Origin of the sequence: Pseudomonas citronellolis (assembly GCF_001586155.1) — a bacterium.
In the GTDB taxonomy this organism is placed as follows: Bacteria; Pseudomonadota; Gammaproteobacteria; order Pseudomonadales; family Pseudomonadaceae; genus Pseudomonas; species Pseudomonas citronellolis.
Window position 1 is genome coordinate 3,546,180 of the sequence record NZ_CP014158.1, and the last position, 56,673, is coordinate 3,602,852.

49 protein-coding genes and 1 pseudogene (2 of these 50 running past the window's edge) are annotated in these 56,673 nt (G+C 66.7%); 27 read left to right on the forward strand and 23 right to left on the reverse strand.

The features are described from left to right. The 5 genes from PcP3B5_RS15455 to PcP3B5_RS15475 all read right to left on the reverse strand — a co-directional run. Positions 1-721, reverse strand: partial view of an aldehyde dehydrogenase family protein gene (locus PcP3B5_RS15455; RefSeq protein ID WP_043272827.1) — the 5' end (the start) only. It extends 755 nt beyond the left edge of the window; only the first 721 of its 1,476 coding nucleotides appear in the window; its start codon is at positions 719-721; the stop codon falls past the left edge of the window. A gap of 44 nt (positions 722-765) precedes the next feature. Then, positions 766-2,397 (reverse strand): GMC family oxidoreductase, encoded by a 1,632-nt coding sequence (locus PcP3B5_RS15460; RefSeq protein WP_061561781.1) that lies wholly within the window; start codon positions 2,395-2,397, stop codon positions 766-768. After that, entirely contained in the window at positions 2,394-4,421 is a 2,028-nt protein-coding gene (locus PcP3B5_RS15465) for an ABC transporter permease (protein WP_051879238.1), read from the reverse strand. The genes PcP3B5_RS15460 and PcP3B5_RS15465 overlap by 4 nt, the downstream gene beginning before the upstream one ends. Positions 4,422-4,432: 11 nt before the next feature. Beyond that, positions 4,433-5,467, reverse strand: a complete 1,035-nt coding sequence (locus PcP3B5_RS15470) for a quaternary amine ABC transporter ATP-binding protein (protein ID WP_081884733.1) — start codon at positions 5,465-5,467, stop codon at positions 4,433-4,435. A 77-nt stretch (positions 5,468-5,544) separates the two neighbouring features. Continuing rightward, the gene (locus PcP3B5_RS15475; protein WP_009621909.1) at positions 5,545-6,444 is read right to left on the reverse strand and encodes a glycine betaine ABC transporter substrate-binding protein; all 900 of its coding nucleotides are present in this window, start codon (positions 6,442-6,444) and stop codon (positions 5,545-5,547) included. A gap of 390 nt (positions 6,445-6,834) precedes the next feature. On the opposite strand from PcP3B5_RS15475, the gene PcP3B5_RS15480 reads away from it, so the two are divergent. Then, on the forward strand, positions 6,835-7,773 hold the full coding sequence (locus PcP3B5_RS15480; RefSeq protein ID WP_043272829.1) for a dihydrodipicolinate synthase family protein: 939 nt from the start codon (positions 6,835-6,837) through the stop codon (positions 7,771-7,773). 3 nt (positions 7,774-7,776) lie between these two features. Here the strand turns inward: PcP3B5_RS15480 and PcP3B5_RS15485 are convergent, their stop codons facing one another. Then, positions 7,777-8,661: a LysR substrate-binding domain-containing protein gene (locus PcP3B5_RS15485; RefSeq protein ID WP_061561782.1), complete on the reverse strand. Its 885-nt coding sequence runs from the start codon at positions 8,659-8,661 to the stop codon at positions 7,777-7,779. Between the two features lie 280 nt (positions 8,662-8,941). On the opposite strand from PcP3B5_RS15485, the gene PcP3B5_RS15490 reads away from it, so the two are divergent. Both PcP3B5_RS15490 and PcP3B5_RS15495 read left to right on the forward strand, forming a co-directional pair. Beyond that, positions 8,942-10,006, forward strand: a complete 1,065-nt coding sequence (locus tag PcP3B5_RS15490; RefSeq protein WP_203228497.1) for a Dyp-type peroxidase — start codon at positions 8,942-8,944, stop codon at positions 10,004-10,006. Continuing rightward, positions 9,999-10,808, forward strand: a complete 810-nt coding sequence (locus PcP3B5_RS15495) for a family 1 encapsulin nanocompartment shell protein (protein ID WP_061561783.1) — start codon at positions 9,999-10,001, stop codon at positions 10,806-10,808. The genes PcP3B5_RS15490 and PcP3B5_RS15495 overlap by 8 nt, the downstream gene beginning before the upstream one ends. Positions 10,809-11,025: 217 nt before the next feature. Here PcP3B5_RS15495 and PcP3B5_RS15500 read toward each other — a convergent pair whose 3' ends face one another. From PcP3B5_RS15500 to PcP3B5_RS15515, 4 genes are all read right to left on the reverse strand, one after another. Beyond that, on the reverse strand, positions 11,026-11,361 hold the full coding sequence (locus PcP3B5_RS15500) for a histone-like nucleoid-structuring protein, MvaT/MvaU family (protein WP_043272832.1): 336 nt from the start codon (positions 11,359-11,361) through the stop codon (positions 11,026-11,028). A gap of 134 nt (positions 11,362-11,495) precedes the next feature. Beyond that, the gene (cydB, locus tag PcP3B5_RS15505; RefSeq protein ID WP_043272833.1) at positions 11,496-12,512 is read right to left on the reverse strand and encodes a cytochrome d ubiquinol oxidase subunit II; all 1,017 of its coding nucleotides are present in this window, start codon (positions 12,510-12,512) and stop codon (positions 11,496-11,498) included. A gap of 12 nt (positions 12,513-12,524) precedes the next feature. After that, positions 12,525-13,919: a cytochrome ubiquinol oxidase subunit I gene (locus tag PcP3B5_RS15510; RefSeq protein WP_061561784.1), complete on the reverse strand. Its 1,395-nt coding sequence runs from the start codon at positions 13,917-13,919 to the stop codon at positions 12,525-12,527. 73 nt (positions 13,920-13,992) lie between these two features. Beyond that, the gene (locus tag PcP3B5_RS15515; protein ID WP_061561785.1) at positions 13,993-16,317 is read right to left on the reverse strand and encodes an FdhF/YdeP family oxidoreductase; all 2,325 of its coding nucleotides are present in this window, start codon (positions 16,315-16,317) and stop codon (positions 13,993-13,995) included. A 549-nt stretch (positions 16,318-16,866) separates the two neighbouring features. Between PcP3B5_RS15515 and moaA the strand changes: the two genes are divergently transcribed. Then, the gene (gene moaA / locus PcP3B5_RS15520) at positions 16,867-17,811 is read left to right on the forward strand and encodes a GTP 3',8-cyclase MoaA (RefSeq protein WP_061563276.1); all 945 of its coding nucleotides are present in this window, start codon (positions 16,867-16,869) and stop codon (positions 17,809-17,811) included. 20 nt (positions 17,812-17,831) lie between these two features. Further along, entirely contained in the window at positions 17,832-18,731 is a 900-nt protein-coding gene (locus tag PcP3B5_RS15525; RefSeq protein ID WP_061561786.1) for a bestrophin family protein, read from the forward strand. Here PcP3B5_RS15525 and PcP3B5_RS15530 read toward each other — a convergent pair. Then, positions 18,716-19,732, reverse strand: coding sequence for an AraC family transcriptional regulator (locus PcP3B5_RS15530; protein ID WP_203228498.1), 1,017 nt, complete (start codon positions 19,730-19,732; stop codon positions 18,716-18,718). The two genes, PcP3B5_RS15525 and PcP3B5_RS15530, sit on opposite strands and share 16 nt — an antisense overlap. Positions 19,733-19,873: 141 nt before the next feature. On the opposite strand from PcP3B5_RS15530, the gene PcP3B5_RS15535 reads away from it, so the two are divergent. From PcP3B5_RS15535 to PcP3B5_RS15545, 3 genes and pseudogenes are all read left to right on the forward strand, one after another. After that, a complete protein-coding gene (locus tag PcP3B5_RS15535; protein WP_061561788.1) occupies positions 19,874-20,926 on the forward strand; it encodes a 2Fe-2S iron-sulfur cluster-binding protein in 1,053 nt (350 codons plus the stop codon). A 27-nt stretch (positions 20,927-20,953) separates the two neighbouring features. Further along, the gene (locus tag PcP3B5_RS15540; protein WP_237143037.1) at positions 20,954-22,141 is read left to right on the forward strand and encodes an alkane 1-monooxygenase; all 1,188 of its coding nucleotides are present in this window, start codon (positions 20,954-20,956) and stop codon (positions 22,139-22,141) included. A gap of 414 nt (positions 22,142-22,555) precedes the next feature. Next, a pseudogene (locus PcP3B5_RS15545) lies at positions 22,556-23,419 on the forward strand (OprD family outer membrane porin); the annotation flags it as partial. Between the two features lie 289 nt (positions 23,420-23,708). Here PcP3B5_RS15545 and PcP3B5_RS15550 read toward each other — a convergent pair. The 3 genes from PcP3B5_RS15550 to moaB are packed head-to-tail and all read right to left on the reverse strand — an operon-like array spanning position 23,709 to position 25,925. Then, positions 23,709-24,179, reverse strand: coding sequence for an NAD-binding protein (locus tag PcP3B5_RS15550; RefSeq protein WP_051879241.1), 471 nt, complete (start codon positions 24,177-24,179; stop codon positions 23,709-23,711). After that, a complete protein-coding gene (locus tag PcP3B5_RS15555) occupies positions 24,166-25,371 on the reverse strand; it encodes a molybdopterin molybdotransferase MoeA (RefSeq protein ID WP_099049110.1) in 1,206 nt (401 codons plus the stop codon). The genes PcP3B5_RS15550 and PcP3B5_RS15555 overlap by 14 nt, the downstream gene beginning before the upstream one ends. Before the next feature lie 14 nt (positions 25,372-25,385). Continuing rightward, positions 25,386-25,925 (reverse strand): molybdenum cofactor biosynthesis protein B, encoded by a 540-nt coding sequence (gene moaB / locus PcP3B5_RS15560; protein ID WP_043272843.1) that lies wholly within the window; start codon positions 25,923-25,925, stop codon positions 25,386-25,388. Positions 25,926-26,143: 218 nt separating this feature from the next. Here moaB and mobA point away from each other — a divergent pair, with 218 nt between their 5' ends. The 5 genes from mobA (at position 26,144) to PcP3B5_RS15585 (ending at position 28,938) form a co-directional block, all read left to right on the forward strand. Beyond that, complete coding sequence (gene mobA / locus PcP3B5_RS15565; protein WP_043272845.1) at positions 26,144-26,752, forward strand: molybdenum cofactor guanylyltransferase MobA; 609 nt, start codon at positions 26,144-26,146, stop codon at positions 26,750-26,752. Between the two features lie 135 nt (positions 26,753-26,887). Continuing rightward, positions 26,888-27,718: a formate dehydrogenase accessory sulfurtransferase FdhD gene (fdhD, locus tag PcP3B5_RS15570; protein ID WP_061561789.1), complete on the forward strand. Its 831-nt coding sequence runs from the start codon at positions 26,888-26,890 to the stop codon at positions 27,716-27,718. Positions 27,719-27,739: 21 nt separating this feature from the next. Further along, on the forward strand, positions 27,740-28,243 hold the full coding sequence (moaC, locus tag PcP3B5_RS15575) for a cyclic pyranopterin monophosphate synthase MoaC (RefSeq protein WP_061561790.1): 504 nt from the start codon (positions 27,740-27,742) through the stop codon (positions 28,241-28,243). Next, positions 28,240-28,491, forward strand: coding sequence for a MoaD/ThiS family protein (locus PcP3B5_RS15580; RefSeq protein ID WP_061561791.1), 252 nt, complete (start codon positions 28,240-28,242; stop codon positions 28,489-28,491). Before moaC ends, PcP3B5_RS15580 begins: the two co-directional genes overlap by 4 nt. Further along, a complete protein-coding gene (locus tag PcP3B5_RS15585) occupies positions 28,492-28,938 on the forward strand; it encodes a molybdenum cofactor biosynthesis protein MoaE (RefSeq protein WP_043272851.1) in 447 nt (148 codons plus the stop codon). 45 nt (positions 28,939-28,983) lie between these two features. Here PcP3B5_RS15585 and PcP3B5_RS15590 read toward each other — a convergent pair whose 3' ends face one another. The 3 genes from PcP3B5_RS15590 to PcP3B5_RS15600 all read right to left on the reverse strand — a co-directional run bounded on the left by PcP3B5_RS15590 (position 28,984) and on the right by PcP3B5_RS15600 (position 35,497). Beyond that, positions 28,984-31,728, reverse strand: a complete 2,745-nt coding sequence (locus PcP3B5_RS15590; RefSeq protein WP_420820173.1) for an ATP-dependent Clp protease ATP-binding subunit — start codon at positions 31,726-31,728, stop codon at positions 28,984-28,986. Positions 31,729-32,120: 392 nt separating this feature from the next. Further along, positions 32,121-33,059, reverse strand: a complete 939-nt coding sequence (locus tag PcP3B5_RS15595) for a Dyp-type peroxidase (RefSeq protein ID WP_061561793.1) — start codon at positions 33,057-33,059, stop codon at positions 32,121-32,123. A 164-nt stretch (positions 33,060-33,223) separates the two neighbouring features. Beyond that, complete coding sequence (locus PcP3B5_RS15600) at positions 33,224-35,497, reverse strand: FdhF/YdeP family oxidoreductase (RefSeq protein WP_061561794.1); 2,274 nt, start codon at positions 35,495-35,497, stop codon at positions 33,224-33,226. Positions 35,498-35,899: 402 nt separating this feature from the next. Between PcP3B5_RS15600 and PcP3B5_RS15605 the strand changes: the two genes are divergently transcribed. After that, positions 35,900-37,306, forward strand: a complete 1,407-nt coding sequence (locus PcP3B5_RS15605) for a cytochrome ubiquinol oxidase subunit I (RefSeq protein ID WP_061561795.1) — start codon at positions 35,900-35,902, stop codon at positions 37,304-37,306. A 33-nt stretch (positions 37,307-37,339) separates the two neighbouring features. After that, on the forward strand, positions 37,340-38,350 hold the full coding sequence (cydB, locus tag PcP3B5_RS15610; RefSeq protein WP_043272857.1) for a cytochrome d ubiquinol oxidase subunit II: 1,011 nt from the start codon (positions 37,340-37,342) through the stop codon (positions 38,348-38,350). Between the two features lie 69 nt (positions 38,351-38,419). Here the strand turns inward: cydB (PcP3B5_RS15610) and PcP3B5_RS15615 are convergent, their stop codons facing one another. Beyond that, a complete protein-coding gene (locus tag PcP3B5_RS15615; RefSeq protein ID WP_074980835.1) occupies positions 38,420-39,037 on the reverse strand; it encodes a GGDEF domain-containing protein in 618 nt (205 codons plus the stop codon). 393 nt (positions 39,038-39,430) lie between these two features. Further along, entirely contained in the window at positions 39,431-39,805 is a 375-nt protein-coding gene (locus PcP3B5_RS15620) for a histone-like nucleoid-structuring protein, MvaT/MvaU family (RefSeq protein ID WP_043272859.1), read from the reverse strand. 926 nt (positions 39,806-40,731) lie between these two features. Between PcP3B5_RS15620 and PcP3B5_RS15625 the strand changes: the two genes are divergently transcribed. The 5 genes from PcP3B5_RS15625 to PcP3B5_RS15640 all read left to right on the forward strand — a co-directional run bounded on the left by PcP3B5_RS15625 (position 40,732) and on the right by PcP3B5_RS15640 (position 44,502). Beyond that, positions 40,732-41,004, forward strand: coding sequence for a DUF1652 domain-containing protein (locus PcP3B5_RS15625; protein ID WP_009621889.1), 273 nt, complete (start codon positions 40,732-40,734; stop codon positions 41,002-41,004). 223 nt (positions 41,005-41,227) lie between these two features. Then, positions 41,228-43,042 (forward strand): ATP-dependent zinc metalloprotease FtsH, encoded by a 1,815-nt coding sequence (gene ftsH / locus PcP3B5_RS15630; RefSeq protein WP_061563278.1) that lies wholly within the window; start codon positions 41,228-41,230, stop codon positions 43,040-43,042. Between the two features lie 178 nt (positions 43,043-43,220). Further along, on the forward strand, positions 43,221-43,643 hold the full coding sequence (locus PcP3B5_RS15635; RefSeq protein WP_009621885.1) for a hypothetical protein: 423 nt from the start codon (positions 43,221-43,223) through the stop codon (positions 43,641-43,643). A 156-nt stretch (positions 43,644-43,799) separates the two neighbouring features. Continuing rightward, entirely contained in the window at positions 43,800-43,955 is a 156-nt protein-coding gene (locus PcP3B5_RS32010) for a hypothetical protein (RefSeq protein WP_009621884.1), read from the forward strand. Between the two features lie 178 nt (positions 43,956-44,133). Further along, positions 44,134-44,502: a DUF3509 domain-containing protein gene (locus PcP3B5_RS15640; protein ID WP_061561797.1), complete on the forward strand. Its 369-nt coding sequence runs from the start codon at positions 44,134-44,136 to the stop codon at positions 44,500-44,502. Position 44,503: 1 nt separating this feature from the next. Here the strand turns inward: PcP3B5_RS15640 and PcP3B5_RS15645 are convergent, their stop codons facing one another. Beyond that, positions 44,504-45,469, reverse strand: coding sequence for an AraC family transcriptional regulator (locus PcP3B5_RS15645; protein WP_061561798.1), 966 nt, complete (start codon positions 45,467-45,469; stop codon positions 44,504-44,506). Positions 45,470-45,613: 144 nt separating this feature from the next. On the opposite strand from PcP3B5_RS15645, the gene PcP3B5_RS15650 reads away from it, so the two are divergent. Genes PcP3B5_RS15650 through PcP3B5_RS15660 form a run of 3 tightly spaced genes read left to right on the forward strand, consistent with a single transcriptional unit; the run spans position 45,614 to position 49,016 of the window. Further along, positions 45,614-46,528, forward strand: coding sequence for a bile acid:sodium symporter family protein (locus tag PcP3B5_RS15650; protein WP_061561799.1), 915 nt, complete (start codon positions 45,614-45,616; stop codon positions 46,526-46,528). Continuing rightward, entirely contained in the window at positions 46,525-47,265 is a 741-nt protein-coding gene (locus PcP3B5_RS15655; protein WP_061561800.1) for a sulfite exporter TauE/SafE family protein, read from the forward strand. The genes PcP3B5_RS15650 and PcP3B5_RS15655 overlap by 4 nt, the downstream gene beginning before the upstream one ends. After that, positions 47,262-49,016: an N-acyl-D-amino-acid deacylase family protein gene (locus tag PcP3B5_RS15660; protein ID WP_061561801.1), complete on the forward strand. Its 1,755-nt coding sequence runs from the start codon at positions 47,262-47,264 to the stop codon at positions 49,014-49,016. The genes PcP3B5_RS15655 and PcP3B5_RS15660 overlap by 4 nt, the downstream gene beginning before the upstream one ends. Positions 49,017-49,230: 214 nt before the next feature. Here the strand turns inward: PcP3B5_RS15660 and PcP3B5_RS15665 are convergent, their stop codons facing one another. After that, positions 49,231-50,625, reverse strand: a complete 1,395-nt coding sequence (locus PcP3B5_RS15665; RefSeq protein WP_061561802.1) for a spinster family MFS transporter — start codon at positions 50,623-50,625, stop codon at positions 49,231-49,233. A 265-nt stretch (positions 50,626-50,890) separates the two neighbouring features. Here PcP3B5_RS15665 and PcP3B5_RS15670 point away from each other — a divergent pair, with 265 nt between their 5' ends. Next, the gene (locus PcP3B5_RS15670; RefSeq protein WP_061561803.1) at positions 50,891-51,274 is read left to right on the forward strand and encodes a cupin domain-containing protein; all 384 of its coding nucleotides are present in this window, start codon (positions 50,891-50,893) and stop codon (positions 51,272-51,274) included. 7 nt (positions 51,275-51,281) lie between these two features. On the opposite strand, the gene PcP3B5_RS15675 is transcribed toward PcP3B5_RS15670, so the two are convergent. Then, complete coding sequence (locus PcP3B5_RS15675) at positions 51,282-52,328, reverse strand: MBL fold metallo-hydrolase (protein WP_082816452.1); 1,047 nt, start codon at positions 52,326-52,328, stop codon at positions 51,282-51,284. 497 nt (positions 52,329-52,825) lie between these two features. Between PcP3B5_RS15675 and PcP3B5_RS15680 the strand changes: the two genes are divergently transcribed. Continuing rightward, positions 52,826-53,695 (forward strand): 3-hydroxybutyryl-CoA dehydrogenase, encoded by an 870-nt coding sequence (locus PcP3B5_RS15680; RefSeq protein WP_061561805.1) that lies wholly within the window; start codon positions 52,826-52,828, stop codon positions 53,693-53,695. A 196-nt stretch (positions 53,696-53,891) separates the two neighbouring features. Continuing rightward, complete coding sequence (locus PcP3B5_RS15685; RefSeq protein WP_145923909.1) at positions 53,892-55,148, forward strand: OprD family porin; 1,257 nt, start codon at positions 53,892-53,894, stop codon at positions 55,146-55,148. 592 nt (positions 55,149-55,740) lie between these two features. Here PcP3B5_RS15685 and PcP3B5_RS15690 read toward each other — a convergent pair. Further along, positions 55,741-56,223: a sigma-70 family RNA polymerase sigma factor gene (locus tag PcP3B5_RS15690; protein WP_043272869.1), complete on the reverse strand. Its 483-nt coding sequence runs from the start codon at positions 56,221-56,223 to the stop codon at positions 55,741-55,743. Between the two features lie 161 nt (positions 56,224-56,384). Between PcP3B5_RS15690 and PcP3B5_RS15695 the strand changes: the two genes are divergently transcribed. Next, positions 56,385-56,673, forward strand: partial view of a FecR family protein gene (locus PcP3B5_RS15695; protein WP_061561806.1) — the beginning only. 716 nt of this gene lie beyond the right edge of the window; only the first 289 of its 1,005 coding nucleotides appear in the window; its start codon is at positions 56,385-56,387; the stop codon falls past the right edge of the window.

Below are 56,673 nucleotides of genomic sequence, written 5' to 3' on the forward strand. Positions count from 1 at the left end.
GCGCCTGCATGACCTTGCGGCCCGACTCCGTGCCGCCGGTGAAGGACACCTTGGCAATGCCCGGGTGCGCGGCCACGGCGGCACCGCATTCGCTGCCCAGCCCGCACACCACGTTCAGCACGCCGGCCGGCAGCCCCGCTTCTTCGGCGATGCGCGCCAGGCGCAGGGTGGTCAGGGAGGCTAGCTCGGAGGGCTTGAGCACCACCGTACAGCCCGCTGCCAGAGCCGGCGCCACCTTCCAGGCGGCGTTCACCAGGGGGAAGTTCCACGGCACGATCAGCCCGACGACGCCCGCCGGCTCATGGCGCAGCTTCACTTCGAAACGCGGGTCGGACACTTCTACCGGCGTGCCCTGCTGGCCGTCCAGCGCTTCGGCAAGTCCCGCGTAGTATTCGAAGCAGGCCACGGCGTCGCTCATGTCGTAGCGCGCCTCGGTGATGGGCTTGCCGCAGTCGCGCACTTCCAGCTCGGCCAGGGCGCCGGCCTGTTGCTGGATGCCGGCGGCGATCGCCCGCAGCAGACGGGCCCGCTGCGCGCCGGTGGTGCGGCGCCAGCCGGCGGCCAGGGCGGCTTCGGCGGCCTGCACCGCGGCGTCGACCTCCGCCGCGCCGCTGCGCGGGATTTCCGCGAAGTTTTCTTCGCTGGCCGGGTCGGTCACCGGCAGCGTTTCGCCGGACAGGCTCTGGCACCAGCGCCCATTGATAAAGTTGAGATTCTGCATCGTTGCCTTCTTCGGTGTTGTTGCTGGACAGCTGTCGTCGAGCCTCAGGCCGGGATCTTCAGGCCGTTGCGACGCTCTTCGACGATGAGTTCCGCGGCGCGCTCGCCGATCATGATCGAGGGCGCGTTGGTATTGCCGCCGACGATGGTCGGCATGATCGACGCATCCACCACCCGTAGCCCGCGGATGCCATGGACGCGCAACCGGGCATCGACCACGGCCATATCGTCGCTACCCATCTTGCAGGTCCCCACCGGGTGGTAATGGCTGCCGGAGAGGTAGCTCATGTACTGGTCGATCTGGGCGTCGGTGGTGCAGTTCCGGCTTTCCGCGAACTCTTCGCCCACCAGGGCCCGCAGCGGCTCCTGGCGGAACAGTTCGCGAGCCAGGCGGAACGCGCGGCGGTTGGTGGCCTTGTCGGCCTCGTCGCTGAGGAAGCGGTGGCTGATCCGCGGCGGGTCCAGCGGATCGGCGGAATTGAGCGTGACCTCGCCGCGGCTCCGGGGGCGGCAGACCGCCCACTGGATCGCCAGGGCATGGCGGCGCGGCCAGGGGTCGTTGGCGCTGTTGGGGTTGACCGCGCTGGGGAACATCAGGAACTGCACGTCGGGCCGGGCAAGCTCCGGCAGCGTCTTGACGAAGGCCAGGGCGTTCATCGGGAATACCGAGAACGGCCCCTCGCGGCGCACCACGTACTGCAGCAGCGCGGACACGGCGTTCACCGGGTTCATCAGGCGGTAGTAGGTGTCCGAGGTGCGGCTTTCGTACTGGATGGTGGAACCGAAGTGGTCCTGCAGGTTCCGCCCCACGCCGGGCAGCACGTGGCGGGTGGCGATGCCGTGCTCGGCGAGCAGCTCGGGATCGCCGACGCCGGAAAGCATCAGCAGTTGCGGGGACTGGTAGGCGCCGGCGGACAGCACCGTGTCCATTCGCGCGCGGAAGGTCGCCTCCCTGCCCTTGTGGCGCACCACCACGCCCTCGCAGACGTCGCCGTCGAGCAGCAGGCGACAGGCGACGGCGCCGGTCAGGATCGTGAGGTTGCCGCGGTCCTTCGCCGGCCGCAGGTAGGCGCGCGCCGACGAGCAGCGGGCCACCGATTCATGGGTGTGTGTGTACTGCGACCAGGCGAAGCCTTCCTGGCTGGGGCCGTTGTAGTCCGGGTTGGCGGCGAAGCCCATGCGCGTGCCGGCATCGATGAAGGCCTGGTAGACGCTGTGCTGGTAATGCCCGAACGAGGTTTCCAGCGGCCCGCTGTCGCCGCGCAGCGGGCTCGGCCCCGCCTCCCAGCGCTCGGAGCGCATGAAGCACGGCAGGACCGAGTCGAAGCCCCAGCCCGGGTTGCCCAGCGCTTCCCACTCGTCGTAGTCCAGGGCGTTGCCGCGCACATAGAGCTTGCCGTTGATCGACGAGCTGCCGCCCAGCACCCGCCCGCGCGGCAGGTCGAAGCGCTGGCCCTGCAGCTCGGGCTCCGGCTCGGACTTGAACGACCAGTCGTAGCGGGTGCCCACGGTGACGGCCTCCCCCAGGGGGAAGGAGAAGCGTGGGTCCCAGTCCTTCGGCCCGGCCTCCAGCAGCAGCACCGAGACCGCCGGGTCCTCCGAAAGTCGGCCCGCCAGGGCGCAGCCCGCCGATCCGGCGCCGACGATGATGTAGTCGTATTGCTTGGAGCCACTCATGCTTTCTTCCCCGAAACCCGCTTCTCGCCGGGTGTTAGCTTGTTGACGGCCGCCCGCACGATGCGGTCGACCGAGATGGCCAGCGCCGCGATGCCCAGGCCCGCGATCAGGCCCTGGCCCGGCTGCACGCGGCCGATGGCCGAGAGTGTTTCCGCCTCCAGCCCCTGCGCGCCCACCAGGGCGACCACGATCAGCATGCCGAAGGACAGCATGATGGTCTGGTTGACCCCCAGCAGCATCTGCGGGAACGCCAGCGGCAGTTGCACGTGGAAGAACTCCTGCAGCGGCGTGCAGCCGTTCATGCGGGCGACTTCCTTGTACTCGCCGCCCACCTGCTGGAGGCTCGCGGCGACGTAGCGGCTTACCGGCGCGAGGCCGAACAGGACGATGGCGACGAAGGCGGCGAAGTCGCCCACCTCGAAGAGCACCACCACCGGAATCAGGTAGACGAAGGCCGGCAAGGTCTGCAGGGTGTCGGCGAATACCTCCAGCACCGCGTAGGCCCGGCGGTTGAGGCCGGCCAGGATGCCCAGCGGCAGGCCCAGGGCGATGGCGGTGAGGGTCGAGACCATCACCAGGTACAGCGACAGCATCGCCTTGGGCCACAGGCCGAACAGCGCCACGGCGCCGAGCAGCAGCACCACCATCGCCGCCAGCCTGCGCCCGCCGACCGCCAGCGCCAGGGCGCCCATGCCCAGCAGGGTGGTGAGCCAGCCGAAGGCGCCGAACAGCTCGCGAGCCGGGCGCAGCAGCCAGGAAATCATGCCGTCACGCAAGGCCGACAGCTCGGCCTGGTAGGCGAGGTTGAAGACCCGCAGCTGCTGGTTGAGGAACTTGCCCGGCTGGAACTCCAGCGCGCTGGGGAAGTGCGCGGCCGCCGGGAAGAACCACACGGCAACCACGCCCAGCAGCACGATGGCCAGACACAGCGGCAGCAGCGGCAGCCTGCTGCGCGCCTGACCCTGCTCGGGGCGGCGCATGACCCAGGTACGGCAGGCGCGATCGAGCATGATGGCCATCAGGGTGATCGCCACGCCAGCCACCAGGGCGCCACCCAGGCGCATGGACTTCAGGCCCTTGAGTACCTCGGCGCCCAGGCCTTCACCGCCGATGATCGCGCAGATGATTACGGTGGAGAACGTCAGCATGATGACCTGGTTCAGGCCCGTGAGCAGCGTCGCCCTGGCCGCCGGGACCTGCACGCTCCAGCAGCGCTGGCGCGGGGTGCAGCCGGTGATCTCGGCCAACTCGATGATCGAGCGCGGGGTGCGACGCAGGGCGAAGGTGGTGATGCGCGCCATCGGCGGCATCGCGTACACCACCAGCGCCACCAGGCCGGCGACCGGACCGAAGCCGAAGAACACCACGATCAGCACCAGGTAGGAGAAGATCGGCAGCGTCTGCATGGTGTCGTAGAACGGCTCCAGGATCGCCTCGGCCAGCGGGTGCCGGTACGCCAGGATGCCCAGCAGCAGCCCCAGCCCGCAGCCGATGGGAATGGCGACCATCACCGTCACCAGTGTCTGCAGCGCGGAGTCCCACAGGCCGGTGAACAGGAAGTACGCCAGGCACGCGCCCACCAGCAGGGCCAGGCGCTTGCCACCGAAACGCAGGCTGGTCAGCAGGCACACCAGGGCCACGGAGAACCACGGGATGGCGGGAATCCACAGCGGGCCGCCGCCGAACAGGCTGAACCTGAAGCCTTGGGTCAGCACGCCGGTGAGTAGGCGCTCCGGCCACGATAGCAGCGACGCTATTGCCCGGGTGAGATCGACGAGGGTCCAGGGCCCGACGCTGAGCGCGGTGACCGCGCCGAGAAAGCGGGTGACGTAGCTGCCGGCATCGACCGCCCAGGCCTGCGGGAAAGTGCGCGCCCACTCCAGTTGGTTGAGCAAGGCCAGCAGGCCGAGGGCAAGCGCCGTCAGGGCGACACTCAGCAGCGGGCGCAGGGCCTTGCCCGTGCGCGGCTTGCCGGCGGAAGCGTTGTTGTCCGGGGTGGCCGGCTCTGCGAGCAGGTTCGTCATGGCAGGACTCGTCATTTCTTCAACCACTTCGAGTAGGAGACCCGGGAAACCTGGCCGACGACGGCGCCGTCGGCGTCCACCACGGCGATGGGGCGGTCCGCTTCGATCAGGCGCTGGGCCGCCTGGCCGACCTTCATCTCCAGGCTGAACGGCGCTTCGCCGTCCATGTCGGCGCTGGCGGGTTCCAGCAGCGCCCGCAGCGAAACCACCTTCTCCCGCGGGATGTCCTGCACGAACGCCTTCACGTAGTCGTTGGCCGGCCGCAGCACCAGGTCCTCCGCGGTGCCGATCTGGAGGATCTCGCCGTGCTGCATGATCGCGATCCGGTCGCCCAGGCGCACGGCCTCGTCGAAGTCGTGGGTGACGAAGACGATGGTCTTGCGCAGGCTCGACTGCAGGCGGATGAACTCGTTCTGCATCTCCTTGCGGATCAGCGGGTCGAGCGCGGAGAACGGTTCGTCGAGGAACCAGATCGCCGGGTCGGTGACCAGGCTCCGGGCGATGCCCACGCGCTGCTGCTGGCCGCCGGACAGCTCGTGAGGGTAGAAGGATTCGCGGCCGGCCAGGCCGACGAGCTCGAGAACCCGCCGGGCCTCCTGCAGGCGCTGTTCGCGCGGCATTCCGTTCATGCGCAGCGGGAAGGCGATGTTCTCCAGCACCGTGAGGTGCGGCAGCAGGCCGAAGTTCTGGAAGACCATGCTGATCTTGCGCCGGCGGATGTCCCTGAGCTGCTGGCTGGTGGCGCTGGCCAGCGACTGATTGGCGATCATCACCTCGCCACAGCTGAGCGGGTAGAGCCCGGTCAGGCAGCGCAGCAGCGTGGACTTGCCCGAGCCGGAGAGCCCCATGAGGATGAAGATCTCACCCTCGCGCACTTCGAAGCTGGCTTCGCGCACGCCGGTGATGTAGCCGAGCCTGCCGAGTGTTTGCGCGTCGCGCGGCTGGCTTGCATTGCTGAGATAGCGCTCGCAGTCGGTCCCGAATACCTTCCAGACGTCGACGGCCTTGAGGGCAAGAGACTCGTTGTTCTGTACAGAAGTCGACACAATCATTACTCCCACGAAACCCGATGTTCGGCTGTTCGACGATTGCCCCAGGGCAATGCCCGTTGAACGGCCGACCGCTATTTCGCCCAGCCTTGCACCAGGTCCGCGTGCGCGGATATCCAGGTGTCGGCCTCCTCCTCGGGGGAACTTCCTTCGTTGTCGATCTGGTCCATCGCCTTGGCGACGGCGCCCTTGTCCAGGGTGAACTTCTGCAGGATCTTCTCCGCCACCGGTATTCGCGCGAACGCGGCCTTGTTGCCCAGCTTCAGGACGTCCACCTCCGGGCGCGAGTCGGGGAATTGCACGAAGGCGCCGGGGTTCTTCTCGGTGAACCAGTTGGGCGTGTACATCCAGCCCAGGATGGGTTGCTTGCGATCGATCGCGCCCTGGAAGGTCGCCAGCAGCGCGGCCGGGGAACCCGAGTTCACCAGGGCGAAGGGCAGTTCGAAGTGGCTGATGCGCTCATCCGAGCGCGAACCCCAGTCCGCCGGCGCATCGACGAAGCGCCCCTTGGGCGCGGTACCGGCGGTGGCGAGGGCCGCCGCGCACTTCGGCTGCTTGAGCGCTTCCCACGAGGGCAAGCCCGGGCAGACCTCCACCAGGTACTGCGGATACCACCAGCCCTCGGTGACCTTCACGCCGGTAGGCCCGTAGTTGTTGACCTTGCCGGAGGCCAGGGCGGCCTTGGTCATCTCCACACCCGTGGTCTGCCATGCGCCCAGGGTCACGTCGATATCGCCCGTCTGCACCGCGGTGTACTGCGCGGCGGAGTCCACGGTGACGTATTTGACCTCGTAGCCCGCCTGCTTGAGCGCCTGGCCGTACACGGCGGCGATGAAGTCCGAATCCGATGAGTTGATGAACGAGATCTTCACCGGTTCGGCCACCTCGGGAACGGCCGCCTGGACCGTGGCGATGGAGGCTCCCAGCAACGCCAGCATGCTGATGATCAACTGGCCTGACTTACGATTCTTCATACTCGAACGCCCTCGATGAATTGTTCTTGGAGGATTGGGCAGTGGTCATGGGTACGGCAGGAATTCGTTCTTGTTCTTCACTTCGGTTCAGCAATGGCCGCTCCGGTAAAAACGGATTACAGGAGCGACCGCCGTGGACTCACAATGCCCCCGAGGACGGGGCCCAACAAGTCACTTTTTTTGGCCACCTGTAAACGCCATGAACGGTTCCGGCAAAGCCCGCGCAGGCCCATGGCCGTGCGGCTTCTGGGCTGCTCCGAAGAGGCCGTTCGCGCCCTCGCCCGCCTTCGCGAAACGCATGGGTTCCATGAGTTTTGCCCGTTTTGGAAAAGCCCCGGGCGCGGCCTAGTCTGGGTTCGCCCTGCAACCCAAGCCTCCAAGGAGCACCCGATGCGACTGACCGCCCATGCCCAAGGCGTTTATCCGATAGCCCCGACGCCGTTTCTCGAGAATGGCAGCGTCGACCACGCCTCCATCGACCGACTGATCGACTTCTACCTGTCCTCCGGCGCCAGCGGCATCACCGTGCTCGGGCAACTGGGGGAAGCGGCGAAGCTGGAACACGGCGAATCGCTGGAGGTGGCCACGCGGATGATCCGCCGCGCTGGCGACCTGCCGGTGGTGGTGGGCGTGACGGCGCCGGGCTTCGCGGCGATGCGCGCGCTCACCCGGGAAGTCATGGAGCGCGGCGCCGCCGGGGTGATGATCGCCCCGCCCAATACGCTGCGGACCGACGACCAGATCGTCGGCTACTACCACCAGGCCGTGGAGGCCATCGGCAGCGACGTCCCGTTCGTGCTGCAGGACTACCCGCTGACCTTCTCGGTGCAGATGTCGCCGGGCGTCATCCGGCGCATCGTCAACGAACTCGACACTTGCGTGATGCTCAAGCACGAGGACTGGCCGGGCCTGGAGAAGATCAGCGCGCTGCGCCGCTTCGAAGCCGAAGGCAGCATGCGGCGCATCTCCATCCTCTGCGGCAACAATGCCCTGTTCCTGGACCAGGAGCTTCGACGCGGGGCGGACGGGGCCAACACCGGTTACTGCTTCCCGGACATGCTCTGCGAGATGCTCGCCACGATCCGCGCCGGCAACATCGAGCAGGGCCTGGACCTTTTCGATGCGCATCTGCCGCTGCTGCGCTACGAACAGCAGCCCGGCGTAGGGCTCGCCGTGCGCAAGTACGTGCTGATGCGCCGTGGCCTGCTGCGCAGCGATCGCCAACGGCGCCCGTTCACACCGCTGTCGGAGCAGGCGACAGAGGAAGTCGAGACGCTGCTCGCCCGGCTGGCCCGGCGCGACTCCCGCGCCGCCCTGGAACCGCGCTGAGGGCTACAGCTCGCCGAGCAGCCAGTCCCTGAACGCCAGGAAAGCCTCGTCGTGGACCCTGTGGCCCGGTGCGACGAGGTAATAGCCGGTGCCGCGCAGCCGCGCCGAGTCGAGCGGAATCCTCAGCGCTCCGCTGGCCAGTTCGTCCTCCACCAGGAAGCGCGGCACCAGCCCGGCGCCGAGGCCGGCGCAGACCGCCTGGAGCAGGTGGGCGGTGAGTTCGAACTGCGGCCCGAGCCTCAGCGCTTCACCGCCCAGGCCCTGTGCCCGGAACCAGTCGCGCCACAGGTCGGGCCTGGCCACCACCCGCAAGAGCTGCAGCGCGGCGAGGTCGGCGGGCTGCCGGAGGGTTTCCGGCAGGCGGGTCCGCCCGCTGACCACCGGTACCAGTTCCTCCTCGAACAGTGGGTAGGCGGTGAGGCCCTGCCAGCGCCCCTCGCCCACCACTATCGCCGCATCCAGCTCGCCGTCGAAATCGACGGGGCCGACCCGCGAGTGGATATGCACCTGGATGCCGGGATTTGCCGAATAGAAGCGCGGCAGCCGCGGCAGCAGCCACTTGGAGCCGAACGCCGGCAGCACCGCCAGGTTCAGCGTCGCCGCGTGGCGCCCCAGGCGGATCACTCGCTCCGTCGCCTGGCGTATGGCAGCCAGCGCGGCGGCGACATCCTCGGCATAGCGCTTGCCGGCCTCGGTCAGCAGGATATGCCTCCCCGTCCGCTCGAACAGCGTCACCCCGAGCGACTCTTCCAGCACCTGTATCTGCCGGCTCACCGCGCTTTGGCTCAGGCACAACTCTTTTGCAGAACGCGTGAAACTGCGGTTCCTGGCGGAAGCCTCGAACGCCAGCAGCGACGACATGGACGGACAGAGCACACGAGGGTTCATCGGGTTGGCTCCCCTGGGAAACGGGTCGACAGGTTGAGGGGCTTCCGGGAAGGGAACAAGTGAGCTTTATGGACGTTTCGTCAGGCTGATTTACAACTGGCGAACGGCCGAGGCTGGCCAATGTGCTCGGAGTCTGCCGGAAATGCTGCATTGGCCTGCAAAAGCAACATGAACTTTACTGAAGCATCTTCCTCGGTGTCGCAAGCCGATAGTCGTCGACCGGCTTCACGCCCGGCGAGCAGGTGGGCGGCGTTTCCGGCGCCCGGTCCTACCCGTTGAAATGAGCCTGCAAGAGGAGCACCGCGTGTCCACAGCCGTTCCCCAGTCGGTCACCGCCCCGCTGAGCCGGGCCGCCATCTTCCTGGTGCTGACGATCAACCCCGGCCAGGCCGGCGAAACCGCCGTGCGCGCGTTGTGCGCCGACCTGCCGGGCCTGTTGCGGGCCATCGGGTTCCGCGCCCCGCAGGGGCTGCTGTCCTGCGTCATGGGCTTCGGCTCGGCGGCCTGGGACCGCCTCTTCGGCCAGCCCAGGCCGCGGGAGCTGCACCCCTTCCGCGAAATCCAGGGCGCGCACCACGCCGTGTCCACCCCGGGCGACCTGCTGTTCCACATCCGCGCCGAGCGCATGGACCTGTGCTTCGAGCTGGAAACGCAGATCATGGCCCGCCTCGGCGACGCCGTGGCCACCGCCGACGAGGTGCAGGGCTTCAGCTACTTCGATGCCCGCGACCTGCTGGGCTTCGTCGACGGCACGGAGAACCCGGCGGGCCAGGCCGCGCTGGACGCCACCCTGATCGCCGGCGAGGACGAGAACTTCGTCGCCGGCAGCTACGTCATCGTGCAGAAGTACCTGCACGACCTGGCCCGGTGGAACGCGCTGCCGGTGGCCGAGCAGGAACGGATCATCGGCCGGCACAAGCTCTCCGACATAGAGCTGGACGACGCCGTCAAGCCGAGCAACGCGCACAACGCCCTGACCACGATCATCGAAGACGGCGAACAACTGGAGATCCTGCGCGACAACATGCCCTTCGGCGATATCGCCAAGGGCGAGTTCGGCACCTATTTCATCGGCTACGCCCGTTCGCCGCGGCGCATCGAACGGATGCTCGAGAACATGTTCATCGGCCTGCCCCCGGGCAACTACGACCGCCTGCTGGACTTCAGCCGCGCGGTGACCGGCAGCCTGTTCTTCGTGCCTTCGGCCAGTTTTCTCGAACAGGTAACCCCGGACGCCAGCGTAGCTGCCGCCCCTGCCCTCCCCGCGCAGGACGGCGTGCCCCCGCTGGCGCCCCGCGACGGCTCCCTCGGCATTGGCTCACTAAAGGAATCAGGCAATGAATAACCTGCACCGTGAACTCGCCCCCATCTCCGACAAGGCCTGGGCCCAGATCGACGAAGAGGCCACGCGCACCCTCAAGCGCCACCTCGCGGCCCGTCGCGTGGTCGACGTGCCGCCGCCGGGCGGCCTCGGCCTGTCCGCGGTGGGCACCGGCCACCTGCATGCGCTGCAGGCCCCGGCGGAAGGCATCCAGGCCGCCCAGCGCGATGCCCGGGCGATCGTCGAGCTGCGCGTGCCCTTCGAGCTGAGCCGCCAGGCCATCGACGACGTGGAGCGCGGTTCGGACGATTCGGACTGGGACCCGCTGAAGGACGCCGCCCGCAAGCTGGCCTTCGCCGAGGACCGCGCGGTGTTCGATGGCTACGCCGCGGCCGGCATCCAGGGCATCCGCCAGGCCAGCAGCAACGCCGGCGTGGTGCTGCCGGCCAACGTGCGCGGCTACTCCGGCGCCGTGGCGCAGGCGCTGAGCCAGCTGCGCCTGGCCGGCGTCAACGGCCCCTATGCCCTGGTGCTGGGCGCGGACGCCTATACCGCGGCCAGCGGCGGCAGCGACGAGGGCTACCCGGTCTTCCACCACATGGAGCAGCAGGTGGACGGCGGCATCATCTGGGCCCCGGCGCTGGAAGGCGGCTTCGTGCTCAGCACGCGCGGCGGGGACTTCGAGCTGGACATCGGCCAGGACATTTCCATCGGCTATGCCAGCCACAGCGCGACGAGCGTGGAGCTGTACTTCCTGGAGACCTTCACCTTCCGGGTGCTCACCAGCGAGGCCAGCGTGGTGTTGACGCCGGGGAAAAAAGGATAATCGCCCACGCCGGACACCTCGGTGGCACGGACGGCGGCGCATAACCGCGAACGGTTATGCGCCCTACACATGTTCCCACCGAACCCACCTGTAGGAGCGGGCCCTGCCCGCGATTTCGCGCGCAGGGCGCGCCCCTGCATGGAGTAGCGTAGGTATGGGGCTGCGTGGCCCGCTCTTCGTAGGATGGGTTGAGCGAAGCGATACCCATCAATGCGAGCTAGCTGAGAATCCAGGACTCCACGACCTCCTCGCCATAGGCGTCCTTCCAGCCCAGCAGCGTCTTGTGGTCGCGGTTGTTGGTCCGCACCGTCTCGCCGGTGTGCGGGTTGCGGTAGACCTTGCGGGCGCGGATCTTCTGGTATTTCGCGCCCTTGGCCTGGTCGCCGTTGGCGATCCAGTCGGCATCGGTCTCGAGGATTTCGATGACGTCCTCCAGGGTCTTGTCGTACTCGCCCATCAGTTCGCGGAGCGATTCCACGAACGCCTGGTTGTCGAGTTCGGCGTCGTTTTCCTGGGCGGCGTCGTCACGGACTGAATCTTTATCGTCTTTCATCACAAGGCTCCGTTATCGGTATCTGTACGGGCCGGCACGGGCGGCCCGCTGGAATTCGGAAAAAAGCGTCCCCGCGCCGGGGGCGGCCGCGCTCGGGCGCGGCCACCGCCAGCTGTCGTGTGGCTCGTGGGGAGTTAGTGGTAGGCGTCTGCGGCGGTGACCTTGCCGCGGAACACGTGGTAGCTCCAGAAGGTGTACATGAGGATGATCGGGATGATGAACAGCGCGCCGATCAGGGCGAACAGCTGGCTGGACGGCGGCGAGGCGGCCTGCCAGAGGTCGATGGCCGGCGGGATGATCTTCGGCCAGATGCTCACCGCCAGGGCGAGGTAGCCGAGGAACATCAGGGCCAGCACGCTGATGAACGGCAGGTGCGAATGGCGCTTGCGCAGGTTCGACTGGACCAGGCACATCGACGCCACCGCCAGCACGGCGATCACCGCGAAGAGCACCCAGTGGCGCCCGGAGAACCACAGCTGGGCGATGTTCGGGTGCAGCCAGGCGGTCCAGGCGCAGATCACCACGATCACCGCCGCCAGCAGGTAGGTCAGCGGCCGGCTGTAGTGGCGCATGCGCGACTCCAGCATGCCCTCGGTCTTCACCAGCAGCCAGGTGCTGCCCAGCAGCGCGTAGGCCACCACCAGGCCCAGGCCGCAGAACAGCGGGAACGGCGACAGCCAGTCCAGCGGGCCGCCGGCGAACTGCCGGTCCACCACCGGGATGCCGTTGATGTAGGTGCCGATGGCCACGCCCTGGAAGAAGGTCGCCAGGAAGGAGCCGGCGATGAACGCCTTGTCCCAGATGTGGCGCTTCTGCGGCTTGGCCTTGAAGCGGAACTCGAAGGCCACGCCACGGAAGATCAGCCCGGCCAGCACCAGCACCAGCGGCAGGTACAGCGCCTCCAGGATCACCGAATAGGCCAGCGGGAAGGCGCCGTAGAGCGCGGCGGCGCCCAGCACGGCCCAGGTTTCGTTGCCGTCCCACACCGGGGCGACGGTGTTCATCATCACGTCGCGTTCACTGGAGTCGGACACCAGCGGGAAGAGAATCCCCAGCCCCAGGTCGAAGCCGTCCATGATCACGTACATCATCAGCCCGAAGGCAATGATCACGCCCCAGATGACCGACAGGTCGATACCTTGAATACCCATGTTGCAACCTCCTCAGCCGGCAACCGACATAGGTCTGCGGATGCTGGAAGGCCCGGCGGGCTCGCTGTCCAGCGGATCGATCAGGTGCTGCTGGCCAGGCCCCTTGCGCACCAGGCGCATCATGTAGCCCAGGCCGACGGTGAACACCGAGAAGTAGATGACCACGAACAGCGCCAGGGTCAGGCTCATCTGCGCGACGTTGTGGTTGGAGACCGCCTGGCTGGTGCGTAGCATGCCGTAGACCACCCAGGGCTGGCGGCCCATCTCGGTGGTGAACCAGCCGGCCAGCAGCGCGATCAGCCCGGAGGGCCCCATCGCCAGCACCAGGCCCAGGAAGGCGCGGTTGCGGTACAGCGCGCCACCGCGGCGCAGCACCAGGGCGGCCAGGGCGCAGAGGATCATCAGCATCCCCAGCCCGGCCATCAGGCGGAAGCTCCAGAACACCACGGTGGAGTTGGGCCGGTCCTGCGGGGCGAAGCTCTTCAGCGCCGGGATCTGCTTGTCCAGGCTGTGGGTCAGGATCAGGCTGCCCAGGTACGGCACTTCCAGGCTGTAGCGGGTCCGCTCGGCCTGCATGTCCGGGATTCCGAAGAGGATCAGCGGCGTCGGCTCGCCCGGCACGTTCTCCCAGTGCCCCTCGATGGCGGCGATCTTCGCCGGCTGGTGCTCCAGGGTGTTCAGGCCATGGGCGTCGCCCACCAGCACCTGCAGCGGCGCCACGCCCAGGACCATCCACATGGCCATCGACAGCATGGTCCGCGTGGCCGGGTTGTCGCGCCCGCGCAGCAGGTGCCAGGCGGCCGAGGCGCCGACGAAGAAGGCGGTGGACAGGTAGGCGGCCAGCGCCATGTGCACCAGGCGGTAGGGGAAGGACGGGTTGAACACGATCTTCAGCCAGTCCAGCGGCACCACGCGCCCATCGACGATGTCGATGCCCTGGGGCGTCTGCATCCAGCTGTTGGACGAGAGGATCCAGAACATCGAGATCATGGTGCCGATGGCCACCATCACCGTGGCGAAGAAGTGCAGGCGGCGCCCCACCCGGTCCCAGCCGAAGAGCATCACGCCGAGGAAGCCGGCCTCCAGGAAGAACGCCGTCAGCACCTCGTAGGTCAGCAGCGGCCCGGTGATGCTGCCGGCGTAGTCGGAGAAGCGCGCCCAGTTGGTGCCGAACTCGTAGGCCATGACCAGGCCGGAGACCACGCCCATGCCGAAGTTCACCGCGAATATCTTCGACCAGAACTTGTAGAGGTCCTTGTAGACCGCGTTGCCGGACTTCAGCCAGAGCCCTTCGAGCACGGCCAGGAAGCTGGCCAGGCCGATGGTGATGGCCGGGAAGATGATGTGGAAGGAGACCGTGAACGCGAATTGAATCCGCGCCAGGTCCAACGCCTGTAGGTTCAACATGGCGAAACCCTTATTGATCGCTCATTCATGAAATGCCGGCAGCCGTCCTCCGGCTGCCGCACGGGAGTCCGCCTCAGGCGACAGTCGAATGGATCCGATTGTCTTCCCGGGCCTTCTCCAGCCTGATCGCGATGAACTTGGAAGTTGGCGTGAAGGTGCGCTCGCCATAGCTTTCCAGCGGCACCAGCGGGTTGGTTTCCGGGTAGTAGGCCGCGGCCTGCCCGGCCGGCAGGTCGTAGGCCACCAGCTGGAAGCCGTGGACGCGGCGCTCGATGCCGTCTTCCCAGAGCGACACCAGGTCGACCTTCTCGCCCGGCTCGAAGCCCAGGCGGCGGATGTCCCGCTCGTTGGCGAAGACCACCTCGCGCAGGCCGAACACCCCGCGGTAGCGGTCGTCCAGGCCGTACAGGGTGGTGTTGTACTGATCGTGGGAGCGCAGCGTCTGGAGGATCAGGTCGGGCCGCTCGCCACGGGCCAGCACCGCCTGGTTGACCAGCTCCAGCGGCAGTTCGCTGGGGGTGAAGCCGGCCTTGCCGCTGGCGGTCTTCCAGACCCGCTCGGCCGCGTCGTTGCCCAGGTGGAAGCCGCCGGGGCGCTGCAGCCGCGCGTTGAAGTCGGCGAAGCCGGGGATGACGTCGGCGATCAGGTCGCGGATGCGCCCGTAGTCGGCGATGGCCCAGTCCCAGTCGATCGGGCGGTTGCCCAGGGTGGCCTTGGCGATGCCGGCGATGATCGCCGGTTCCGAGCGCAGGTGCGGCGAGCGCGGCTTCAGTTGGCCGTGGGAGATGTGCACCATGCTGAAGGTGTCTTCCACGGTGACGCCCTGGGGCCCGTCGGCCTGCATGTCGACCTCGGTGCGGCCCAGGCACGGCAGGATCAGCGCGTCGCGGCCGGTGACCAGGTGCGAGCGGTTGAGCTTGGTGGCGATGTGCACGGTCAGCTCGCAGTTGCGCAGCGCGGCGTGGGTGCGCGGGGTGTCCGGAGTGGCCTGGGCGAAGTTGCCGCCCAGGGCCAGGAACACCTTGGCGCGCCTGGCTTCCATGGCCTGGATGGCGAGCACGGCGTTGTCGCCGTGGCCACGCGGCGCCTTGAACTTGAAGCGTTTCTCCAGGGCGTCCAGCAGCCAGGTCGGCGGCTTCTCGTCGATGCCCATGGTGCGGTCGCCCTGCACGTTGCTGTGGCCGCGCACCGGCGACAGGCCGGCGCCGGGCTTGCCGACGTTGCCGCGCAGCAGTTGCAGGTTGACCACCTCCTGGATGGTCGGCACCGAGTGGCGGTGCTGCGTCAGGCCCATGGCCCAGCACATGATCACGCGCTCGGCGCGGCGGTACATGCGCGCCGCCAGCTCGATCTCGGCCAGGCTCAGGCCGGACTGGCCGACGATGTGCGCCCAGCTGGTGGCGTCCACCGCCGCCAGGTAGTCGTCCAGGCCGCTGGTGTGCTCGCGGATGAAGGCGTGGTCGAACACCGGCGGCTCGCCGTTGGCCTGGGCCTCGCGCTCCCACTGCAGGAGGAACTTGGCCATGCCGCGGAACATCGCCATGTCGCCGCCCAGGGCCGGGCGGAAGTAGGCGGTGTTGGTCGGCTCCGAGCCGTTGCTGAGCATCTCGAAGGGGTGCTGGGGGTGCTGGAAACGCTCCAGGCCGCGTTCCTTCAGCGGGTTGATGCAGATCACCTGGGCGCCGCGGTGCACGGCCTCGCGCAGCGGTTCGAGCATGCGCGGGTGGTTGGTGCCGGGGTTCTGGCCGATGACGAAGATGGCGTCGGCCTTCTCCAGGTCGTCGAAGACCACGGTGCCCTTGCCCACCCCGAGGGTTTCCGCCATGCCCAGGCCGCTGGCCTCGTGGCACATGTTCGAGCAGTCGGGGAAGTTGTTGGTGCCGAAGGCGCGGACGAACAGCTGGTAGAGGAAGGCCGCCTCGTTGCTGGCCCGGCCGGAGGTGTAGAACTCCGCCTCGTCCGGCGACTTCAGCGCCTTCAGGTGCCGGGCGATCAGGGCGAAGGCCTCGTCCCAGGTGGTTTCCACGTAGTGGTCGGTCGCCGCGTCATAGCGCATGGGGTGGGTCAGGCGGCCCTGGTATTCGAGCCAGTAGTCGCTCTGTCCGGCCAGCGCGCTGACGCTGTACTTGGCGAAGAAGTCGGGGTCGACGGAGCGCCCGGTGGATTCCCAGTTGACCGCCTTGGCGCCGTTCTCGCAGAACTTCACCAGGCCGTTCTCGGGCGACTCGCCCCAGGCGCAGCCGGGGCAGTCGAAGCCGCTGTTCTGGTTGGTCTTGAGCATCGCCCGCAGGTTCTTGACCGCGTTCTCGCTGCCCAGCCAGCTCTTGGTCACGCTCTTGAGCGCGCCCCAGCCGGCGGCCGGTCCGGTGTAGTTCCTTATATGTTCGTCTTGGCTCATTCAGGCATTCCTCGATTACACGCAGAGAATGAAAGTTCTCAGGCAGAAAAAGGCGACGCTAAAAGCACGCCAATATCGGAACGCTGAGCGAGCAACTTCCTTGCGCGAAACTTGCTGTTCGCAACACCGGGTGAGTTGTGTTCAGGTCCAAGTTCCAGGGCTTTTTTCGAACAATCGGCCTGAAAGCTGGAAAGACATTGGTTCGCCTTGTGACATCAGGCTATTGAGAAGCGGAGATTGCGTCCAATCGAAATAAATTAAACCCTGATCAGAACCGTCTATCAGCCCTGGAATGTCCGCGGCAGAAGGGCGGAACTGACAATTAAGGCGCTTGATAGACCACTCTTATCAACCGGTAATCAAAAGCAATTTGACGCCCCTGGGCGAACTGACTAGCCTCACCTCGAAGATCGCCAGAGCATTAATAAAAAGATGCCAACGCCTGCGTGCAAAGAGCAATGAACGATCACTTCGAGAGGCAACTCGGAATTGAATGACAATACTGGCGAACTCATCGACGGTTTCAATCGGAAGATCGATTACCTGCGCATGTCGGTGACCGACCGCTGCGACTTCCGCTGCGTGTACTGCATGGCCGAGAACATGCAGTTCCTGCCGCGCCAGCGCATCCTCACCCTCGACGAGCTGTATCGCGTGGCGGAGCGCTTCGTCGCCCTGGGCACGCGCAAGATCCGCCTCACCGGCGGCGAGCCCCTGGTGCGCCAGGGCATCGTCGAGCTGTGCGCGCGCATCGCCGCCCTCCCCGGCCTGCGCGAGCTGTGCATGACCAGCAACGGCTCGCAGCTGCAGCGCCTGGCGCAGCCGCTGCACGACGCCGGCCTGGCGCGGCTGAACATCAGCCTCGACAGCCTGGATGCGCAGCGCTTCAAGGCGCTCACCCGCACCGGCGACCTGCAGCAGGTGATCGCCGGCATCGACGCCGCGCGCCGCGCCGGTTTCCGCCACACCAAGCTCAACTGCGTGGTGCTCAAGGGCCGCAACGACCACGAGGTGGTCGACCTGGTGCGCTTCGCCATCGACCGCCAGCTGGACATCTCCTTCATCGAGGAAATGCCCCTGGGCGTGATCGACGAGCACCAGCGCGACGAGTCCTACTGTTCCAGCGACGAGGTGCGCCAGCGCATCGGCGAGCGGTTCACCCTCATCGAATCCGCCGAATCCACCCAGGGCCCGTCGCGTTACTGCCGCCTGGCCGAGGCGCCAGAAATCCGCATCGGTTTCATCTCACCGCACAGCCACAACTTCTGCGGCAGCTGCAACCGCGTGCGCCTGACCGTCGAGGGCCACCTGCTGCTGTGCCTGGGCAACGAGCATTCGGCCGACCTCAAGCAGGTGCTGCGCGCCCACCCCGGCGACGCCGAACGGCTGGACAAGGCGATCCGCCAGGCCATGCGGCTCAAGCCCCAGCGCCACCACTTCGAGGTCGGCGGCGAAGTGCAGATCCTGCGCTTCATGAACATGACCGGCGGCTAGCCGCCCCTTCCGGAATCGCCATGATCGTCCAATCGCAACCCGACATGCTGCGCGTGCTGTTCACGCTCAAGGGCTCCATCGCCAAGCGCATCGCCTTCCGCAGCCTGATGGTCACCATCCTGGCGGCGCTGATCGTGCTGGTGGAGGAACACCACCCGGCGTTCTTCGCGCGGGTCAACGCCACACCCTTCACCCTGCTGGGGCTGTCGCTGTCGATCTTCATGAGCTTCCGCAACAACGCCTGCTACGACCGCTGGTGGGAAGGCCGCAAGACCTGGGGCAAGGTGATCATCGACATGCGCTCGTTCATCCGCGAGAGCGTCGCCATCAGCGACGCCGCCCTGCGCGAACGCCTGCTGCGCGCGCTCTGCGGCTACGCCCACGCGCTCAACGCGCGGCTGCGCAACGAGGACGAGCTGAAGGCCGCCCGCCCCTGGCTCGCCAGCGACACGCCGATCGCCGCGCACAACGTCACCGACGGCATCCTCCAGCACGTCGGCAGCGTCTGCTCGCAGCTGGCCGAAGAAAAACGCATCAGCGAATGGCGCTACGTGACGCTGGAGCAGCGCCTGGCCGCCTTCACCGATGCCCAGGGCGTGTGCGAGCGGATCAAGGCGACGCCCATCCCCTTCCCCTACACCCTGCTGCTGCACCGCACCATCTACATCTTCTGCATCCTGCTGCCCTTCGCCATGGCCGAGCCGCTGGGCTGGATGGCGCCCATCTTCACCACCATCGTCAGCTACACCTTCTTCGGCCTGGACGCCATCAGCAACGAGCTGGAAGACCCCTTCGGCCGCGAAGAGAACGACTTGCCCACCGACGCCATGGTCCGCGTCATCGAGCGCGACATCCTCGGCGCCCTGGGCTACAGGGACCTGCCGCCGCCCCTGCAACCGGTGGACTACGTCCTCAGCTGAGCGGCACGGTACGCCGAGGGCGGTATGCCCTCCCAGCGCTTGAAGGCCCGGCGGAAGTTGGCCAGGTCGGTGTAGCCCAGGGTGTAGGCGATTTCCTCGATGCTCAGGTGGCCGGCCTTCAGGTGCTCGATGGCCAGGGTGCGGCGCACGTCCTCGAGGATCAGCTTGAATGACGTTCCCTCCGCCAGCAGGTGGCGGTGCAGGGTGCGCGGCGTCATGTGGAACAGGCGCGCGGTGACCTTCAGGCTGGGGAAGCCGTTGTGCTTCTCCAGCATGGCGCGCCGCACCCGGGCGCCCATGGAGGCGGTTTCGCCCAGCCGCTCCAGCTCCCGCCGGCATATGGCTTCGGCCTCGCGGAAGGCCGCGGGGTCGGCCAGCTTCAGCGGCTGGTCGATGACCGCCAGGTCCAGGCTGAAGCCGGCCCAGGGCTGCCCGTAGGCCACCGGACAGCGGAACAGCTCCTCGGCCAGCGCGGCGTAGGGCTGCTCTGCGAACGGCAGCCTGACCTGGAGCAGCGGGCAGCTGCCGAGGGTCATCGCCGCGAAGATGTTGCTGACCGCCAGCATCACCGCCTCCAGCACCGTGCGCTCGATGTCGCCCAGGGCATAGCCGGGCTGGAAGCGCACCTGCACCTGCCCTGCCCGCTCATCGCATTCGTAGCTCAGGCTGAACAGCGTGGTGCGCAGCGCCAGGTAGCGCTGCAGCAGTTCCAGGGCCTGGCGCAGGGTGCCGCTCTGCATCGCCGCGTAGCCGAGGATGCCGTGGGTGTTGACCACCAGGCGCTCGCCGATCAGCAGCCCCAGCGCCGGCTCCGCCGTCACTGCGATGGCGTCGCGCAGCAGTTGCTGGAACTGCGGGAAACCGAGCTGGAAGCCCGGCTCGTCGAGCTGACGCTCGTCCAGGCCGCTGCGGGCGAACCAGGCCTGCGCGTCCTTCTGCATGGCCCGCAGCTGCTCGGCGATCTGCCGCAGGTAGGGCATTGGCAACACGAAGTCCGACAAGGGGCTCGACCTCACAGGGTTCCGGGGGCGCGAAGATGTCAACAAATGACCCCTGGAATGTCAATCGGGAACCTCTCCGCCGCCCGCCGCCGTCCCTAGCATTGAAGCGTCCCGACCCACAACGATTAGAACGGAGGACGCATGTTTGCCTTCCTGAACAGAAACCGTGCGGCAAACGCCTCGATCAACGGCGCCAGCATCCGTGTCGAGCCCGGCGAGACCCTGCTGCAAGCCGCCTTGCGCAACGGCATCGACTTCCCCCACAGCTGCCGCGTCGGCGGTTGCGCCAGCTGCAAGTGCCGGCTGCTGCAGGGCAAGGTCAGGGAACTGACCGAGACCGGCTACATCCTCAGCGCCGAGGAACTCGACCAGGGCTACATCCTGGCCTGCCAGAGCGTGCCGCGCGGCGACGTGAGCATCGAGGTCGACAGCGCGCAGCAGGAGGCCCGCCAGGTCCGCGGCAAGGTAGTGGCGCAGGAGCGCCTCACCCACGACATCACCCGCCTGACCCTCCAGCTCGAAACGGGCCTGCCCTACCAGGCCGGGCAGTACGCCGAGCTCAGCCTCGACTGCCTGCCCAATCACGCCCGGAGCTTCTCCTTCGCCTCGCCCCCGCGGGCCGACGCCAAGGTCAGCTTCTTCATCCGCAAGGTGCCTGGCGGCCGGCTCACCACGCTGGTCGATAGCCACTCGCTGGTCGGCCAGGGCGCGAGCCTCAAGGGCCCGCTGGGCCAGTTCCACCTGCGCCCGGCCGACGCCCCGCTGCTGCTGGTGGCCGGCGGCAGCGGCCTGGCCCCGCTGCTGGCCATCCTCCAGGACGCGCTGGCCGGCAACGTGCGGCGCCCGGTCACCCTGCTGTTCGGCGCCCGGCAGGAGCACGACCTCTACGCCCTGGAGGAAATCCAGGCGCTCGCCCGGCAGTGGCCCGGGCCCTTCCACTTCGTGCTTTCCGAAGCGGACCGCCACGCCGCCTGGGAAGGCGCGCGGGGCCTGGTCACCGAACAGATCCCGGTGCTGCTGCAAGCCGGCAGCCACGCCTACCTGTGTGGCCCGCCGGGGATGATCGACAGCGCCAGCGCGCTGCTGCAACGGCACGGCGTGGCCCGCGAAAACATCCATGCCGACCGCTTCACGCTGCAGCAGGCTCCCCATGCCGCTACAGAAAGCGCAGCCACGCAACCCGCAAGCCTGTAACCCGAAGCCCAATAACAAGAGAGACAGATGCCCATGAAAGCGCTGCACTACCTCAAGTACTTCCTGTTCCACGCCGTCGGCCTGCTCTCGGCCGCCGCCCTGCTCGCCGGCGGTTCCTGGATCGCCTGCGGCCTGGCCGCCGTGCTGACGATCTACGTGCTCGGCGACCTGGTCTGCGGCGACGACACCAGCACGCCCGAGTTCCATCACCCGGGCATCCTCACCTTCCAGTTGTGGCTGGCCCTGCCGCTGCTGTGCTTCATCGTCTTCGCGGCGCTCTGGGGCGTCAGCGACGGCGACTTCCTCGGCTTCGGCGCAGCCCTGGGCCAGGCAACGGGCTACGACCTGATCGCCGCCCGGGACGCCACCAGCCTCGGCCAGCATGTCTGCGCCTGGATTCTCACCGGCCTGGTGATCGGCACCATCGGCACCATCACCGCCCATGAGCTGACGCACCGCACCTGGGACCCGGTCTCCATGCTCATCGGCCGCTGGCTGCTGGCGTTCAGCTTCGACACCATCTTCTCCATCGAGCACGTCTACGGCCACCACCGCTACGTCTCCACCACCGAGGACCCGGCCACCGCGCCGCGCGGGCGCAACGTCTACGCCCACGTGCTGATCTCGACCGTGCGGGGCAACCTCAGTGCCTGGCACATCGAAAAGCAGCGCCTGGCACGCAAGGGCTACTGGCTGCTCGGCTGGCGTAACGCGGTGCTGCGCGGCCATGGCATGAGCCTGCTGCTGGTGGCCGCGGCCTACGCCATCGGCCAGTGGCCCGCCGCGCTCTTCTTCATCGCCTGCGCGCTGTGGGGCAAGGCCCTGCTGGAGATCGTCAACTACATGGAGCACTACGGTATGGTGCGCAACCCGGCCACCCCCGTGCAGCCGCGGCACTCCTGGAACACCAACAAGCGCATCAGCTCCTGGACCATGTTCAACCTGACCCGCCACTCCCACCACCACGCCCAGGGCGAGGTGCCCTACCAGGACCTGAAGCCCTTCCCCGATGCGCCGATGATGGTTGGCGGCTACCTGACCACCATCATCGTCGCCATGCTCCCGCCGCTCTGGCACAGGCTGATGACGCCCAAGGTGCTGGCCTGGGACCGCGAATACGCAAGCGCCGAAGAACGCCAACTGGCCGCGACCGCCAACGCCCGCAGTGGTATTCCGGCGCTGATGAAATATTCGAACTATCCGTCCCCTTCCTGATGAGCGTTACCTGCAAGTTCGAATGTTTCGCCCGGGAATGAAAGAGAACATCCCCGAAAAATTCACCTGAAACTTCCGCCGAGGGCCGGTTGACGCCGCAGCCCTCGGCGCCCGGGCATTCGCTGAAGTGTATAGTTGGAACTTCCACTGGGTGCGGCGCTTTTCGAAAAACAATAAGCCGGTACTTGCCCAATCAGGAAAGTCCATATCTTGCAAGATCGATCCCGAGTACCCGCCAATGCACTTCGCCTTTCATTCTCTAGGAAAATCAAATATCGCTTGACACTTCCCTTGCAGTTTGGCGTCATAGCCAGCGCCTTACGTAGCAAGAAGAAGCGCCCTTGTTTTCTATCAACGCCATATTCATGGCGTTTTTTACAAATATCGCTATATAAAAAAATAAATAACGGAAACGAGTTCAAGGATCTGATGCTGATCGGCGGCCAGCTGACCCACACCAAGGGCCGCAACTCCACCGACTGGCGCAGCATGTCCATCGCCGGTGCCAACGGCAGCAGCGCCAGCTCCCGCGACAGCAACAAGTTCTACTTCACCGGCGGCGACTACAAGGCCACCAAGGACCTGACGCTGCAGTACTACTACGGCCAGCTGACCGACTTCTACCAGCAGCACTTCCTCGGCCTGACGCACAACTGGGCGGTCGGCCCGGGTACCCTGAAGACCGACCTGCGGGTGTTCATCAGCGATTCCGACGGCAAGAACGGCAGCGCCTCCGGCCGCGCCGACGGCTACGTCAGCAGCGGCTACTACGGCAACAACCTGACCAAGGGCGAGGTGGACAACAACGTCTACAGCGGCCTGCTCACCTACAGCCTCGCCGGCCACAGCATCGGCGCCGGCTACCAGGTGCTCACCGGCGACAGCGACTTCCCCTACCTGAACCGCGGCGACGGCGAAGGCACCAGCACCTACCTGCACACCGACGCCCAGCTGCTGAAATTCAACCACGCCGGCGAACGCACCTGGATCGGCCGCTACGCCTACGACTTCGCCAAGCTCGGCGTGCCGGGCCTGACCTTCAGCGTGCTCTACCTCAACGCCGACGACATCCGGACCGGCCGCGGCGACCAGGGCGAATGGGAACGCGACATCGCGGTGGGCTACGTGGTCCCCGAAAGCACCTTCAAAGGCCTGGGCCTGGCCTGGAAGAACGCCACCATGCGCAGCGGCCTGCCGGTCAGCGGCTCGGGCACGGCGACGCAGCGGGACCAGGATGAGAACCGGTTGATCGTGAGTTATACGTTGCCGTTGTTCTAGGTCAGGTTGGGGGTTGTTGGAGCCAAGAGCCCCTCTCCCTAACCCTCTCCCTGAAGGGAGAGGGGACCGTTCGGAGTGAGTGGATGTTTCGGCGTCAGCCGGAGATGACGGTTCAGGTTGAAACCATTCCTATCCGCCGGCACGGACAAGCTCCCTCTCCCTTCAGGGAGAGGGAGCGGAGCCAACCCAAGGCACGAAAGCCACCGGGCCGCGCCGGAGGTGTTCTTCGTAGGAGCGAGCTTGCTCGCGAACCGCATGGCACCGTATTTGTTCGCGAGCAAGCTCGCTCCTACGAGAAGCCGTGCTCGCCTGCAGCGCTCTCTTGCTGGAGCACACAGTGCGGCAGCAGGTCCAAAGGTATCTGCCCACCCTGAACGATACGCGCAGCCACTCCCCCATCCTCCATCACCGGCGCTATGACAGCGCCGGGCCGCAGCTGGCGGATACGCGGAAGGTTCCGCGAGTCATTGACCGTCACCACCGTGAGCGCACTGCAGGCGAGCGCCTGCAATGCCCGCAGCACGGCCAGGTTGTGCGAATCGTCGTCGAGCATCGCCAGTATGGCCACCGCCCTCTCCGCGCCCGCCCGCCGGAGCACTTCCGCGTCCTGAGGATCGCCCAGCACGGCGTCCGGGGCTGCCGTCGAGGTTCGGCTGGGCAGCAGGCGGATCGCGGCCTGGCCCCTTGCGCTCAGTTCCCGCCAGGCGTTGTAGGCCAGGGCGTTGTCGCCGATGACGATGTAATGCTCAGCGCACGTCATTCGCCGCGCCCCAGAGCCCGTCGAACGGCAGGAAGTCCAGCCATTCCCCCGCCGCGAAAGTCCTGCCCGCCGGGACTTCCAGCAGGCCGTCGGCCACTGCCGCGCTCAGCAGGGTGCCGGAGCTCTGCCCCGGCAGCAGCCGGGCGACACCGTTCTCGATGCGCACCCGCAGGTATTCCTGGCGGGTACCCGCCGAAGGCCAGTCGAAGCCCGCCGGCAGCGGGTAGCGCCTGGGCCGGACCGCGGCCACGCCCATCCGCCGCAGCAGGTAGGGCCGCACCAGTAGCAGGAAGGTCACCAGGGACGAGCCGGGGTTCCCCGGTAGCCCGATGAAGGGCGTTGCGTCCAGTTGGCCGAAGGTGAACGGCTTGCCCGGCTTGATGGCCAGCTTCCAGAGCAGCACCTCGCCCTGCTCGCGCAGGAGCTGGCCGATGAAATCGGCCTCGCCCACCGAGACGCCGCCGGAACTGAGGATCAGGTCGTTCGCGCGGCCGGCGGCGAGGGCCGCGCGGATCGCCTCGGGGTCGTCTCCCACGCGGCCCAGCTCCACGACCTCGCAACCCAGGCGCTGGAGCAGCACCCGCAGCAGCGTGCGGTTGCTGTCGTAGATCTGCCCGGGCGCCAGCGCCTGGCCCGCGGCGACCAGTTCATCGCCGGTGGAAAGCAGCGCGACCCGGGGGCGCCGCACGACCGGCGCGCGCTCATAGCCCTGGGAAGCCAGAACCCCCAGGGATACCGGCCCCAATACCCGGCCGGCTTCGAGCAGAGGTTCGCCGGCGGCGATCTCGTCCGCCCGCGGCCGAACGTTGGCGCCGGCCCGCGGCTGGCCTTCGATCAGCACCCGCTGGTCGTCGAGCAGCCTGCAGTTCTCCTGGATCTGCACGCAGTCGGCCCCTTCCGGCAGCGGCGCGCCCGTGTAGATGCGCGCGCAGGTGCCGGGCTCCAGCGGCGCCGGCGCCTGGCCGGCGAAGATCGTCTGGGAGATGCGCAGCGCCCGCCCGTCCAGGTCCGCAAGCCTGAAGGCATAGCCATCCATGGCGCTGTTGGCCCAGGGCGGCGAGTCGGTCCGCGCGAACAGGTCGCGCGCCAGCACGCGGCCGTCGGCCAGGGCCAGCGCCAGTTCCTCGATATCGGCGATGGGCGAGCCTTGCGCCAGGTCGAGCAGGCGGCCCAGGGCCTCGTCGACCGGCATCAGCGCCGCGCCCTTCATTGGCGCGGCCCGCAGGCGTTGCCGGGCTTGAGGTGCGCGACGAAGTTGCAGGGGCGGTGCCGCGAATCGAGCTGCTCGACCAGGATGCCCTCCCAGGCCGTCCGGCAGGCCCCGGTGGAGCCCGGCAGGCAGCACACCAGGGTGCCGTTGGCCAGGCCGGCCAGGGCGCGGGACTGCACGGTGGAGCTGCCGATGTCGAGGATCGACAGCGCGCGGAACAGCTCGCCGAAGCCCTCGACCTGCTTGTCCAGCAGGCAGGCGACGGCCTCCGGAGTGCTGTCGCGGCCGGTGAAGCCGGTGCCGCCGGTGATCAGCACCACCTGCACGTCATCGTCGGCGATCCAGGCGGCGACCTGCGCGCGTATCCGGTAGAGGTCGTCCTTGAGCAGCACGCGCGCCACCAGGCGGTGGCCGATCTCGACGCAGCGGCTCGCCAGCAACTCGCCCGACCTATCGTTTTCGAAAGTTCGCGTATCGCTGACGGTCAATACCGCGATGTTCAGCGGAATGAATTCCGTATTCGGTTTGACACTCACGGGGCATCGCTCCAGTTGGAAGTTTCCGTGGAAACTAGAGACAAAGACCGGCGTCGTCCAATCGATATGGCAAACCCTCCGATCGGAGTCTTCTATCGACAAGAAGAGTGTTCCCGATAAGGCGCATCTATCTTCCGGTAAGCATTTGCAATTGGACTCACCCGCTGGAAGTTCTGTAGTTTTCCGCCTTCGATTCCGAGCCTTCGGATACAACGAGCATGAGCACTATCGAAATACCCTGTTCCATACTTCTGCTCGCCGGTGGAAAGGGCCAGAGAATGGGAGGAAAGGACAAGGGACTGATGCTCTTCCGCGGCAAGCCGTTCATCGCGCATATCCATGCCGTGGTGCGCGAACTGACCGACGACCTGATCATTTCCTGCAACCGCAACCAGGCTCTCTACGCGACCTATTCGGACCGCTGCGTGAGCGATTCGGTCGACGGCTATCCGGGCCCCCTGGCGGGTGTGATCGCGGGCCTGGAACAGGCCAGGCACGAATGGATGCTGGTGCTGCCCTGCGATGCGCCGCTGGTCGACCGGGCGCTCGTCCGCGCCATGCTGGCGCACCTCGGCAAGGGCCTCGGCTACCCGCTGATGCTGCGCCAGGGCAGCCAATGGCAGCCGATGTTCAGCCTGCTGCCCAAGGCCCTGTTGCCGACCCTGGAGGCGGCCTGGGCGGCGGGCGAGCGAAGTCTTCTGCGGCTACTCCTGGCCGCCCGGGCCAAGGGTCTGCCGTGCTCCTGCCAGGACCTGCGCCTGCAGAACCTGAACAGCCCCGAAGTGCTGCTGGCGGCGCAGAGCGGCGCCATCGAAACCCGGCCGTGAAAGCAACTTCCGGCCTGCATCGAATGCGTTGTTTCCGTCATAGAGGAGTCTTATTGACGGATCGGAACAAGCGATTGGACGTTATTTGATCGCCTGCGTAACCTGAAAACAGGCAATAAGACACAAGGTGCCGTGATGGAGCTGATCGACGAAGCTCGAACCGATATATCCGATATCAATGCGCCGCCCGCGCCCGCGCAAACCTATAGTTATGTCGAGTTGGGCGAGAGCTGGATAATCGGCGAGGCCGTACTTGCCCGGGAAACGGCATTGGCCATCAGTTATAACGGCATCAACCAAGCGGTGATGATGATATCGCCAGGTAATATGGAAGACTTCGTCAGGGGGTTCAGCCTGACCAATGAAATCGTCACTTCCCCGGATGAAATCCGCGATATAAAAATCACCGGTTCCGGCGAGTCGTACCTGGCCCAGGTCGAAATAACCAACCGCGCCTTCTGGGCGCTGAAGGACCACCGCCGGCAACTGGCCGGCACCAGCGGCTGCGGCATCTGCGGGGTCGAGGCGCTGGACCAGGCGCTGCCGGCGCTGACCCCGCTGCGCCTCGCGCCACTGCCGGAAGCGCGCCTGCTGGAGGGCCTGCGCGAGCGCATCAACGCCGCCCAGACGGTCGCCCGCGACAGCGGCGCCCTGCACGCCGCCCTGTACCTCGACGCCCAGGGCGAGGTGCGCCTGTGCCGCGAGGACATCGGCCGGCACAACGCCCTGGACAAGCTGATCGGCGCCATGGCCCAGGCGCGCTTCGAGCCCGCCGAGGGCTTCGTCGTCGTCACCAGCCGCTGCAGCCTGGAACTCATTCACAAGGCGGTGCGGGCGCGCATCGGCACCCTGGTCAGCCTCTCGGCGCCCACCGCCCTGACCGTGGAATGGGCGCGCCGCAATCAGCTCAACCTCATCCACCTTCCCCACCACAGCCTGCCCAGGCTCTACAGCCCGGCGCCCTGACCCGCGCGCCCCGGAGTCCCGATGAACCAAGCCCATGAGTCGGCGGCGACGCTGACCCACCTGGACAATCGCGGCCATGCCCGCATGGTCGACGTCACCGCGAAGCAGGACAGCCAGCGCGAAGCCGTGGCCGAAGCCTGGATCAGGATGAAACCTGAAACCCTCGACCTGATCCTCGAACAGGGCCACCCCAAGGGCGATGTCTTCGCCACCGCGCGGATCGCCGGGATCATGGCGGCCAAGCGCACCCATGAACTCATCCCGCTGTGCCACCCGCTGCTGCTCAGCGCGGTCAGCGTCGAGCTCAAGCCGGTGCTGCCGGACTCGGTGCGCATCGTCGCGAGCTGCCGGCTGAAAGGCGCGACGGGCGTGGAGATGGAAGCCCTGACAGCGGCCAGCGTCGCGGCCCTGACGCTCTACGACATGTGCAAGGCGATCGACCGCGGCATGCAGATCGACTGGGTGCGGCTGCTGCGCAAGGCCGGCGGCCGCTCGGGCCTGTACCAGGTGGAGGACGCGCGATGATCCACCTGCAGTACTTCGCCCGCTACCGTGAACTGCTCGGCAGCGAGGGCGAGCCCCTGCCCTGGCAGCCGGCCCTGGCCACGCTGGGCGACCTCCGCGACCACCTGGCCAGCCGCGGCGGCGCCTGGGCCGAGGTGTTCAGCCAGGGCAACCTGATGTGCGCGCGCAACCAGGAGTTATGCAGCCTGGACGAGCCCCTCGCCGATGGCGACGAAGTGGCGTTCTTCCCGCCGGTGACGGGAGGCTGAATGAGCATCTGCGTGCAACAGCAGGGCTTCGATGCCGGTGAACTCATCGAGCGGCTGCGCGGGCGCTCCGGCGGCGCCGGCGCCCTGGTGAGCTTCGTCGGCTACGTGCGCGACCTGGACGGCGGCGCCGAAGTCAGCGAGCTGTTCCTGGAGCACTACCCGGGCATGACGCAAAGGAGCCTGGAGCAGATCGCCGCGGCGGCGCGGGAGCGCTGGGCGCTGCTCGACCTCGAAGTGCTGCACCGCGTCGGCGCCCTCGCGGCGGCCGAGCCGATCGTCTTCGTCGGCGTCACCAGCCGGCACCGGCGGGACGCCTTCGAAGCCTGCGAATACATCATGGACCAGTTGAAGACCCGCGCCCCGTTCTGGAAGCGCGAACGCACGCCCCACGGCTGGCAATGGGTGGCGGCCCGCGAGACGGACAGCCAGGCCGCCGCGCGCTGGTGACGGCACGGGTAGCGCCCGCCGGGAGCGCTACCCGTCCGCCCGTCTTCAGGTTCCGGTCTGCTCCGCATCGGCCGGCGGCGCGGGCGGCTCGGCCGCCGGGGGCTGGGCGCCGCCCTTCTCCAGGGTCACCTTGCCGGCCTCCTTGTCGTAGCCCAGGGCGATGCTGTCTCCGGAAACCACCTTGTCCCCGAGGATTTCCCGCGCCAGGCGCGTCTCCACTTCCTGGCGTATCTGCCGTTTCAGCTCGCGGGCGCCGAACTCGGGCTGGTAGCCCACGTCGACCAGGTGATCGACCAGGGACTCATCGACCGTCAGGGTGATGTCCTGCGCGGCGGCCGTGCGCACCACCCGCTGCAGCTGGATGCGGACGATGGCGCGGATGTCGTCGCGGGACAGCGCATGGAACACGATGATGTCGTCGACGCGGTTGAGGAACTCCGGACGGAAGTGCCCCTTGAGTACGCCCATCAGCTCGTCGCGCAGCGCCTTGTCGTCCATGCGCTCGGCCTCGGGGCGTTCGAGGTTGTCCATGATGATCGAGGCGCCGAGGTTGCTGGTGGCGATGATGATGGTGTTGCTGAAGTCCACCACCCGGCCCTTGCCGTCGGTGAGCCGGCCGTCGTCGAAGACCTGCAGCAGCACGTTGTTGACGTCGGGGTGGGCCTTCTCGATCTCGTCCAGCAGGATCACGCTGTACGGCCGCCGGCGCACGCGCTCGGTCAGCTGGCCGCCCTCGTCGTAGCCGACGTAGCCGGGCGGCGCGCCGATCAGCCGGGCCACGGCATGGCGCTCCATGTACTCGGACATGTCGATGCGGATGATCGCCTGCTCGTCGCCGAACACGCTCTCCGCCAGCGCCTTGGCCAGCTCGGTCTTGCCCACCCCGGTCGGGCCGAGGAACAGGAAGGTGGCGATGGGCCGGTGGGCCTGGCCGAGGCCCGCGCGGGACAGGCGCACCGCATCGCTGACCGCCACCACCGCGTGCTCCTGGCCGATCAGCCGCTCGCGCAGCGTCTCTTCCATCTTCAGCAGCTTCTGGCGTTCTTCCTGGGTCAGCTCCGCCACCGGGATGCCGGTCAGCCGCGAGACCACCTCGGCGATGGACGAGGTGGTGACCTCCAGTGTCTCGGAACCGGTCTTGCGTTCCCAGGCCTCGGAGCGTTCCTCCAGCTGCGTCTGTTTCTCGCCGATCAGCTCCTCGAAGCTCTTCGCCTCGTCGAAGCGCTTGCGCGAGGTGGCGTAGTCCTGCTCGCGCTTGAGCTGGGCGATCTCCGCCTCCAGTTCCTGGATGTCCGCCGGCCGCGAGGTGGCGCCGATGCGCACGCGGGCGGCGGCCTGGTCGATCAGGTCGATGGCCTTGTCCGGCAGGAAGCGGTTGGTGATGTAGCGGTCGGAGAGTTCCGCAGCGGCGACGAAGGCGTCGTCGGCGAAGGTCACCTGGTGGTGGGCCTCGAGCTTGTCGCGCAGGCCCCGGAGGATGACGATGGTCTGCTCCACCGTCGGCTCGGGGACGAACACCGGCTGGAAGCGGCGTTCCAGCGCGGCGTCCTTCTCGATGTACTTCTGGTACTCGTTGAGCGTGGTGGCGCCGATCAGGCTCAGCTCGCCGCGGGCCAGGGCCGGCTTGAGCACGTTGGCGATGTCCAGCCCGCCCTCCTCGCCGCCCTGCCCGGCGCCGACGATGGTGTGCAGCTCGTCGATGAACAGCACCAGCTCGTCGTGCTTGGCGGTGACTTCGTCGATCAGCTGCTTGGCCCGCTCCTCGAACTCGCCGCGGTACTTGGCGCCGGCGACCATCGAGTTCAGGTTCACCTCCACCAGGCGCTTGCCGCGCAGCACTTCCGGCACGTCGCCGTTGACGATGCGCTGGGCCAGCCCTTCGACGATCGCCGTCTTGCCGACGCCGGGCTCGCCGATCAGCACCGGGTTGTTCTTCTTGCGCCGGGCCAGCACCTCGATGGCGTTCTCGATCTCCTGGGCCCGCCCCAGCACCGGGTCGAGCTTGCCCTGGCGCGCCAGCTGGGTGAGGTCACGGCCGAACTTGTCCAGCGTCGGCGTGCCGCTGGGGGTATCCACGCGGCCGTCTTCGGCGCCCTTGCCGACGATCTTGACCACCTTCTGGCGCAGCGTCTCGGGGGGCACGCCGTACTTCTTCAGCAGCGTGCCGGCCAGGCTCTCGGGCACCGAGGCCAGGCCGATCAGCAGGTGCTCCGGGCCGACGTAGGAATGCCCCAGGTCCCGCGAGGCCTGGAAGGCCAGCTGGAAGGCCTTCTTCAGGCGCGGCGAGATGGTCATGCGGTCCACCGGCGCGTCGGCGGAGGCGTTGCCGGTCTGCGCGTGCTGGTCGATGTAGCCCTTGATGTCCTGCGGGGACAGCTTCATCTCCTTGAGCAGGGCGACCACCACGTCGGTGTCGGCCAGCACGTACAGCAGGTGTTCGGTGTCCAGCTCGTTGCGTCTGAGCTCGTGGGCCTTTTCCGCGGCGCGCTGGAGAATCTCCAGGGTCTGGGCGCTGAAGGCGTCGGTGGCATCGACCGACTCGCGGGGCACTTCGGCGGCCATGCCGAAGCCATCGCCCTCCTCGCCCGCGCCGCCGAACCTGTCGAAGAAGCGCGAAAGCCCGCCGCCCCCCAGCAGCGAGTCGAACGGATTGAGCATGCTCTGGTGCCGCATCAACTGACGGTAGTCGTGGTCGCAGATCGACATCGACTTGCGCTCGCCATTCTGTACGACGGTCACGCGGGCAACGGCGGGTCGCGCATTACAGATTTCACAGAGAGTCGCCATGATGAACTTTCTCCACGCAACAAGTGGGCGCTTGTAATCGAGCGGCCGCATCTCCAGCAGCGCATACCCGTGGATGAGTTCAATAACGAACCCGAAGCCTGGACATGCACTGTTTTTTCGAAACGAAAGAGACAGGAAAACTCGAAAAGCAGGAACGGCTATTACACCGTCCGTTCACCATAGTCCGGGAAGTGGAAGAACGCCAGACGAAATCGACGATAGCCAAGCAACGAAAGATGATAAGCAACGACGCTATAGTTACAAAACAATGAAACGGCGGAAACTCAGCGGAACATGCCGGAGCAACTTCAGAGTTCCTGCGAAACTATTGCGGCGAAGTAAGTCGCCGCAATAGTCCGGGGAAGTTACTGGGAACATCGCCCGGATAGGGAAAGTTATTCGCCGAGCTGTTCCAGCAGGTCGGCGGAAGGCACGAAGAACAGGCTGCCTGTCACCGCGCGGCTGTAATCCAGCAGGCGGTCGTAGTTGCCCGCCGGGCGCCCGACGAACATGTTCTGCAGCATTTCCTCGATGGGCTCGGGCGAGCGGGCATAACCGATGAAATAGGTGCCGAACTCCCCCGCCCCCGGCCGGCCGAAAGGCATGTTGTCGCGCAGGATCTTCACTTCCTTACCGTCCTTGACCAGGGTGGTGAGGGAGCTGTGCGAGCAGCTCGGCTTGACCGATTCGTCCAGCTCGATGTCGGACAGCTTGGTGCGCCCGATGATGCGCTCCTGGGCCTCGATGGACAGCTGGTTCCAGCCGGCCATGTCGTGCAGGTACTTCTGCACGATGACATAGCTGCCGCCGGCGAAGCCGGGGTCTTCGTCGCCGATCAGGGTGAAATGGGCCGCCTCGCGGCCCGCAGGGTTCTCGGTGCCGTCGACGAAGCCGACCATGCTGCGCATGTCGAAGTAGCGGAAGCCCTGGACTTCGTCGACCACTTCCACCGCCTTGCCCAGCCGGGTGACCACCTGGGTCGCCAGTTCGAAGCACAGGTCCATCTGGTCCGCGCGGATGTGCAGCAGGATGTCGCCCGGCGTCGAAACGGCCACGCGCTCGCCGGAACCCACTTCGCGGAAGATGTGCAACGCCGCCGGGCGAGGCGCGCCGAACAGCCTGTCCCAGGCCTCGGAGCCGAAGCCTACGACGCAGGAAAGATTGCCCGCCGGCGCCCGCTTGCCGACCGAACGCACCAGGGCGGCGATATCCCCGCACAGTGCGCGCACGGCATCGCGGTTTTCCTCGCCGGAAACCAGCGTCATCACGAGAAAGATCGCGCTACTGGTGATCGGACTGTCGACTGCCTGGGGATTGGGGAGTTCTTCTGTCATTTTGCTTGGCAACTACCATCACGGTTGGGCGTTCGAGACTACCAGATAATAGCGGGCGCATGACAATCGTCATCGCGCGTGCCGAATGGTTTTATTCCGAACTGCAAGTAAGGCTGAAAAAAGGGGTGCCATTGGCACCCCGGTTATATGTTGGGCAACTTGGTTCAGTTGACTTCCGAGCGCATCACCCGAACCGGCACGGATTTATAGGAGGGCGTTCCGCTGTCCACGTCTATGTAGTCCAGCGGCACCAGTCTATTGGCTTCGGGATAGTACGCGGCGACCGAACCCGCGGCGATCTTGTATTCGATGGCGGTGATCTTCTCGTAACGCAGTTTGCGCCCCGCGGTAATTGTTTCTATATCCACCAGGTCGCCATGTTCCAAACCCCTGGCCGCCAGGTCGTCCGGGTTCATGAAGAGCACGTCGCGCCGCCCGAATACGCCGCGGTAGCGATCGTCCAGCGCATAGATGGTGGTGTTGTACTGGTCGTGGCTGCGGATGGTCACCAGGCGCAGGACGTCTTCGCCCTCCACCACCTTGTCTTCGTGCAGGCCGGGGAAGACGAAGAACTCGGCCTTGCCCGAGGGCGTGTCCCACTTGCGTTCGGTCGGCGGCAGCGGCATGCGGAAGCCACCCGGGACGCGGATGCGGGCATTGAAGTCGTCGAAGCCGGGCACCGTCTTCTCGATCAGCTCGCGGATGCGGTCATAGTCGGCGACCAGTTCCAGCCAGGGCACCTTGCTGTCCGGCAGGGTGGCGTTGGCCATGCCGGCGACGATGGCCGGCTCGGAGAGCAGGACGTCGGAAGCGGGCTTCAGCTTGCCGGCCGAGGCATGGACCATCGACATGGAGTCTTCCACGGTCACCGATTGCGGCCCGGTTTCCTGCACGTCCAGCTCGGTCCGCCCCAGGCAGGGGAACAGGAAGCTGTGCTTGCCCACCAGCAGGTGCGTGCGGTTCAGCTTGGTGCCGATGTGCACGCTCAGCTCCAGCTTGCCCATGGCCGGGAAGCACTGGCCGGGGTCGGGCAGCGCCACGGCGAAGTTGCCGCCCAGGCAGATCAGCGCCTTGGCCGTGCCGTCGATCATCGCCTGCATCGCCTGCACGGCATCGTGGCCATGCTCCGCCGGCGGCTTGAAGCCCAGCACCTGTTCGATCTTGCCGAGGAAGGCGCTCGACGGCTTCTCGGTGATGCCCACCGTGCGGTTGCCCTGGACGTTGGAGTGGCCGCGCAGCGGGCAGATGCCGGCCCCGGGCTTGCCGAAGTTGCCGCGCAGCATCAGCAGGTCGCAGATGAGCCGGACGTTGGCGGTGCCCTCGTTGTGCTGGGTGATGCCCATCCCGTAGGTCACGATGGTGGCGTTGGACTTCGCGTAGGCCGCCGCGACCATTTCCAGGTCGGATTTCTTCAGGCCGCTGGCGGCTTCGATGTCCGGCCACTGGGTGGCGTGCAGGTCGGCGACCAGCGCGTCGAAGCCGACGGTGTGCTGCTCGATGAACGCGTAGTCGAGCGCACCGCCCAGGCTGTCCTCGATCTCCAGCAGCGCCTTCATGATGCCCTTGATCGCCGCCGCGTCGCCGCCCGCCTTGACCATGAAGTAGGAGGACGCGATGCGGGTGGAGCCGTAGGTGGCCATCTCGATCATGTCCTGCGGGTCGGCGAAACGCTCCAGCGCGCGCTCGCGCAGCGGGTTGAACACCATGATCGGCACCTTACGCCGCGACGCCTCGTGCAGCGTGCCCATCATCCGCGGGTGGTTGGTGCCGGGGTTGTGGCCGATGGAGATGATCAGCTCGCAGGCCTCGAAGTCATCCAGCGATACCGTGCCCTTGCCGATGCCGATCGAACGCGGCAGGCCGACGCTGGTGGGCTCGTGGCACATGTTCGAGCAGTCCGGGAAGTTGTTCGTGCCGTATTCCCGGGCGAACAGCTGGTACAGGTAGGCCGCCTCGTTGGAGGCCCGCCCGGAGGTGTAGAACTCCACCTCGTCGGGCTTCAGGCCACGGAGAATCTCGCCGATGCGGGCGAAGGCGGTTTCCCACTCGATGGGCTGGTAGGTGTCCGAGGCGCGGTCGTACACCAGCGGGTGGGTGATGCGCCCGAGGTCTTCCAGCTCGTAGTCGCTGCGGTGCAGCAGGGAAGCCACCGGGTGGCTGGCGAAGAACTCGGGGGTGACGCGCTTGCTGGTGGCCTCCCAGGTCACCGCCTTGGCGCCGTTCTCGCAGAACTGGAAGGTGGACCTGTGCTCCTTGTCCGGCCAGGCGCAGCCGGGGCAGTCGAAGCCGTCGGGCTGGTTGGTGCGCATCAGGGTGATGGGCGCCTTGAGGGTATCCATCTGTTCCCGGACGGCCGTGGCCGTCGCCTTGAGAGCGCCCCAACCACCAGCGGGACCATCGTATTTACGAACACCAGGTACCTTGCGTCGAATAGTCATGATCGCTCCATATATACGAGCAGGCCGATAGTTGGGCGTGGCTCGACAGTTTTATATGTTCAGACGCTATAGCGATTATCTTTCTCCGCTATAGCGATATTGCCTTGCGCTCTACCCTCCCGAAAAAACAAAACTTCTTTCTTTCAAGAAGAAACCATCGTCGCCAGCCAACGAAAAACTGGCGCCTGTTACATGACTTGCCGGATGAGATCAACAGGAAGTTGCGAGAAAAAATAGCTTGCTCATGCCGCTCGATCGTGTTCTAGAATCTAAGCGGCGCACTTCCGAGATGTCAAGGCAAAGAACGAGAGTTGCACAGGCGCAAGCGGTCACTTAGTTAGCTTGCTTTGTGCCCGACACTCTCCGGCGAACTTTCCCTCCACTCCACAAGGCAGAGAAAGCATGGACACATACAGCTCGACCGCAAGTGATCTGGCTCGTCTGCAGTTTGCCTTCACCGTTGGCGTCCATATAGTCTTTCCGGCCATCACCATTGGTCTCGCCAGTTTCCTGACGGTACTCGAAGGTCTTTGGCTTAGAACCGGAAGAGATGTCTACCAGGATCTTTACAGCTTTTGGGTGAAGATTTTCGCCATCAACTTCGGCATGGGTGTCGTTTCCGGATTGGTAATGGCCTATCAGTTCGGCACCAACTGGAGCCGCTTTTCATACTTTGCCGGCGGTATTACCGGACCCTTATTGACTTATGAAGTTCTGACCGCGTTCTTTCTCGAGGCGGGCTTTCTCGGCGTGATGTTGTTCGGCTGGGAGCGCGTAGGCCGGGGCCTGCACTTCTTCGCCACAGCCATGGTCGCGCTGGGCACATTGATTTCCACCTTCTGGATATTGTCTTCCAACAGTTGGATGCATACGCCGCAAGGCTTCGAGATCGTCGATGGCCGGGCGGTGCCGGTCGACTGGCTGGCCGTCATCTTCAACCCGTCGTTCCCCTTCCGGCTCGCGCACATGGCCATCGCCGCGTTCCTCGCCACCGCCTTCTTCGTCGGGGCCTCCGGGGCCTGGCACCTGCTGCGCCGGAGCAACGACGAGGCCGCGCGCACCATGCTCTCCATGGCGGCCTGGATGGCGCTGCTGGTCGCGCCCATCCAGGCCGTGGTCGGCGATGCCCATGGGCTCAACACGCTGGAACACCAGCCGGCGAAGATCGCGGCCATCGAAGGGCACTGGGAGAATGTTCCGGGCGAACCTTCACCGCTGATATTGGTCGGCTGGCCCGACATGAAGGCGGAAAAAACCCACTTCGCCATAGAAGTTCCTCTGCTGGGAAGTCTTATTCTCACCCACAGTCTGGATCGCCAGATTCCCGCACTCAAATCATTCCCGCCGGAGGACAGGCCAAACTCCACGGTTATCTTCTGGACGTTCCGGATAATGGTAGCCATGGGACTCCTGATGATACTTACCGGCCTCTGGAGTCTATATCTGAGATGGCGCGGTAAACTCTACGAATCCCGCTTTTTCCTCAAGTTCGTGCTCTGCATGGGCCCTTCGGGACTCATCGCCCTGCTGGCCGGCTGGGTAACTACCGAAATGGGCCGGCAGCCCTGGGTGGTCTACGGATACATGCGCACCGTCGATGCCGCCTCGGCGCAAACCACCGCGCAAATGACCATCAGCCTGGTACTTTTCGTTCTTGTCTACTTCGCACTCTTCGGCACCGGCATCGCCTATATGCTGAAACTCGTACATAAGGGGCCGCAACCCCACGATGCGGAACATCCCATCGAAGGCGGTGCAGGCCAGATGCGTACGCCCGCACGTCCATTGTCGGCATCCGACGACCGTTAAGCGCAAGCACTGCAAACTTGAGGAGCGAATAACATGGGCGTCGATCTCACACTCATCTGGGCATTGATCATCATCTTCGGCATCATGATGTACGTCATCATGGATGGCTTCGACCTGGGCATCGGTATTCTTTTCCTTGCAATAAAGAACAAGGAAGAACGCGACGTCATGATGAATACCGTCGCCCCCGTATGGGACGGTAACGAAACATGGCTGGTATTGGGCGGCGCGGGATTGTTCGGCGCCTTTCCCCTGGCCTATTCGGTATTGCTCAGCGCGCTCTACCTGCCCCTGGTGCTCATGCTGCTGGGGCTGATCTTCCGCGGCGTGGCCTTCGAGTTCCGCTTCAAGGCCAGCGACAGGAACCGCCACTGGTGGGACAAGGCCTTCATCGGCGGCTCCATCGTGGCGACCTTCGCCCAGGGTGTGGCGCTGGGCGCCTTCATCGACGGCATACCGGTGGCCAACAACGCCTACGCCGGCGGCAGCCTCGACTGGCTGAGCCCCTTCCCGATCTTCTGCGGCTTCGCCCTGCTGGTGGCCTACGCGCAGCTGGGCAGCACCTGGCTGATCATGAAGACCGAAGGGCAGCTGCAGGCGGAGATGTACCGCTATTCCTCCTACTTCATCTGGATACTGCTGTTCGCTATCGCGATCATCAGCATCTGGACGCCCCTGTCGCACCCGCAGATCGCCCAGCGCTGGTTCAGCCTGCCGAACCTGATCTACTTTCTGCCGGTCCCGGCGCTGCTGCTGTTCAGCTTCTTCGCCACCCTGATCACCCTCGCCCACCGGGCCACGGTGACGCCCTTCATGCTCACGCTGCTGGTCATTTTCCTGGGTTACAGCGGGCTGGGCATCAGCGTCTGGCCGAACATCATCCCGCCGGCGGTCTCCATCTGGCAGGCGGCCTCACCGGTGCAGAGCCAGCTGTTCGCCCTGATCGGCGCGCTGTTCATCCTGCCCTTCATCCTGATGTACACGTCCTGGAGCTATTACGTGTTCCGCGGCAAGGTCAAGGTCGGCGAGGGCTACCACCACTGAGCAACGGGTGGCGGCATGGGATGGAATGCGAACCGGCAGGCGACCCCCGCCGGGTTTCGGCCAGCCGATCTAGGCAACCGGGGACGCCACGCCCCTGCCCCGCTCCGAGGACGGCAGCGCCCACTGGAAGCAGGACTTGCCCAAGGCCTTGGCGACCAGCATGGCCGAATCCGCGGCCAGGACCAGTTCGTCGGCCTGCCGGCCGTCGCGGGGAAACTCGGCGACACCGATGCTGACGCCGATCTGCAGGGCCGGGAACTCTTCCAGCAGGCTGGCTTTCGCCACCCCCAGCAAGCGTTCGCAGAGCGCTTCGACCTCCGCGCCGGTGGCGCCGGTGATCAGCGCGAACTCATCCCCGCCCAGCCGCGCCAGCAGGTCGCCGCCGCGTATGGTCCTGCTCCACTTGTTCGCCACCACCTGCAGCAGGCGGTCGCCCACGGCGTGGCTATGCAGGTCGTTGACCTGCTTGAAGCCATCCAGGTCGAGGTAGAGCAGGGTCAGCGACTTCTTCTGGTGCCCCGCCGCCGACATCGCCTGGCGCAGCGACAGGTCGAAACCACGGCGGTTGAGCACGCCGGTCAGTACATCGTGGCCGGACTCGTATTCAAGGCTCGACAAGAGTTTCGAACGGGTTTTCATGGTGCGGTGCATGCGCACCGCGACCAGTACCAGAAAGAACAGTTGCACCGAACTCAGGCAGGCTCCCAGAACGAAACAGGCGAATGACTTCACGCCCAGGGCCTGGCCATGTAGCCAGATGAATATCAATAGCCCGGCCATCGTCGCCCAGGAGAACAGTGATACGCCCAGAAGTGCATTGAACTGATGACGAAGATGGCGAACCAGACTTTCCTGACTAATCTGCAAGACACAACCCCTGGCAAAAATTTCTACCGCAATGAATCGTCAGCCAATTGAAATACTTGAGCCATACGGACGGACGGCAGTTCCCTGCGCGCACACTAATGGCACAGCGGGGAAATACCGCCGAAATTCTGGAATAAGAACGCGCGGAAACTCAGTGGCGGGCACCGAATCGGTGATCGAGCGCGGCGCTTTGGCTAACTCTGCGTAAAGTGGTTACTTCTTCTGCAGCCAGGAGTCCACGACATCGCTGCCATATTCCGCCTTCCAGGCCTTCAGAACTTTATGGTTGCCGCCCTTGGTTTCAACGACCTCGCCACTGTGCGGGTTGCGGTAGACCTTGACCGCCCGCGCGCGCCGCTTGGCGCGCACGCCCCGCCCCGCGCGCGCAGGCGCTTCGCCGTGGGCCCGGGGATCGAGGATGGCGGTCACGTCGCCCAGGGACTTGCCGTATGCCTGCATGAGTTCATTCAGTTTCTGCTCGAACTCGATTTCCTTCTGCAGATTGACATCGTTCTTCAGCGACTCCAGGTGGGCCATCTGTTCTGCGAGCGCTTTCTCGACAGCGCGAAACTCTGCCAGCTTGGACATGGGAAACTCCTTCAGCAAAAGTTTTTCCAACCGATGAATATACCGGACAATTTCTGCGAATCCAAACGCCCAAAGTCCTGAAGCCATACATCCGCAAAGGTCTTTCGAACCATAAGGCAGACCTCCATGGAGTTCACCTCGTTTTCAACGGTCATTCCAGGCCCGGTAATTCTATACGGCGATATCGTATATCCGCCCGTGGATAGCCGCTCTTTATCTGGAATCCTGGAACATACCTGCCGCTGCGATATCCGGATGCGCTTATAAGCAACTGTCTATTGGGTTATTCCCCTTCGGGCCAGCGCAAGCGCTGTTCGCGATGGAGCCGCGTCCCGCGTTCGCGGGAGTAACCCGGAAAACAATGTAGGCGCAACTGTCTTGCCGACTGCACCGAGGCGCTTTTCGTAGGATGGGTTGAGCTTGCGAAACCCATGCGGTTGCGCTGATGGGTATCGCTTCGCTCAACGCCATCCTACGAAAAGCCGTGCTTCCTGGAACCGGAGCGAACTCCGTCCGCGATTATCCATCGTTGAAACCTCCACAGAAACAACCGGGTGAATCGCACACAGGCACCTAGCGCGCCTCCCCCAACTGCCGCCACATCCGCCGTGTCAGGCGTTGGAGAGTGTCGCGCCAGGTGGCCCAGGGCTCGTCCCCGCCGCGCAAGGTCAGGCGCTCACCGCGTTCCCCCGGGTCCGTCGCCAGGCCCGCCCTGCCCCTGCCGCCACGGCGCTGCCGGGCGGCGAGGCGGTTGCCGAAAGGAGCGTTCGCTGGTTGCAGATGAGAAATCGTTATAACGGCAACTCGCTAGCAAGCTACTGTTCATTTCCTGACGTCGGCTTTTCGGCGTGATCGGACGACCGATCCCAGCTTCGCCGTACCCTGCGGACCCGCTTCAATCAAGTCGATAACTCGGGAGCCACCCGATGCAAACCTATTTGCAGGCCAAACGCATTCTCGAAGACAGCTTCACGCCCTACCGCTGCCAGTGCACCCTCGAAGCGGACGGCTCGATGACCGTGCAACTGCTCGCGCCCAACAGCTGCGACGTGGAACTGACCATCCCGCAGATTCCCCGCCACGACTGGGACAGCCTGCGCGCCGTGGCGAAACTGGCGCTGGAGCTGCGCCAGGCGCTGGACATGGCGCTGTCGGAACAGCAGCGGCCGGCCAAGCCCCTGAGCCTGGCGCCCGGCTAGCCACTCTTCGGGCCATCCTGGAGCCTGCTGCGCGGCGGCCAGGTCTGCCGCTTCCAGCTGCAACGCGGCGGCCACTGAGCCCGGCGGCTATCCTTCGCACACGCCGCCTCCGCCTTTGTTTGATCCCGGCCAAGTTCCCGCGCCGCGGTTCGTGCCTCAATGGCGCCAACGCCGGAGCCCGGCGTGCATCCATCCCCCTGCCGGCACGGGAGCGAGCATGGCCATGGAAAAGCACCATCAATGGAACCTCGGCTATTTCGTCGTGGCCTTCGTGGCCATGCTGCTGGTGCAGAACTGGCTGGGCGAGTACTCGGCCGAGGCGCCGATTCCCTACAGCGAGTTCCAGCGCCTGCTGGACGCCGGCAAGGTCAGCGACCTGCGCGTCGACCAGGAGCGCATCAGCGGCACCCTCAAGGAGCCGATCCAGGGCCGCACGCGCTTCACCACCAACCGCGTCGAGCCGCAGCTGGCGGCGGAGCTGGAGAAAGCCCAGGTCGACTTCTCCGGCGTCACCCAGAGCGGCCTGGCCAAGCTGCTGGGCTGGCTGCTGCCGGTGCTGCTGTTCTTCGGCCTGTGGGTGTTCTTCTTCCGCGGGCTGGCCGAGAAGCAGGGCTTCGGCGGCATGGTCAGCGTCGGCAAGTCGAAGGCGCGGGTGTTCGTCGAGCGCGACACCGGGGTGACCTTCGACGACGTTGCCGGCATCGACGAAGCCAAGGCCGAGCTGCAGGAAGTGGTGTCCTTCCTCAAGGATCGCCCCACCTACAGCCGCCTGGGCGCGCGGATTCCCAAGGGCATCCTGCTGGTGGGCCCGCCCGGCACCGGCAAGACGCTGGTGGCCAAGGCGGTGGCCGGCCAGGCCGGGGTGCCGTTCTTCTCCATCTCCGGCTCGGAGTTCGTCGAGCTGTTCGTCGGCGTGGGTGCTGCGCGGGTGCGCGACCTCTTCGAGCAGGCGCGCAAGGCCGCGCCCTGCATCATCTTCATCGACGAGCTGGACGCCCTGGGCAAGATGCGCGGGCTGGGCGCCTTCGGCGGCAACGACGAGAAGGAGCAGACGCTCAACCAACTGCTCGCCGAGCTGGACGGCTTCGACCCGCGCGAAGGCGTGGTGCTGCTGGCCGCCACCAACCGCCCGGAAGTGCTCGACCCGGCCCTGCTGCGCGCCGGCCGCTTCGACCGCCAGATCCTCATCGACCGCCCGGACCGCCGGGGCCGCGAGGCCATCCTGCGGGTGCACCTGAAACGCGTTAGCGCCGCCGCCGACCTCGATTGCGGGCAGATCGCCGCCATCACCACCGGCTTCACCGGCGCGGACCTGGCCAACCTGGTCAACGAAGCCGCCATCGGCGCCACCCGGCGCGGCGCCGAGGCGGTGGGCATGGCCGACTTCACCGCCGCGGTGGAGCGCATCGTCGCCGGTGCCGAGCGGCGCAGCCGGCTGCTGCTGCCGCAGGAGCGCAAGGTAGTGGCCTACCACGAGATGGGCCACGCCCTGGCCGCGGCCTCGCTGCCGCGCATGGACCCGGTGCACAAGGTCTCCATCGTCCCCCACGCCATCGGCGCCCTGGGCTTCACCCTGCAACGGCCCACCGAGGACCGCTTCCTGATCGGCCGCCAGGAACTCAAGGACCGCATGGTGGTGCTGCTGGCCGGGCGCGCCGCCGAATCCCTGGTGTTCGACGAGATTTCCACCGGCGCCGCCGACGACCTGGCCAAGGCCACCGACATCGCCCGCCAACTGGTGACGCGCTTCGGCATGAGCGAGCAGCTCGGCCAGGCCGTGCTGGAGCGGCAGAGCGCGCCTTATCTCGCGGGCGACAACGGCCACCTGGCGGGGCTGCGCGAGAAGGACTACTCGGAGCAGACCGCCCGCGAGGTGGACCTGTGCGTGCGCGAGCTGATCGACGAGGCCTTCCGCCGCGCCCGGGCCCTGCTGGAGCAACGCCGCAGCGACCTGGAGGCCGGCGCGCAACTGCTGCTGGAGCGGGAAACCCTCACCCCGGAGGATTTTCCCGCCCTGGCCGGCGCGCCGGCGCCTTGAGCGGGCCTACTTCGAACCCATGGCTATTTGCAGCGCCGCGCATATGCCGGGGAACTCATTGACAGATTGGCGCCAGGCAAGTGTCATGAGCGTTGTCGTCCGGCGCGGTCGAGGTGTGGCGCCGGGATTACGTGGTCCGTTTGCGTGTTTCCTTATCCCCCGCACAGGAGCCGCCGGCATGTACGACTCTGCACCCAGGGCCTCGGGGCCCGCGGAGGAAGACTTCCTCTTCACCTTCGAGACCCACGTCCTGCAGAAGGCCCTGCCCGCCTTCGAGGAAGCCAGCCGCTTCGCCCGCGACCGCGGCCTGGATTGCCAGGTCGAACTGCTCGTGGACGAGGACGACCACCTGCAACTGTGCCTGTTCGCCCGCCTGGGCGGCAGCCAGCAACCGAGCTTCTACCGCATCGTCGCCGATACCGAACTCCAGGGCCTGGTCCACGAGCAGTACGCCACCCATGGCCAGCGCATGCGCCGCCTGGGCGCGCAACTGGACTCGCTGGACGGCGAGGTGCTCGACGAACAGCTCGCCGAGTTCTTCCAGCTGGCCTTCGGCATGCACCTGGACGAGCCGGGGCACCGACGAGTCAGCGGCTTCTAGCAGCCGCCCCTTTTTGCCTTGCCTGCCGTTCCTCGCCTCGCCTTGCGCGGGCGGGTTTTCGCGCGACACTGTGCGCATGAAATGGATCGCACGCGCCCGCCTGCGTGCGGTCCGAGCAAAGGTAAGGGCCGCGATGCCCCTTGCAGGAGTGCCCCTATGAAAAGCCCCGTGGATACCCCACACCCCGATCCGGTGGTGACCAGGGAAGCCGACGAACTGGAAGAACTGGTGGAGCTGGACCCGGTCGACAGCGGCCAGGAACCGCACCTCTCCGCCGCCCACCAGGAAGGCGTGATCGACGAGCAGCACTGAGCGCCGTGAAGCTTGCATTCTGCCGTGCAGGCTTCGTGCAATCGTGCGAAATGCACGGGCGCGTCTCTATCGCTATCGAATAACCAGCTGATTTAAAAAGAGAAAATTTTCAAGCGAAGCTGGAACGCATGCTGCAACGGCTCTCCCATCGGCTTCACGGATACCAAGGGAGAGCGTCATGCACAACGACCGTAGCCAAGCCCCGCAACTCCTCGGCGAACAGTTCAGCGACTACCGCGTCGACCTCCAGCAGCGCCCGGACGGCGGCCTGCTGCTGAGGCTGCGTGACCACGAGAACCGGCGCCTGCTGACCACCTGGGCGATCCCGGCCAGCGAATGGCGCGACCCGACGCGCCTGAACAACTTCATCGAACGCATCCGCCGCGACCTGCTGACCGCCGAGGGCCGCCCCCTGCAGGAAGACCAGGTGGACTGCTTCCGCAAGCGCATCGAACTGCAGACCTTCAACCCCGGCCAGGGCCGCCACCGCCAGCGCAAGATCGTGGTGGCCGGCGAGCGCCTGCGCGCCCTGGCGGCCCACGCCTGAGTCAGTCCGCGCCCTGGCGGAACTGCCCGGGGGTCATGCCGCTCCAGCGGCGGAAGGCCTTGGCGAAGGCGCTCTCGTCGGAAAAGCCCAGGCGCTCGGCCACTTCCGCCAGCCGCGCGGAGCCGTGCAGCAGTTGCTCGGCCATGGCGTGCAGCACCCGCTCGCGCAACAGCTTGAAGCTGCTGCCCTCCTCCGCCAGGCGCCGGTTCAGGTGCCGGCCGCTGAGGCCCAGGCGTTCGGCGATGCGCTCCTTGCCCCACTGCGGGTGCTCGCGCAGCAGGCCCTGCACCTGCGCCGCCAGGCTCTGCGCGCCCAGGCGCTGCAACTGGGCGTCGGCGAGCTGGCGCAGGTGCTCGCGCATCAAGGCGTTGGCCTGGATCAGCGGCACCCGCAGGTCGTCCTCGGCGAACAGCAGACCCTCCTCGCTGGCGCTGAAGTCGGGCAACAGGCCCAGCAGTTCGCGGTAACTGCCCGCTTCGCCACGGGCTGGATGGCCGATTCGCACTGCCTGCGGGCGCACGCGCTCGCCGGTGATCCAGGCGCTCAGCCGCACCAGGCTGGCCAGCACCGCCTCCACCCGCGCCTCGCGGCGCACGCGGTAGCTGGGGCGATAGACCAGGGCCACGCCGCCGGCCTCGCGGCGCAGGGCGAACTCGCTGCCCTCGGCGATGATCGGGTAGTACTCCAGCAGCGCTTCCAGGGCTTCGCCGAAGGTCTCGCAGCTCATCAGCAGGGCGCCGACCATGTCCAGGTGGCCGACCTGCAGGGCGCTGCCCAGGCGCAGGCCCAGCAGCGGCTCGGCGCTGGCGGCGCACAGGCCCTCCCACAGCTCGTCCTGGCGCGCCAGCGGGATGCGCGCCTCGCGGCCCAGCTCGCGCAGGTCGGCGGGCAGTTGCAGGCCCAGGCGCGTAGCGGCCTGGAGGATGCCCTGGGCGTAATGCACGGTGATCGAGGGGCTGTTGGGCATGGTCCCGAAATAACCGGAAAAAGTCCTGATTGAGCCAGCAAAGCGAGGCGCGGGGCGGGTATCCTTGCCCATTACAACGAGAAACACAAACGAGCCGCGCATGCCTTGCAAACCGTGCCCCGCGCCCCTTAGGGAGGCGCGCTGATGCCCACCGTCCACCTGGAATTCGCCGGCGCCTCGATGCTGGCCCTGAACGCGATCATCGCGCTGATGATGTTCGGCGTCTCCCTGGAACTGCGCCGCGAGGACTTCGCCCGCATCGTCCGCGCGCCCAAGGCGCCGCTGATCGGCATGTTCATCCAGTTCCTGCTGTTGCCGGCCAGCGCCTGCCTGCTGGCCAACCTGCTGCCGATCGACCCGCAGCTGGCCCTGGGCATGCTGCTGGTGGCCACCTGCCCCAGCGGCAGCTTCTCCAACGTCATGACCTGGCTCGCGCGCGGCAACGTCGCGGTGTCGGCCAGCGTCACCGCGGTGTCCGGGCTGTCCGCCGGGTTCTTCACGCCGTTCAACTTCGCCCTCTACGCAAGCCTGGCGCCGGAGACCCGCGCGCTGCTCACGCAGATCCACATCGACCCGCTGGAGCTGCTGGCCACGGTGCTGCTGGTGCTGGTGGCGCCGATGCTCGCCGGCATGGCCCTGGGCCGCCGCCGCCCGCAACTGGCGCGGCGCCTGGAGAAGCCCATGCGGGTGTTCTCGCTGCTGGTGCTGGCGGCCTTCGTGGTGATGGCCTTCATCAAGAACTACGCGCAGTTCGTCGCCTACTTCCACCTGTTCTTCTGGCTGGTGGCGCTGCTCAACGGCGCCGCCCTGGGCCTGGGCTACCTGTGCGCGCGGGCCTGCCGGCTGGGCGAGGCCGACGTGCGCGCGGTGACGCTGGAAAGCGGCATCCACAATTCGGCGCTGGGCATGGCGCTGATCCTCACCTTCTTCCCCGAGGCCGGCGGCATGCTGCTGATCGCCGCTTTCTGGGGCTGCTGGCAACTGCTCACCGGGCTGGGCCTGGCGCTGTTCTGGTCGCGGCGCGCGCCGCTGCCCAAGCTCGCGGCGAGGCTGCCGTGAGCTACGTGGCGCCGGCCCTGGGCAGCTTCATCCTGCTGGCCTACACCCTGGAAGCGGTCACCGGCTTCGGCAGCGTGGTGCTGGCGCTGTCTCTCGGCGCCCTGCTGCTGCCCATCGAGCAACTGCTGCCGGTGCTGGTGCCGCTGAACGTCGGCCTGACCAGCTACCTGGCCTGGCGCCACCGGCGCCTGGTGCAGTGGCGGCTGCTGCTGGCCACCCTGCTGCCGGGCATGCTGCTGGGCATGGTGGCCGGCTACCTGCTGCTGCCCTGGCTGGACCCGCAGCTGCTCAAGCGCGGCCTCGGCCTGCCCATCCTGTGGTTCGCCGTCCGCGAGCTGCAGCGCAGCGCCAAGGGCACGCCCAGGGGCCAGGTGCCGGCCTGGGCGATGCGCCTGGCCACCGGCGCCGCCGGCGTCTGCCAGGGCCTGTTCGCCTCCGGCGGGCCGCTGCTGGTCTACGCCCTGGCCGGCCAGCAGCTGGACAAGTCGCGCCTGCGCGCCACTCTGGTCTGCGTCTGGTTCAGCCTCAACGGCCTGCTCACCCTGGCCTTCCTGCTCGACGGCCGGCTGCGCCCGGCGCTCCCCCAGGTGCTGGCCTACGCGCCGCTGCTGCCGCTGGGCCTGTGGCTGGGCGAGCACCTGCACCGGCGCTGCCCGGAACGCCACTTCCGCCTGGCCATCCACCTCCTGCTGCTGGTCAGCGGGGTCCTGCTGCTGTCTCCCTGGAGCCTCCTGTGAGCTACGACATCATCGTCAAGAACGGCCTCTACTTCGACGGCAGCGGCGCCCCCGGCGCGCTGCGCCACCTGGGCATCCGCGCCGGGCGCCTCGACACCTTGAGCGCCTCGCCGCTGGACGAGAGCGGCTGCCCGCAGGTGCTCGACGCCGCCGGCAAGTGGGTGACCCCGGGCTTCCTGGAAATCCACTCGCACTACGACGCCGAGGTGATAGCCGCGCCGGCATTGAAGGAATCGGTGCGCCACGGCGTGACCACGGTGGCCCTGGGCTCCTGCTCCATCAGCATGGTGCTGGGCGAGGCGGAGGACTGCTCCGACCTGTTCACCCGCGTCGAGGCGGTGCCGCGCGAGGTGGTGCTGCCGATCCTGCGCGAGAAACGCACCTGGCGCGACGCCGCCGGCTACCGCGCCTTCTACGAGCAACTGCCGCTGGGGCCGAACCTGTGCTCCTTCCTCGGCCATTCCGAGCTGCGCGTGGCGGTGATGGGCCTGCAGCGCGCCACCAGCGGCGCCAAGCCCACCGAGGCCGAGCTGCAGCGCATGGAGCAGCTGCTCAACGAGGCGCTGGACGCCGGCTGCTTCGGCCTCTCGGTGATGACCACGCGGCTGGACAAGATGGACGGCGAGCGCGCCTGGTCCAGCCCGCTGCCCTCCACCTTCGCCAGCTGGAAGGAATTCTCCCGCCTGTTCGCCGTGCTGCGCCGGCGCGGCGCGCTGATGCAGGGCGCGCCCAACGCGGTGACCAAGATCAACGTGTTCGCCTTCCTCTGGCAGGCCCACGGCTGGTTCCGCCGGCCGCTCAAGTGCAGCATGCTCACCGCCCTGGACCTCAAGTCGCAGCCCTTCATGCACCGCATCACCCGCGCCTCCGGCTGGCTGGCCAACCGCGTGCTGCGCGGGCGCTTCCGCTGGCAGACGCTACCGGCGCCGTTCAATGTGCGCATCGAGGGGCTGAACATGAACGGCTTCGAGGAGTTCGGCGCCGGCGAAATCCTCCGCGACATCAAGGACCCGGAAGAGTTGTACGCGCGCATCCAGGACCCGGCCTTCCGCGAGCGCTTCCGCAAGGACATCAAGGCCACCCTCAGCCTGGGCCTGTGGCACCGCCGGTTGTCCGACTGCTGGGTGCGCGAATGCCCGGACGCCAGCCTGATCGGCCGCAACTTCGAGGACATCGGCCAGCAGCAGGGCAAGGATGCGGTGGACGCCTTCTTCGACCTGGCCAGCCAGTACCGCAACGCGCTGAAGTGGACCACCTGCTACGGCAACCACCGCCCGCAGGTGATGGCCAGGCTGCTGGCCAGCCCCTGGACGCAGCCGGGCTTCGCCGACTCCGGCGCGCACCTGGCGTCCCACGCGCAGTACAACTTCCCGCTGCGTTTCCTCAAGTACGTGCGCGACGCCGAGCTGACCGGCCAGCCGTTCATGGACACGGGCCGCGCGGTGCAGCGCCTGACCGGCGAGCTGGCCGACTTCGCCGGACTGGACGCCGGCTACCTGCGCGTGGGCGACCGCGCCGACCTGGTGATCGTCAACCCCGAGGGGCTGACCGACGAGCTGGACGAAGTGAGCGAAGCGCCCATGGAAAACCTCGGGCTGGTGCGCCTGGTGAAACGCAACGATGCGGCGGTGGACGCCACCGTGATCAACGGGCGCGTGGCGTACCGGCGGGAAAGCGGCTTCGCCGAGGCGCTGGGCAAGGAACGCGGCTTCGGACGCTTCCTGCCGGGCCGCGAGGTGGTGCCGGCGTAGCGCGGATGAATCCACCCACGCCATTCCCCTGTAGGAGCGCGCCCTGCGCGCAATTTCGCGGGCAGGGCCCGCTACAGGTTTCCGGGAGGCACGGCATGTCCCCGGACCTTGTCCGCGATAGCCGGAACCACCGGCGCGGTTCGCGGATAAGATCCGCTCCTACGCTGCCCCACCCACGCCATTCCCTGTGGCACGAAGCGCGGACGGAGTCCGCTCAGGCACGCTCCGCCTGTTCACGCACCAGGCTCGCGCGATAACTGCCGCAGCCCTTCCACAACAGCCCGATGGTCAGCAGCGTAGCCACCGCGGAAACGATGGCGATCGACGCCCCCACCGCCGCCGGGTCACCGAACACCCGGTCGGTGATCAGCGCCACCAGGGTGGTGCCCAGGCCCACCGCCAGCAGGTTGCTGACCAGCAGGAAGATCGCCGAGACCTGCGCGCGCACCTGGTTCGGCGCCAGGTTCTGCATGGCCGTGGTGGAGGTCGGCAGGGGGAAGGAGGCAAAGAACATCGCCGGCACCAGCAGCGCCAGGGACAGCCACAGCGGTTCGACCACGGCGAACAGGGCCACCGGCACGAGCATGCCGATGGCGCCGATCACGCCCGTGCGCATGGCCGCGTCGCCGTGGCCGCGGCGGGCCAGCAGGTCGGTCAGCCAGCCGCCGCAGTACACGCCGGCAGTGTTGGCCAGCAGCAGCACCACGCCCAGGGTGTAGCCGGTGCTCACCGGGTCCAGGCCGTGCTTGCGCATGTACAGCGCCGGGGTCCAGCTGAGCATGGCGTACAAGGCCATGGCGTAGCAGGAGAAGCCCAGGTACAGGCAGATGAAGGTCAGCCGGTGGCGGCCGAGGAAGCGCACGCCGTCGCCCGGCGCCACGGCCTTGGCCTGGCCGCTGGCGTCGCGGCTCAGGCCCTGGCGCTGCGGGTCGCGCACGGTCAGCCAGATCAGCAGGCCCACCAGCACCCCGGGCAGGCCGACGATGAAGAAGGTCAGCTGCCAGGCCTTGACCTCGCCCAGCACCGGCAGCACCAGCGCCTGGGTGTCCTTGAGCAGGTCGATGACGTAGCCGCCGACCAGGAAGGCCAGGCCGCCGCCGAGGAAGGAGCCGATGGAGTAGATGCCCACCGCGCGGCCCAGCTTCTCCCGCGGGAACAGGTCGCTGAACATCGAGTAGGCCGCCGGCGACAGCGCCGCCTCGCCCACGCCGACGCCGATGCGCGCCAGGAACATCTGCAGGAAGTTCTTCGACAGCCCGCAGGCGGCGGTGGCCAGGCTCCAGAAGACCACGCCGACGGCGATGATCCGCGGCCGCGAGAAACGGTCGGCCAGGTAGGCGATGGGCCAGCCCATCACCGCGTAGAACAGCGAGAAGGCCAGCCCGTGCAGCAGGCTGAACTGGGTGTCGCTGAGCTGCAGGTCGGCCTTGATGGGCTCGATCATCAGCGCCAGGATCTGCCGGTCCACGAAGGAGAAGATGTACGCCACCATGCACAGGCTGACGACGTACCACTCGTAGGCGTAGCGCTTGCGCGCCGGGCGCGCCGCGCAGGCGTCGATGGCGGCTGGAGCCGTGCGCGGGGCGCGGCACGAGGAGGAAGGGTTCATGGCGAGGTCTCTTGTCGTTATGGGCAGGCGTGTCGCTGCAAGGCGCCCCCGCCCTCGAAGGGCGGGGCCAGGGGCACCTTAGGGGATGGGCCCCGGGGCGGACCATACGGGGAAACGGCCTCGGCATGGGGGTAGGCTCCCGTAGGCATTGGGGATTTCCTTAGGCGGAAAATCCGCCCCGCCACCGTACCCATGCGCAGGAATATGCAAGACGCCCGCGCCCCGGGGCCCTACCCTGGCCACTCGATGATCCAGGAGCTGAAACATGCCGCAAACATCCATACGCCCCTACCTGCCGGTCAACCTCGCCGCCAAGCTGGCGGCCATCCACGAGCAGTGGCAGCCGCGGGTGGTGGCCGAGATGAACGACTACCAGTTCAAGCTGGTGAAGCTGGAGGGCGAGTTCGTCTGGCACAGCCACGCCGATACCGACGAGACCTTCATCGTGCTCGATGGCGAACTGCGCATCGACTTCCGCGACGGCGCCGTGCAACTGCGCGCCGGGGAGATGTACGTGGTGCCCCGCGGCGTGGAGCACAAGCCCTTCGCCGCGTGGGAGACGCAGGTGCTGCTGATCGAGCCGCGCGGCGTGCTCAACACCGGCGACCAGGGCGGCGAGCGCACCGCGCCCAACGACGTGTGGATCTGAGCCCGCCTCAGGCCAGGCGGTACCAGGCCACGCCCTGCCCGTCCTCGCTGGCCAGCACCCGGCCGCGCTGCACCAGGTAGTTGAGGTTGGCCAGGCACTCGCCGGTGGCCAGGGCCAGCAGGTCCTGGTCGATGCGCCGGGCGAAGAGCGCGCCGAACAGGTCGATGGCGCGCTTCGGGCCTCCGCCCAGTAGTTCCTGCAGGCGTTCCAGGCCCCGCTGGTGGCCGCGCTCCAGGTGCTCCAGGCGCGCGTGCAGGGGCTGGAAGGGTTCGTTGTGGGCCGGCAGCACCAGCACGTCGTCGGGCACCTCGCGGCGCACCTTGGCCAGGGATTCCTGCCACTGGCCCAGCGGGTCGGCCGCCGGCTCCGTGGGGAACACCGAGACGTTCGGCGAGATGCGCGGCAGCACCTGGTCGCCGGCGACCAGCAGGCGCAGGCCGGGGCAATGGAAGCTGGCGTGTTCGGGGGAATGCCCGGAACCCACCACCACCCGCCAGTCGTGCGCGCCGATGCGGATGCGCTCGCCGTCGCGCAGGCGCCGGTAGCTTTCCGGCAGCGGCCAGATGAACTTGCCGAAGCCGCCGAAGCGCGCCCGATAGTGGGCGATGGCCGCCTCGTCCCAGCCGGCGCGGCGATAGAAGCGCACGCCTTCCGGCGGCGCCTCGCGGCCGCTGTCGGCGGCCAGCACGCGGCAGTTCATGTACTCGCCGAAGGTCATCCAGAGTTCGCAGCCGTACTCGCGGGTGAGCCAGCCGGCCAGGCCGACGTGGTCCGGATGCATGTGGGTGACGAACAGCCGCGTCGGCCGCCGCCCGCCCAGCGCGCCGCCGGGGGCCAGCAGCGCGCGCCAGGCGTCGAGGGTGGCCTGGGTGTGCATGCCGGTGTCGAACAGCGCCCAGCCGTCGCCGTCTTCCACGGCCCACAGGTTGATGTGGTCGAGGCTCAGCGGCAGGGGCATGCGCAGCCAGTGCACGCCCGGAGCGATCTCGCGGCTGGCGCCGGGGTCCGGAGCGGGGCCACAGGGGTAGTCCAGGGGGATGCGTTCGGGTTTCATGGGGTTGCCTGGGTTGTTCATGCCGAAGGGGCGTTCCGGTGCGCGCGGAGATTTCTCTGGAAGTCCGAATCGCGGACGGAGTCCGCTCCTACGGCATGAGCGAGCATGGCTTTTCGTAGGATGGTGTTGAGCGAAGCGATACCCATCACCTCGGCCGCATGGGTTTCGCAAACTCAACCCATCCTACGAAAAGCAGCTCGGCGCAGCCGGCGAGACAGTTGCTCCTACAGCTCCAGGGAAGCACAGGCGGTAGGAGCGGACTTCGTCCGCGATTGGACTCACCGGCCACGCCGGACGCCCACGACAATACTGTGCCAAAGACTCGTCCCCAACCCCACCCACATGGACTAACCCGCCATGAAATGGCGCATATGCCCTCGGCAAAGTCACAGCTGCCAGCCCCCCGTCCCGCAGGAGGCTCGCCCTGGGCCGGCGCCTGCGCTATCGTCGCCGCCGGCGCCGCGGGGCGCTTCATTCATCGCAGAGGAACGACAGGCATGAGTACAGCAGACACCACTCCCGGCATCCGCAAGATCGGCGTGATCGGCGCCGGCACCATGGGCAACGGCATCGCCCAGGTGTGCGCCGCGGCCGGGCTCCAGGTGGCGATGATCGACGTGTCCGACGCCGCCGTCGAACGCGGCCTGAAGACCATCGACGGCAACCTCGAACGGCTGATCAAGAAGGACAGGCTGGCCGCCGCCGACAAGCCGGGCATCCTCGCGCGCATCCACGGCGGCACCGACTACGCCGCGCTGAAGGACGCCGACCTGGTGATCGAGGCCGCCACCGAGAACCTCGAACTCAAGCTGCGCATCCTGCGCCAGGTGGACGAGCTGGTCGGCCCCGACTGCGTGATCGCCAGCAACACCTCGTCCATCTCCATCACCCAGCTGGCGGTGGGGGTGCGCAACCCGCAGCGCTTCATCGGCCTGCACTTCTTCAACCCGGTGCCGGTGATGGGCCTGCTGGAAGTGATCCGCGGCCTGCAGACCGCCGACGAGACCCACGCCCGCGCCCTGGCCTTCGCCGGCCTGGTCGGCAAGACCGCGGTGAGCGTGAAGAACGCCCCGGGCTTCGCGGTCAACCGCATCCTGGTGCCGATGATCAACGAGGCCATCTTCGTGCTCCAGGAGGGCCTGGCCAGCGCCGCCGACATCGACGCCGGCATGCAGCTGGGCTGCAACCACCCGATCGGCCCGCTGGCCCTGGCCGACCTGATCGGCCTGGACACCCTGCTGGCGATCATGCAGGTGCTCTACGACGGCTTCGACGACTCCAAGTACCGCCCCGCCCCGCTGCTCAAGGAAATGGTCGCGGCCGGCCGCCTGGGCCGCAAGAGTGGCCAGGGTTTCTTCAGCTACTGACCGCCCTCGAAGAAGGGGCCTTGCGCCCCTTCCGCCGGCCAAGCGCCATTAGATAGCCATCACACGATTCTCAGCGGCAGGCTCTAGCACGCGGTTTCCAGCCGTAGGAAATTTCCGACGAATGACAACCCGGTCACTGGTGATAGCACGAAAAACTGCTAAAACCTGAAAGTTGGAAACCAAAGGAGCTATATCCATGAGGATCATGAAACGCCACGCGCTGGCCTTCGCCGTGATGGCCGCGGGCGCCCAGCTGGCCCAGGCCAGCGCCCAGGACGAGGCGAAGGGATTCATCGAGGACGCCAGGCTCGACCTGCTGCTGCGCAACGTCTACTGGAACCGCGACTACAAGGACCACACCAACGACGCCAAGGTCTGGGGCCAGGGCTTCATCGGCACCTTCGAGTCCGGCTTCACCCAGGGCACCGTGGGCTTCGGCGTCGACGCCTACGGCCTGCTCGGCGTCAAGCTCGACAGCGGCCGCGGGCGCAACTACACCGGCATCTTCAACGAACACGACGACGGCAAGCCGGTGGACAGCCTGTCCGAGGCCGGCGGCGCGGTGAAGCTGCGCTTCTCCAATACCGTGATCAAGTACGGCAACCAGTTCCCCGACCTGCCGGTGCTCTCCCGCGACGACTCGCGCATGCTGCCGCAATCCTTCACCGGCACCCTGCTGACCAGCGAGGAGATCAAGGGCCTGCAGCTGAACGTCGGCAAGTTCACCGCCGACAGCCCCATGGGCAGCCCGGCGCGCGACCCCAACCACCTGGACGAGATCTACCTCTACGGCGGCAGCTACGCGGTCACCGACGACCTCAGCGTGGCGCTCTACCACAGCGACGTGCGCGACGTCTTCGCCAAGACCTACGCCAACGTCAACTACAGCCTGCCGCTGGCCGCCGAGCAGGCGCTGAACTTCGACTTCAACATCTACCGCACCAAGTACGACGATGGCTCCCAGGCCGCGCTGGACTTCGGCGGCGACGGCGACAACGACCGCAACACCATCTGGAGCCTGGCGGCCAAGTACAGCGTCGGCCCGCACGCCTTCATCCTCGCCCACCAGCGCAGCAGCGGCGATGCCGGCTACGCCTACGACTACGGCGACGGCGGCGGCACCATCTACCTGGCCAACTCCTACTACGCCGACTTCAACCTCAAGGACGAACGCTCCTGGCAGGCCAGCTACGAGCTGGACTTCGGCGGCTACGGCGTGCCCGGGCTGACCTACAAGATCGCCTACGTGCGCGGCGACAACATCGACACCGGCGGCGACTCCGACGGCACCGAGCGCGAGCTGTTCAACCAGGTCAAGTACGTGATCCAGAGCGGCCCGGCCAAGGACCTGTCGTTCAAGCTGCGCAACTCCATCTACCGCGCGGACAACGACGTCGGCCCGGACCTCAACGAGGTGCGCGCCTTCATCGAGTACCCGCTGAGCATCCTCTGATGCCCCGGGCCCGCGGCGAACCATCGTCCCGGCCCATATGCACTATCAAGCGCATTCATCATTAGCCTGCGAACAATTTGCTAGCTTATTACCCATCAGGTGTTGCTCGCCTGGTTTTGAAGCATCAAGGCCGTTACCACCCCCGCTTCCCCCGCGACTCGGTAACGGCCTTTTTTTTCGTCTGCGATTCAGGGTTGGGATTGCGCGGCGGGCTCCAGAGCACCCTCACCCCAGCCCTCTCCCGGAGGGAGAGAGGGCCTGCGGCGGAGGCGTTGAGTCCGCTCCACACCCGCCGGCAAACCACCCCGTAGGATGGTGTTGAGCGAAGCGATACCCATCACCGCAGCCGCATGGGTTTCGCAGGCTCAACCCATCCTACGAAGAGCGCCTCGAAGAGTGGCTTTTACGTTCCAGGGAAACCGGGCGTAGGAGCGGACTCTGTCCGCAATTCGGACTTCCAGAGAAACCTCCGAGCGCAGCGAAACGCCCCTTCAGCAGGTCGGGCAAACTCGGAGCGGCGCAGAAACACCCAGACCAAGGCAGTTGCCCGCGTTCGCGGGCATGACGCGGGGCGTGAGACCCATGGTTCCCCCTACGCCTGCCCACCCCACTGCTGCAACCGCTGCCGACAATGCCGCATGGCATTGACGATATGCTTCTCCACCATATCCCGCGAAATCCCCAGACGCTCAGCGATCTCGGCATGGGAACAACCCTCGACCTTGCGCAACAGGAAAGCCTCCCGACAGTTCTCCGGCAACTGCGCCAAAGCCCGACGCAACATCAGCAACTGCTGTTGCTGGATAGCCTCGGTCTGCGGACAACGCTCATCGAGACAACCTTCACGGTCCAGCGCCTCCAGGTCCTCGTTGCGACGGATACGCGCCCGCCGGCGCAAGTCGATGCTGAGATTGACGGCAGTCTTGAAGAGGAACGCCCGCGGCTGCTCGATGCGCTCCTCGGCCTTGCGGTCGAGCAGGCGCAGGAAAGTCTCCTGGGTCAGGTCCGCGGCGGCATGGCGGTCCCCCAGGGTGCGACTGAGGAAGGCGGTCAGTTCCTGGTAGTAGCGAATCAAGAAAAAAGCGCTCCGCCCGTTAGGGGGCTTGCGGGTAAGATCGGCTCTCGCAGCCGACGCTGGCTGACAGCCCGCGCCGGAGGTAATTATAATCACTCGCATCAAGCCGAAAAGAAAGCGTGATCTGGGCGCACTTCGCCGTCCAGCCGTGGAAGCCTTCGATGAACCAGCCCCCCGCCGAGCATGACGACCAGAGCCTGAGCGCCGAAGCCGCGCGCTGGTGCTCGCGCCTGCACGAGGCGGACTGCACCCAGGCCGAGCGCGACGCCTTCGACGCCTGGTGCGCCGAAGACCCGCGGCACCGCGACGAATACCTGGCGATGCTGGAAATCTGGCGCCTGGCCGAACGCCTGCAGGCCCCGGCGCGAGCGCCCCTGTCGCATCCTCCACGCACCACTGCGCGGCCGCGGCGCTCGCGCATCAAGCGCTACGCCACCGCCGCGGCCGTCG

Coding starts and splice junctions, on each gene's coding strand:
- PcP3B5_RS15460 (WP_061561781.1), bottom strand. CDS start 2,397: ATGAGTGGCTCCAAGCAATACGACTACATCATCGTCGGCGCCGGATCG.
- PcP3B5_RS15465 (WP_051879238.1), bottom strand. CDS start 4,421: ATGACGAACCTGCTCGCAGAGCCGGCCACCCCGGACAACAACGCTTCC.
- PcP3B5_RS15475 (WP_009621909.1), bottom strand. CDS start 6,444: ATGAAGAATCGTAAGTCAGGCCAGTTGATCATCAGCATGCTGGCGTTG.
- PcP3B5_RS15480 (WP_043272829.1), top strand. CDS start 6,835: ATGCGACTGACCGCCCATGCCCAAGGCGTTTATCCGATAGCCCCGACG.
- PcP3B5_RS15485 (WP_061561782.1), bottom strand. CDS start 8,661: ATGAACCCTCGTGTGCTCTGTCCGTCCATGTCGTCGCTGCTGGCGTTC.
- PcP3B5_RS15490 (WP_203228497.1), top strand. CDS start 8,942: ATGAGCCTGCAAGAGGAGCACCGCGTGTCCACAGCCGTTCCCCAGTCG.
- PcP3B5_RS15495 (WP_061561783.1), top strand. CDS start 9,999: ATGAATAACCTGCACCGTGAACTCGCCCCCATCTCCGACAAGGCCTGG.
- PcP3B5_RS15500 (WP_043272832.1), bottom strand. CDS start 11,361: ATGAAAGACGATAAAGATTCAGTCCGTGACGACGCCGCCCAGGAAAAC.
- cydB (WP_043272833.1), bottom strand. CDS start 12,512: ATGGGTATTCAAGGTATCGACCTGTCGGTCATCTGGGGCGTGATCATT.
- PcP3B5_RS15510 (WP_061561784.1), bottom strand. CDS start 13,919: ATGTTGAACCTACAGGCGTTGGACCTGGCGCGGATTCAATTCGCGTTC.
- PcP3B5_RS15515 (WP_061561785.1), bottom strand. CDS start 16,317: ATGAGCCAAGACGAACATATAAGGAACTACACCGGACCGGCCGCCGGC.
- moaA (WP_061563276.1), top strand. CDS start 16,867: ATGTCGGTGACCGACCGCTGCGACTTCCGCTGCGTGTACTGCATGGCC.
- PcP3B5_RS15525 (WP_061561786.1), top strand. CDS start 17,832: ATGATCGTCCAATCGCAACCCGACATGCTGCGCGTGCTGTTCACGCTC.
- PcP3B5_RS15535 (WP_061561788.1), top strand. CDS start 19,874: ATGTTTGCCTTCCTGAACAGAAACCGTGCGGCAAACGCCTCGATCAAC.
- PcP3B5_RS15540 (WP_237143037.1), top strand. CDS start 20,954: ATGCCCATGAAAGCGCTGCACTACCTCAAGTACTTCCTGTTCCACGCC.
- PcP3B5_RS15550 (WP_051879241.1), bottom strand. CDS start 24,179: ATGACGTGCGCTGAGCATTACATCGTCATCGGCGACAACGCCCTGGCC.
- PcP3B5_RS15555 (WP_099049110.1), bottom strand. CDS start 25,371: ATGCCGGTCGACGAGGCCCTGGGCCGCCTGCTCGACCTGGCGCAAGGC.
- mobA (WP_043272845.1), top strand. CDS start 26,144: ATGAGCACTATCGAAATACCCTGTTCCATACTTCTGCTCGCCGGTGGA.
- fdhD (WP_061561789.1), top strand. CDS start 26,888: ATGGAGCTGATCGACGAAGCTCGAACCGATATATCCGATATCAATGCG.
- moaC (WP_061561790.1), top strand. CDS start 27,740: ATGAACCAAGCCCATGAGTCGGCGGCGACGCTGACCCACCTGGACAAT.
- PcP3B5_RS15580 (WP_061561791.1), top strand. CDS start 28,240: ATGATCCACCTGCAGTACTTCGCCCGCTACCGTGAACTGCTCGGCAGC.
- PcP3B5_RS15585 (WP_043272851.1), top strand. CDS start 28,492: ATGAGCATCTGCGTGCAACAGCAGGGCTTCGATGCCGGTGAACTCATC.
- PcP3B5_RS15595 (WP_061561793.1), bottom strand. CDS start 33,059: ATGACAGAAGAACTCCCCAATCCCCAGGCAGTCGACAGTCCGATCACC.
- PcP3B5_RS15600 (WP_061561794.1), bottom strand. CDS start 35,497: ATGACTATTCGACGCAAGGTACCTGGTGTTCGTAAATACGATGGTCCC.
- PcP3B5_RS15605 (WP_061561795.1), top strand. CDS start 35,900: ATGGACACATACAGCTCGACCGCAAGTGATCTGGCTCGTCTGCAGTTT.
- cydB (WP_043272857.1), top strand. CDS start 37,340: ATGGGCGTCGATCTCACACTCATCTGGGCATTGATCATCATCTTCGGC.
- PcP3B5_RS15620 (WP_043272859.1), bottom strand. CDS start 39,805: ATGTCCAAGCTGGCAGAGTTTCGCGCTGTCGAGAAAGCGCTCGCAGAA.
- PcP3B5_RS15625 (WP_009621889.1), top strand. CDS start 40,732: ATGCAAACCTATTTGCAGGCCAAACGCATTCTCGAAGACAGCTTCACG.
- ftsH (WP_061563278.1), top strand. CDS start 41,228: ATGGAAAAGCACCATCAATGGAACCTCGGCTATTTCGTCGTGGCCTTC.
- PcP3B5_RS15635 (WP_009621885.1), top strand. CDS start 43,221: ATGTACGACTCTGCACCCAGGGCCTCGGGGCCCGCGGAGGAAGACTTC.
- PcP3B5_RS32010 (WP_009621884.1), top strand. CDS start 43,800: ATGAAAAGCCCCGTGGATACCCCACACCCCGATCCGGTGGTGACCAGG.
- PcP3B5_RS15640 (WP_061561797.1), top strand. CDS start 44,134: ATGCACAACGACCGTAGCCAAGCCCCGCAACTCCTCGGCGAACAGTTC.
- PcP3B5_RS15645 (WP_061561798.1), bottom strand. CDS start 45,469: ATGCCCAACAGCCCCTCGATCACCGTGCATTACGCCCAGGGCATCCTC.
- PcP3B5_RS15650 (WP_061561799.1), top strand. CDS start 45,614: ATGCCCACCGTCCACCTGGAATTCGCCGGCGCCTCGATGCTGGCCCTG.
- PcP3B5_RS15665 (WP_061561802.1), bottom strand. CDS start 50,625: ATGAACCCTTCCTCCTCGTGCCGCGCCCCGCGCACGGCTCCAGCCGCC.
- PcP3B5_RS15670 (WP_061561803.1), top strand. CDS start 50,891: ATGCCGCAAACATCCATACGCCCCTACCTGCCGGTCAACCTCGCCGCC.
- PcP3B5_RS15675 (WP_082816452.1), bottom strand. CDS start 52,328: ATGAAACCCGAACGCATCCCCCTGGACTACCCCTGTGGCCCCGCTCCG.
- PcP3B5_RS15680 (WP_061561805.1), top strand. CDS start 52,826: ATGAGTACAGCAGACACCACTCCCGGCATCCGCAAGATCGGCGTGATC.
- PcP3B5_RS15685 (WP_145923909.1), top strand. CDS start 53,892: ATGAGGATCATGAAACGCCACGCGCTGGCCTTCGCCGTGATGGCCGCG.